The organism is Psychrobacter aquimaris, assembly GCF_016107525.1.
Taxonomy (GTDB): Bacteria; Pseudomonadota; Gammaproteobacteria; order Pseudomonadales; family Moraxellaceae; genus Psychrobacter; species Psychrobacter aquimaris.
In genome coordinates this window covers 1-41,041 of the sequence record NZ_JABASR010000019.1, presented here as the reverse complement: position 1 = coordinate 41,041, position 41,041 = coordinate 1, and the positions used below count along the sequence as shown (strand labels likewise).

Sequence of the window (41,041 nt, the reverse complement as noted above, 5' to 3'; positions counted from 1 at the left end):
TCATAATGATTTGAATTGTCAAGCTTTTTTATAATTTGTTTCTTCAAGTTAACTGCGTTATTTATGTGTAATCTACACACTAATCACTGCCAGCTCGTCTTGTGTGGGCGTATTATAGACGCTTTAAATCTTGAGTCAACCGCTTTTTAAAAGGTTTTTTGATTTATTTTATCAACTTAAAAACACCTGATATTTTTCAATAGGTTAGGTAAAATCTATTTATTAGAAGCTGAAGTTATATTCTGAAAACAGTCTTTGACGTCTAGTTCTTACTTATGAATAAGCTCAGTCTACCCTTTAAAAACAGCCAATCAATTTATAATGATATAAAAAACATAATATTCATCTATAGCTATGAATGACATCTATATTCACCACCCTTGATATTAATACTTAGCGAACCTATATATAGAAGCTGACTTAACCCCCTGATATCTAGTGTTGATAAGCAGTTTTTGCTATAATAGTCGCTTTTATGACATTACTTAATAGTATTTCTGCTTCATGTTATTAAAAGGTCGTTTGTTCTACCTTTTAGCGCTTTGATTATAGCTTATTAAATGGCTCTTAATTTCATGCTATATAAGACAAGAAAAAACAGTGCTATTAAGTCGTGCTTATCTCTTACAACATATCATAGTAGTTAGATATAATTGATGTGGTCTTACGGTTATATGATTGATGGTTGCAATCATCACTGCCAACGGACCCAAAAAGGTGAATAGATTATGGTAGCGATTACTTTACCCGATGGTAGCGTAAAAAACTTTGAAGGCAATACAACGGTCATGGAAGTGGCGCAAAGCATTGGCGCAGGGTTGGCTAAAGCAACGGTTGCTGGCCGTGTAAACGGGCATCTAGTGGATGCGCATGATCCTATTATTGCTGATTCCAAAGTCGAAATCGTGACGCCAAAAGATGCTGATGGCGTTGATATCATTCGCCATTCATGTGCTCACCTATTGGGTCATGCTGTTAAACAGCTATATCCTGATGTAAAAATGGTGATCGGTCCTGTTATCGAAGATGGCTTTTATTATGACATCTATAGTGAAACGCCATTTACGCCTGAGCATATGGAAGCGATTGAAAAACGCATGATGGCGCTGATCAAGCAAGATTATGACGTTATCAAAAAAATAACGCCACGCGATGAAGTGATTAAGATTTTTGAAGAGCGTGGCGAAGATTATAAGCTTAAGCTGATTAATGATATGCCAGGCGAAGAAGCCTTTGGTCTATATCATCATCAAGAATATGTCGATATGTGCCGTGGTCCACACGTGCCAAACACACGATTCCTAAAAGTCTTCAAGCTGACTAAAATGTCTGGTGCATATTGGCGCGGTGATGCTAAGAACGAACAGCTGCAACGTATCTATGGTACAGCGTGGGCAGATAAGAAAGATTTAAAAGCCTATATTCAGCGCATTGAAGAAGCCGAAAAACGTGACCATCGTAAGATTGGTAAAGCATTAAATCTATTCCATATGCAAGAGCAAGCACCGGGCATGGTGTTTTGGCACGCCAATGGTTGGACGATTTATCAAGTACTTGAGCAATATATGCGCAAAGTACAACATGATAATGGCTATGAAGAAATTAAAACGCCACAAATCGTTGATCGCAGTTTGTGGGAGCGCTCAGGACATTGGGGCAACTATGCGACCAACATGTTCACAACTGCCAGTGAAAATCGTGATTATGCGGTAAAACCAATGAACTGCCCATGCCACGTGCAAGTCTTTAACCAAGGCTTGAAATCTTACCGTGACTTGCCATTACGTATGGCAGAGTTTGGCTCATGCCATCGTAACGAACCATCTGGCTCATTGCATGGTTTGATGCGCGTTCGTGGTTTTACCCAAGATGATGCGCATATCTTCTGTACGCAGTCGCAGATCCAGCAAGAAGTCGCTGACTTTATTAAGCTGACCCTTGCTGTGTATGAAGATTTTGGTTTTGATAATATCATCATGAAACTCTCGACTCGTCCTGAAAAACGGGTTGGTAGCGATGAATCTTGGGATTTTGCCGAAAAAGCCTTAGCCGATGCGCTTGATAGCTCAGGTCTTGACTGGGAATATTTACCAGGTGAAGGTGCATTCTACGGTCCGAAGATTGAATTTAGTTTGAAAGATTCTTTAGGTCGTGTATGGCAGTGCGGTACTATTCAGGTTGATCCAAACATGCCTGAGCGCCTTGATGCCGAATTCGTCAATGAGCAAAACGAGCGCGAAATACCTATCATGTTGCACCGTGCCATCTTAGGTTCATTTGAACGCTTCATCGGTATATTGATTGAAAACTATGCCGGTTGGATGCCAGTATGGTTGGCACCGCAACAAGTTGTGGTGATGAATATCACGGATAAACAAGCAGATGCTTGTGAAAATGTGGTCAGCGAACTCAAAAAGTCAGGTTTGCGAGCTATTAGTGACTTGCGTAACGAAAAGATTGGATTTAAGATACGAGAGAAAACATTAGAACGCATTCCCTATATGCTAGTATTAGGGGATAAAGAAGTCGAATCGGGCAGTGTCAATGTCCGTACTCGTGAAGGTGAAAACCTTGGCGTGATGAGTGTTCCAGAATTTATTACATTAGTACAGACCGCTGTCGCTGAAAAAGGCCGACAGACCCCAAAAACAGATGAGGAGTAATACCTATTAAACAGTCGAACCGTTTGAACATCAACGAAGATATCAATGTCAAAGAAGTCCGTCTCGTCAAAGAAGACGGCGAACAAATGGGCGTGGTCGATATCGAAACCGCGATGAAAGCGGCACGTGAGGACAATCTAGATTTGGTCGAATTGGTTCCAGATGCCAAGCCGCCTGTCTGCAAAATCATGGATTACAAGCATTTCCTCTATGATCAAAAGCAAAAGGCGAAAGAAGCTAAAAAGAATCAAAAGCAAACTCAGCTGAAAGAGATGAAGCTGCGTCCTAGTACTGAAGAAGCTGATTATCAGGTTAAACTGAAAAAAATCGTCAGCTTTTTGGAAGACCAAGACAAAGTTAAAATCAGTATTCGCTTTCGTGGCCGTGAAATGGCGCACCAAGATATTGGTCGTAAGCAGCTAGATCGTATTATCGAAGATACTGCTGAGATTGCTAACGTTGAGCAATACCCTAAGATGGAAGGTCGTCAAATGGGTATGCTACTTGGGCCAACTAAGAAAAAGTAATCTGTTTATTAGATGGCTGTTAGTCGATATAGATATTTATAATCTTAACCATCAATATGCTGCGGGATATTGATGGTTTTTTATTATTTGAATAGATACATATCTCTGTTAAATGTGTTGAGTCAGATATAATTGGCTGACTCTATTTTACAAAATCCACCTTCTCAACCATTTGATTACGCGGTAATCTAAAGGTCTGTTTTATATTTGCTAATCAGCATTTATCAAAAATTTCTAGTAAGTGTATAAAAATAACGTATATCACGACCATCAGAGTCGTTGACAAAAAACACTACTTTTATCCGATATCGAAGGAAATTTCATGCAAGAATTGACCCCACCAGAAAATGCAACGACGCCAAGTATTTCTCTGACCGCGCCTGAACCTGTGAGAGAAATACAAAAAAGTGAAGCAGATCAAATGGTCAAGTTGGATGACAGCCAAATCCCAGAGCTTGATGCCAAAGTCGATGCCTTTGTTGACCACGTTATCACTAACTCTGTGCATAGCGATGAGTTTCGACAGAACGTGCAATCGATTCACAACCTCGGAACCAAAGAGATTCGTGAATCAGCGCAAGTGTCTAATCGTATGCTCGATTTACCCGCCAAAAGTCTCAATGACAGCTTGTTTGACAACTCTCCTATCGCCAAGTCATTGACTGAGCTACGCGGTATTGTAGAAGATTTAGACCCGAGTAAGAAAGAGCTGACCAGTTCACGTAAATTATTCGGTCTCATCCCATTTGGCAATAAAGTACAAGATTACTTCCGTCAGTACGAATCTGCACAGTCACATATCAATGCCGTTGTTACCAGTTTATATAATGGTAAGGATGAGCTGCTCAAAGACAATGCTATGATCGAGCAAGAAAAAGTCAATATGTGGGAGCTGATGCAATCGATACGCCAATATGTTTATGTTGGCAAAAAGATTGATGAGCAGTTAGAGCAAAAAGTCTACGCCATAGAGGCGACTGACCCCGAAAAAGCACGCATTATTAAAGAAGAGATGTTGTTTTACGTTCGTCAAAAAAACACCGACTTTTTAACCCAGTTAGCCGTGAACGTGCAAGGCTATTTAGCGCTCGATACCATTCGCCGCAATAACTTAGAATTGATAAAAGGCGTTGATCGAGCCACCACAACCACCGTATCTGCACTACGTACAGCGGTCGTGGTTGCCCAAGCAATGACCAATCAAAAACTGGTACTTGATCAAATTACTGCTTTAAATAAAACCACCAGTAGCTTGATTGAATCAACCTCAGCGATGCTCAAACGCCAGTCAGGTGAAATCCATGAGCAAGCAACCAGTAGCAGCATTGAGCTTGATAAATTACAAAACGCTTTCAATAACGTCTATGATACGATGGATATGATTAGCAATTATAAAATTGAAGCGCTAGAGAACATGAAACAAACGGTCAATACTTTGACCACTGAAGTCGATAAGGCACAAAAATACCTGGATAAGTCTAATCAAACGACAGTACTAGAAGTATCGAAAGAGATAGATAGTAAAAAGATAACCAATAAATCAAGTACAGTCGATATCGACATTTGATTTGTTTTAATAGTTGTTGCCTATTAAACAACTTCCTGCTACCAAATACACTTAAGACAATTGACGCAAGATATTGCAACGTCGTTCGTGTTAAGATAGCCATTATTAATAATTTTAAAAATAGATACGGTAATTTATGAGTTGGAACGATCCAAACGCCTCAAGTGAGGCAAAAAGATATGACAATCCTATCCCTAGTCGTGAACTGATACTCAGTACGATTAATGAGCATGGTGAAGTCACGCATCAACAATTGGCAAAAGCCTTTAATATTGATGACCCAGACCAGTTTGACGCTTTAGGCAATCGCCTAAAAGCGATGGCACGTGATGGACAAGTAAACCGCGACGGTCGTCCTTATCGCTATCGCACGGTGACCCAGCAAGATATCGTCAGGGGTACTGTGTCTGCACATCCTAAAGGCTTTGGTTTTGTGTTGTTAAGCGATATGCCAGATTTGTTTTTGCATGAAAAGCAAATGCGCTGGGTATTTAACGGCGACACTGTAGATGCAGTCGGCACGTCGACAGACAATCGCGGTCGCACCGAGGGGCGTATCGTCGATGTCGTGGAACGTCGCCAAAATAACTTCATTGGTACATTGGCCCGTGATGAAGATGGCTACTGTGTCGAACTTGGTAGTCCGAATAATCACCAACCGATTACCGTTACTGAAGAAAATGTACAAGCGCTGAATGCCAAGCAAGGTTCGCCTGTTAAGGTTGATATTATTGATTGGCCAAATCAGCATGAATTTGCGACGGGTAAAATCACTGAATTACTGTCTGACGACAATGATCGCGAACTGATTATTGAAACCACCTTACTCAATTATGATATCCCATCAGATTTTAGCGAAGCAGCACTGAAGCAAGCCAACGATTATCAAGAACCGACTGAAAAAGATCTAAAAGGTCGTAAAGATTTGCGTGATTTGCCACTGGTGACTATCGATGGTGAAGATGCACGTGATTTTGATGATGCCGTATTCGCCGAAAAACGCTCAGGTGGCAACTATCGTGTCTTAGTGGCGATTGCGGATGTCAGTTATTACGTCACACCAAACTCGCCACTTGATAAAGATGCCTACGAGCGCGGTACGTCTGTATATTTCCCGCATCGTGTGATTCCAATGTTGCCTGAAGTACTCTCTAATGGTCTGTGTTCATTGAATCCTGACCGTGATCGTCTTTGTATGGTCGCTGATATCAAAATATCACGAGCAGGCAAAGTGACTGGTTATGAGTTCTATCCTGCTGTCATGCACTCACAAGCACGTTTAACTTATAATCAAGTGAACGCTTATCTTGAGAATCCAGAAGATAAGAGCGTACCTACCTCATTAACAGGTAATAAAGACGTCAAAAAATCTGTCGATACCTTACATCAATTGTATGAGCTACTGCTGAAAAAGCGTGAAGAGCGCCATGCAATGGAATTTGAGACAGTTGAGACCTACATTAAGTTTAATGAGAAAGGTGGTATCGAAGCAATCTTACCGCGTACTCGCGGTGATGCTCAAAAACTCATTGAAGAATGTATGCTGCTGGCCAATACTTGTGCAGCGAATTTTGCATTAAAGCATGAGCTTCCTGTCTTATATCGTAACCATGACAAACCTGATGGTGAAAAATCAATGCGTATTCACGAATACGCAAAGAACTTTGGTTTAAGCTTCCCAGAAGAAAATCCAACGCAAGCCGATTATCAACGGATTATTGAAGCCACTAAAGACAGACCCGATGCGATTAGTATCCACAGCATGCTGTTGCGCTCAATGATGCAAGCAAACTATGCACCTGACAATATCGGTCACTTTGGGCTAGCTTATGACGAATATAGCCACTTTACCTCGCCGATTCGTCGTTACCCTGATTTGATGCTGCATCGTGCCATCAAAGCAAAAGTGACCAATACTCAGCAGCCAGTGATGGACTTTTCTCTTGAAGCGGCTGGCACGCAAACCTCAGATACCGAGCGCCGTGCCGAAAAAGCCTCACGCTATGTAGAGTCTTGGCTCAAATGTCACTATATGAAAGATCATGTTGGTGAAGAGTTCGAAGGCGTGGTCACCACAGTCACAAGCTTCGGTTTGTTTGTCACGTTGACTGACTTATATATCGATGGTTTGGTTCATATCTCCAATGTCGGTGATGACTTCTTTGTCTACGATGAACAGCAACAACAGCTAATCGGTAAAGATAAAGGGACATTGTTCGGACTAGGTGATTTGGTTAAGGTCAAGGTCGCTGGCGTCAATATGGATCTGCTACAAATTGACTTTGATTTAAAAGCCAAATTACAATCTAGTGAAATGAATCAAACGAAGAACGCGCCTTCTAAGAAAGGCACTGATAAGAAAAGTACTGATAAGAAAAGTACTGATAGAAGAAGCCCCGCTAAAAAGACTGGCAGCCGTAGTAAAGGCACAAGTAAGAAAAGCTAGTTTTAGCAAACACTTCAAATAATAAAAAAGGCCAACGTCATCGTTGGCCTTTTTTATACTTCATTTTTCTAATAGTCAGTTTTTAACACTATTGTACACCGCTCTGATCCAAGCGTTGCTGATCCGCTTGCTGTGCTTGCTCTATCTGTGTTGTTGCACTATCAAGAATCGCTTTTGGCTGCTCACCAAGCGGCTTGCTAGTAATATCGACTGAACTGTTTTTCTCATCATTGTTACTATCTGATTCGGTAACACCAGTAGAAGCCTGCTCAGTGCTACTACTGGTGGTTATACTCTCTCTATCTTTCTCACGTTGACTGCCATTAATAAGGTTAAAACCTAATAACGCAACCATGCCAACCAGGGCGAATATAATCAAGTGTTTCATTTGCATAAAAAATGTCTCGTATTTGAATAATCATTAGATATACGTTTCGTTGCATTTTTTATGCCTAGTTTTTGGCAGGTTTTTACAAATTATTCTTGCGGGCTATTATTATCCAGTAAATCAGTTTCGTCAGAGCTTTCTGCAATTTCCTGTTCAACCTTTTCCATGAGTTTGTCGTCGGGACGAGCGTTGAGCACCTCATCAGCATTGCGACCTTGTAAAATCAATTTGGCACGGGCCTTTGCTTGTTTTTTGTCCTTATCATCAACGTTATTATCCTTATTTAGGTTTTCATTAGTCACTTTGGGTGTGGTCGGCGTAATCGTCATGTCTGACTTAGCACTATCAGTGTTAGCCTGCATATGCTCAAACGCTTTTTCTAAGTTACTATTAAAACGCAAACGATAAATCGGTTCAGGCAAGCTGAAGCCTTCATTTTCTAACGCATGCTTGGTCTCACGAATGGCAATACTGCGTGCTTTCGAAAAGTCCGTGTCTGATTGATCTACCCAAATTTGAAACTCCAAAATGATATTGGAATCGCCAACATTGGTAATGACAGCCACTGCTTTTGGCTCATCTAAAACGAATGCTAACGTATATATCGCATCCAGTCCGACCTTAATAGCTGCTAACGGATCATCATTGGAATCAATACCTAGCTCAAAAGTAAATCGACGTTCTGAATTTTTGGTGTAATTTAAAATCGTTGCTTTAAACACTTCAGCATTAGGAATGCGCAACTGATTGCCATCTAAGGTCATTAGAATAGTCGCACGTGAGGTTAGCCGTACTACGATTCCCTCTTGATTATTAATCAAAATATGATCACGTGCGCGAAATGGTTGGCGAATACTGAGCATAAGCGAGGCAATGTAATTCTCAATAGTATCTTTGACCGCAAAACCAACGGCGATACCGATAACGCCTGCACCGCCAAGCAAAGTGCCTAAAATGGTTTCGGCTCCTATCAAACTCAGTGCAAGGATCAAACCGAAAATAATAAAAATGACTTTAACGGTTTGTGACAGTAATTCGGCGACAAACGGATTGGGCGTGAGCCGTTGCCACATTTTATTGCGATTAGACAGCCAACTACCAAACCATGTCACTAATGCAAATAGGACTATACCAACCAATAGTAATGGCAAGGCTTTGACCAGATTTTTGGCTTGTGCTTTAAGACCTTGATAAACGGTGGTGACATTTTCTTGTACATCAAGGGTACGGTCAATCCGATCTTCGACGGTGACCACATCTGTCAGACGGTTGGTCAAATTGATGGCTTGTTGCGCTTTTTTCTCGTTTGGCGTCTCTCCTGTTAAGGTGACAACACCTTGTGTAACGCTAACATTGACATCCTGCAAGCCTTCTATTTCAGAAAAAATGCCTTGAATACGTTGACGAATGTCATTGTCTTTTTGCGGAGTAGGAGTGGTTTCGATTTGCGCATTATTGGTGCTCTCACCACTGATTACCGGTGGTGGCGGTGGTTCAGATATGACAACTGGAGATTCTGAAACTTCCGCTTCTGATGCAGTATCAAGTAAAGGGTTATCAGCTGCCGTGTTTTCTGCTTTATCTGTCCCTAATTCGGTGGTTATGCCAGCCACTTCTTCACCAGCAGCATATACTGGAAAGGTAAAAAAGATGCTTAGTAACAACAGCATTTGACCCCACGCTTTTATAAAATTGCGCATCGTTGAACGATCAAAGTCAGTGTTCATAAGCATCCTTTGCTTTTTTGCGGATTTTTATTGCTAATTTCTCTTTACTAAATTTTGAATAAGTATTAACTGTCTAAATAAACTTGTGCCTCGCCCAAGTTTAACGTGCCTTCATAAATCGCGCGACCAGTAATGATGCCTTCAATACAATCACCATAAGGTTTCAGCAGTTCGATATCTTTCATATTGGTCACGCCGCCTGAGGCAATCACAGGCAAGCCGCCTTCACGTGCTAAATTGACAGTTTGTTCAACGTTGACGCCTTGCATCATGCCATCGCGGTTGATATCAGTGTAGACAATTGACGATACGCCAACATCAGCAAAGCGCTTCGCAAGCTCGGTCGCCTTGGTATCCGTCACATTTGCCCAGCCATGAGTGGCAACCATACCGTCTTTAGCATCAATACCCACGATGATATGCCCTGCAAATTCGCGACAAGCCTCAGCGACAAAAGCAGGATCTTCGACCGCTTTTGTACCAATGATGATATAAGTCAAACCCGCCGTAATATATTGCTCAATGGTGTTCATATTGCGCACACCGCCGCCCAGCTGAATAGGCAGATTCGGGTAAGCTTTAGTAATATCATTAACCACTTGTCTATGAACGGGTACGCCGTCAAATGCCCCATTCAAATCAACCAAATGCAGTCGACGTGCACCTTCCTCTACCCAGCGTGCCGCCATGGCCACTGGATCATTAGAAAAAACCGTATCATCCTCCATACGGCCTTGTTTTAAGCGGACACATTTACCATCTTTTAAATCAATAGCTGGGATAATGACAGGCACAGCACACATATAGCATTCCTTATAAAGCACAACAATAAATATATTTAGAAAATTAGATTTCAAAAATAAGGGCAGGTTGAACGTTAAATACCCCCTAAACACGCATAAAAAATATCAGTCAAAAGTGACTTAATATATAGACGAATTAAAAGGTATCTATGATAGACCCAAAATCCGTTTCGATAGATAGAAATGACAATAAAAAACTTGCAATCATAACCATAAGTTTTAATATATTGAATCACTGGCAACATTAGATAAATTCAATTACTGACTGGCAATTTTAGGTCAATTTAGCGTATAATCCTAGGTAAATTTTTATTTGTTTCTATGTGATAGTAACCATGCGCTGTGCTTTTTATTGAGTCATTTATGACTTAGTGTTGCATAGCGGTCAGGATGAGTCGAGCAGCAGTTAAGCGCATCTTTTTGATGCTGGCTGACATATTGCTAAGAACGGTTATATTAGAAATCTCAACTGGTGGCCTTTAAACAGTCTACTCTGCAGCACCAAATTCTAATTACGCCTCTTTCTTTTTTACAGTCTCTATCGTCTCTCTATCACTAGTTAACTATTTTAGAACAGTCATTACTAGCGCTATAGCTGCTTATTGGTATAAGTGAAATCTACTTAACAATGGCTTCGCTAGTTTGTCTGTCAACCAGTTTATCATCTATTTCGATAGATCATCATTTGGCTATATTCTTATTTAACTGAGTATCTATTGAGAAGATACCAAACCGATAAGGGTAGTCAATTGTACTGGTGTTACAAGCTTTAATTTTCAATGAAACGTATGATAGAGCTGTCTACTGCCTACACAATTATTTTGGCTAAAGGCTTGAACGATTGTGTTTGATTTGATGGTTTTAACATACACCTTGGTAGCCAGTCGCCACTTTGGTCATTCGAATAAGACATTAACGTGTTGTTAAGGAGTCTAAGGTCAGCGTTAATACTCTTACTAGTAGTTATGATCATGCGTTATTTTCAGAGACCCTCTATTACTATCCTACTAACTATAGGGAGAGAGACAGGGCTTTACTGAATGACGCAGATATTCATGCTACCGATATACCAAACAGGACGTCTGGTATCGTTTTAGACTATGGACTAAGTTTTCGCTTATGATTACCATCAAAAAAGGTTTGGATTTGCCCATCACCGGTGAACCCTCCCGCGAGATATCTGAGCACCAACCGACACATGTCGCCGTTATTGGCTATGATTATGTGGGCATGAAGCCCACAATGAATGTCAAAGAAGGTGATATCGTAGCAAAGGGTCAGCCCGTTTTTGAAGACAAAAAACGAGTTGGCGTTATCTATACTGCCCCTGCTGCTGGTAAAGTCGTCGCGATTAAACGCGGTGAACGTCGTGTGTTTGAGAGCCTTGTGATTGCGGTCGACCCAAACGGTGAAGAAGTAGACTTCGAGCGCTATGACTCCCAGCAACTTGCTGACCTAGATTCTGAAGTCGTTGAAACCCAACTGCTTGCCTCTGGTGAATGGACAGCGTTTCGCACACGTCCGTATAGCCGTGCGCCAGAAATCGGTGCCCGCCCTCATGCTATTTTTGTCACCGCTATGGATACCAGTCCGTTAGCATTTGACCCAATGCTGCTGATTAACGATCAGTTGCAAGCATTCAATGACGGACTTGCTGTCTTATCGACCCTCAGCCCCAAGACCTTTGTTTGCCATCATGGTGATGCCCAGTTGACGCCAGTCGCCAAAACGGCGGCTAATAATGTCACTGAGTATCATAGCTTTGCTGGTAAGCATCCTGCTGGTCTGGCTGGCACGCACATTCACTTTTTGCATCCCATCATGCGCGGCGTGACCGTATGGACGATTGGTTATCAAGACGTGATTGCGATTGGTAAGCTATTCACCAGCGGTCGCTTATATACACGTCGTATGATCAGTTTGGCTGGTCCTGCGGTCACTAAGCCACATTTGGTAGCTACCGAGCGCGGGGCTGATATCACTGCTTTGACCAAAGGACAGCTGGCGGCTGGCGAGAACCGTATTATTTCAGGTTCGGTGTTATCAGGTCGCAAAGTGTTTGGTAATACCGCTTATCTTGGTCGCTTTCATAATCAAGTCAGTGTGTTACCTGAAGGTCGTGAGCGCCCAGCGTTTCATTTCTTTAGTCCAGGTAAAAACCGCTTCTCAAAACTGCCTATCTATATTTCGCAGTTCTTTGGTGGCAAAAAATACAATTTCACCACCACAAGTAATGGCTCACCGCGAGCAATGGTGCCGATCGGTGTCTATGAAGAGGTCATGCCACAAGATTATCTGCCAACGCAACTATTGCGTGCATTGATTGTCGAAGACATCATCAGCGCAGTTGATTTGGGTGTACTTGAATTGGACGAAGAAGATTTAGCATTATGCACCTTCGTATCTCCTGGCAAATATGAATTCGGTGATATTTTGCGTGATAACTTGACGCGCATTGAGCTGGAGGGCTAACCACGATGAAATTTTTACACAATATGTTCGATCGTATGGAGCCGTCTTTCACCAAGGGTGGCAAACACGAAAAATACTATGCCATCTTTGAGATGTTTGATACTTTTTTGCGTCAACCAAGCTCAACCACATATGCAGCATCACATGTACGTGACGGTATTGACCTAAAGCGTATTATGATTACCGTATGGTTATGTACTTTCCCTGCCATGTTTTGGGGGATGTACAACATTGGTCATCAAGCACTAACGGCTATCGCTCAGCTTGGCTTGCAGCCTGAAGGCTGGCGTACCGTTATTACCAGTATGGCAGGCTATAATCCAGACAGTATCTGGGCAAGTTTCGTATACGGCGCCATGCAGTTTCTGCCGATTTATATCGTCACCTTTGGGGTCGGTATTCTCTGTGAGATTATCTTTGCCGTCGTGCGCGGTCATGAGGTCAACGAAGGTTTCTTTGTGACCTCAGTACTGTTTGCACTATGTTTACCACCAGATATCCCATTATGGCAAGTTGCCCTCGGTATTATCTTTGGTGTCGTCGTGGCAAAAGAAGTATTCGGTGGTACGGGTAAAAACTTCCTGAACCCTGCCTTATCAGGCCGTGCATTCCTATACTTTGCGTATCCAGCCTATATGTCTGGTGACTCAGTGTGGACCGCCGTTGACGGTTTCTCTGGTGCAACACCACTTGGCCTTGCGGCGCTTGGTGTGGTTCCACAAGACTTCGTCGACGTCTATGGTAATGCGATCACTTGGAGTGATGCGTTTTTAGGTAATATGCAAGGCAGTATCGGTGAAGTATCAACACTGGCTATCCTAATGGGTGCAGTCGTTCTACTTTGGACGCGTATTGCTTCATGGCGTATTATGGCAGGTTGTGTGGTGGGTCTAATTGCTACTTCTCTTGTCTTTAATATGGTTGGTTCTGAAGACAATATGATGATGAACCTGCCGTTCTACTGGCACTTGGTGATCGGTGGCTTTGCTTTCGGTGCTGTATTTATGGCGACCGACCCTGTCTCAGCTGCGCATACTAATAAAGGCCGCTGGGCTTATGGTATCTTGATTGGTTTTATGACGGTATTAATTCGTGTCGTTAACCCAGCTTTCCCAGAAGGCATCATGCTGGCCATTCTATTTGCCAACTTATTTGCTCCACTGTTTGATTACTTTGTGACCCAAGCAAACATCAAACGCCAAACCGCTCGGAGGGTTCGTTATGTCCAAGCCCAAAAGTAATAACGCGAAAACCATTAGTGTGGCTCTGATGCTGTGCTTGGTATGTTCAGTATTGGTCTCGGCAGCTGCTGTTGGTCTAAAGCCAGCACAAGTCGAAAATGCTCGCTTAGATCGTAACAAAAACATTTTGGTCGCCGCTGGCATGTACGATGCAGAGTCTGATACAGCGAGTGATGTTGCTGAACGTTTTAAAGACTTCGATGTCGAAATTGTTGACTTAAATAAAGGCAGCTACGTTGATGATGCAGCGCTAAAAGCAGCTGGCATTCCTGATCGTAATGCTTATGATGCAAGCCTAGCGACTAAGAATAAAGCACTGAGTGAAGATTTAGGCAACAATGATCCTGCTGGTATTGGTCGTAAGCCCAAATATGCCAAAGTCTATGTTAAAAAAGATGACGCAGGTAAACCTGAAATAGTTGTTTTGCCGATTCAAGGTTATGGACTGTGGGGCACTATCTATGGTTTCTTAACACTCGAGAGCGATATGAATACTATTAAAGGTATCAGCTTTTATGAACATAAAGAAACCCCAGGTCTTGGTGCTCGTATCGAAGAGCCAGATTGGCGTGCGAAGTGGAGCGGTATCCACTCATATGATGAAAACGGTAATGTTGCCACTGGTGTGACCAAAGCGGGTACACCAAAAGAGAACTGGGTCGATGGTATCAGTGGTGCAACCTTGACCGGTCGCGGTGTCAGTAATATGATTCAGTTTTGGTTGGGTGAGCAAGGCTATAAGCCTTATTTAGATACGCTACGTAAAGAGAGTGGTCAAACGATTGATAATGCGGCAGATACACAAGCAAGTCAATCAAAGCCGGCAGCTCAACCTAAAACCGAATTGGCAGCCACGCTACCAGTAGCAAACGGCAAGGAGGCATAACATGGCTGACACTAAAAATATTTTAACCAAGCCTATCTTTGACAATAACCCCATTGCCCTACAGATCTTAGGTATCTGTTCGGCATTGGCGGTGACCACCACCATGTCAAATGCGCTCGTCATGTGTGTGGCATTATCATTGGTGACGGCATTTTCGAGCTTTTTTATCTCTATTATCCGTAAGCAGATTCCATCAAGCATTCGTATCATCGTACAGATGACTATTATTGCTTCATTGGTTATCTTGGTAGATCAGGTACTAAAAGCCGTCGCTTATGATGTCAGTAAAGGTCTATCTGTCTTTGTCGGTTTGATCATTACCAACTGTATCGTCATGGGCCGTGCTGAAGCATTTGCGATGAGTAACCCACCCATTCCAAGCTTTTTAGATGGTATTGGTAACGGTCTTGGCTACTCAGCAGTATTATTGTTCGTCGCAACTATCCGTGAGCTACTTGGCAGTGGTAATTGGTTTGGCATTACTATTCTACAGCCAGTCACTGATGGCGGTTGGTATGTACCAAACGGTCTATTACTGTTGCCGCCGTCAGCATTCTTTATTATTGGTTTGTTCATTACCATTATCCGTATTTGGAAACCAGAGCAGGTTGAAGAAGCTGAATTTGTAATGAAGCCGCAGTCTAAAGGCATGGCACATGGAGGCGGTCACTAATGGGACATTATGTTAGTTTATTTATAACCTCAGTCTTTATTGAGAATATGGCGCTGGCCTATTTCTTAGGTATGTGTACTTTCTTGGCAGTATCAAAGAAGGTTTCAACCGCTATTGGTCTTGGGGTAGCAGTGGTCGTCGTGATGGCGATTACCGTACCGCTAAACAACTTACTCTTTCAGTTCATTCTAAAAGATGGTGCGCTGGCATGGGCAGGTTTCCCTAATATCGACTTAAGCTTTTTGGGCTTGCTCAGTTATATCGGTTTGATTGCTGCGACCGTACAGATTCTAGAGATGTTCTTGGATAAGTTCGTTCCTAGTCTGTATAACGCCCTTGGGGTGTTTCTGCCACTTATCACTGTAAACTGCGCCATCTTAGGGGGTGTACTATTTATGGTTGAGCGTGACTATAATTTCGGCGAATCTGTCGTGTATGGTGTGGGCGCAGGCTTCGGTTGGGCATTGGCGATTACTGCATTGGCCGGTATCCGTGAAAAGTTAAAATACTCAGACATTCCAGCACCGCTGCGAGGTCTTGGTATTACTTTTATCACAGTTGGTCTGATGTCACTTGGCTTTATGTCTTTCGGCGGTATGTCAATTTAGACCGCTAAGCTTAAAAGCCTATTTAGCGATTTGACCTATTTAATTCATTTATTCTGTAGGGGTTCAGGAAACACGCAATGACGTCTTTTCGCACCCCTACTCCATAGATTAAGGATACCTACCATGGATTACGCTACGGCGATTGGTGGCGTTGCTATGTTTACCTTGATCATCATGGGCCTCGTTGCCATTATTTTGGCGGCGCGCTCAAGACTGGTCAGTTCAGGCGATGTTACCATCCATATCAATGATAATCCCGATAATGACGTAGTAACACCAGCAGGCGGTAAACTACTACAAACCCTTGCAAGCGAAGGTATTTTCTTATCTTCAGCCTGCGGTGGCGGTGGTACTTGTGCGCAGTGTCGTTGCCGCGTCATTGAAGGGGGCGGCTCTATCTTGCCCACTGAAGAAGGCTATTTTACTCAAGGCGAAATTCGCAATCACATGCGCTTAGCTTGTCAGGTAGCGGTTAAGCAAGACATGAAAATCGAGATTGACCCTGAGTTTTTTGATGTACAAAAATGGGAATGTGAAGTTCTCTCTAATGATAACGTTGCTACCTTTATTAAAGAGCTAGTGCTTAAAATTCCAGATGGCGAAGAAGTGAACTTCCGTGCCGGTGGTTATGTACAGCTAGAAGCGCCACCGCATGAAGTGCATTATAAAGACTTTATCATTGACGAAGAATACCGCGAAGATTGGGAAAAATTTGGTATCTTCAAATATGTGTCAAAAGTTGATGAGCCTGTGATTCGTGCTTACTCGATGGCTAACTACCCTGAAGAAAAAGGCCTTATTAAGTTTAATATTCGTATCGCCAGTCCACCGCCACGCGGTCCTGACGGTATTCCGCCAGGCAAAATGTCTTCTTGGGTATTTAGCCTAGTACCTGGCGACAAAGTGACGGTTTCAGGTCCTTATGGTGAATTCTTTGCCAAAGAAACTGAAGCTGAAATGATTTTCGTTGGTGGTGGTGCAGGTATGGCACCGATGCGCTCGCACATCTTCGATCAGCTTAAACGCTTACACACTAAGCGTAAAATCAGCTTTTGGTATGGTGCACGCTCTATTCGTGAAATGTTCTATGTGGAAGATTACGATCAACTGCAAGCAGAGTTTGATAACTTTGAATGGCACGTGGCTCTATCTGATCCACTTCCAGAAGACAATTGGGAAGGTCCAACCGGCTTTATCCATAACGTGCTACTTGAAAATTATCTGAAAAACCATCCAAACCCAGAAGACTGTGAATACTACATGTGTGGGCCACCGATGATGAATGCAGCGGTCATCGACATGCTACACAGCTTGGGTGTGGAAGATGAAAACATCATGCTTGATGACTTCGGTGGTTAAGTGAGTAACTAAGCAAATGGTTACGTAAAGAAGTATTTTAAGATGATAAATAAAAAAGAGTCTCAATTGAGGCTCTTTTTTTTGGCTTTAAATAAAAGGATTAACCGCAGCTAGCTTTGCTAAACAAGTCATAAAAGCCCTTATTAAGGGTGAAGAATATATCATCGTAGCAGGCAATAAAGAAAAGCTGGCGTCCACGGTCAATCGCCTATTTCCGCCAAAACTCTATAAGCTCATCCGCGAATCAAAAGTAAAATAAATCTAGGAAGCGAAGCAGATATGTATTAAGTCGATGATTGGCGTTATGGGTGACAAGGGGTGTAAAATAGGCAACGCTAATAGAACATGCCACTCACCCTTTTGCCATAAAAACTATTGTGATTAATATGAAAAAACCAATAATGCAAAAATTAGCCCCACTCTCATTGTCTAACAAATCGATGAAAACCACTTTATTGCCAGTTATTGCTATAAGTGCTGTATTCACTCTTAGTGCTTGCCAGCAAACGCCAGATTATGATTATCTCAGCGGTGAGACAATGGGAACTAGCTACCATATCAGTTATCAGCTACCTGAGGATGCGGATGAAGCAGCCATCCAAGCGTCGATTGATAAGCGCTTGCAGCAAATCAATGACAGCATGTCTACCTATCAAGCAGACTCTACTATCTCTAAGTTCAACCAGTTAGGTAAAGACATCCCCATCACTATCGATGCAGATTTTGCCCACGTGCTAGATGTGTCACGAATCGTCTATCAGCAATCTGGTGGAGCATTTGACCCTACCGTCATGCCATTGGTAGAGACTTGGGGCTTTGGTAGCACCATGACCGTTGAACGCTTGCAAAGTCCACCAACAGCACTTGAGATTGCTCAAGCAAAAGCCTTGGTAGATTTTGAGAGCATCGTACAAAAAGAGCAGAGCATTTATAAAACCAAAGACGGTGTCGAGCTTGATTTCTCAGCAGTTGCTAAAGGTTATGGCGTCGATGTGATCGCCGATGTGCTTAGAGATGACTATCAAATTCGCAACTACATGGTAGAGATAGGTGGTGAAATTGCAACCTCTGGGGTCAATAACCAACAGCAGCCGTGGCAAATTGCGATTGATGCGCCTATTGAAGACAGTACGGTCAGCGAGCGTCAGACAATATCAGCGATTCGTCAACCAATCCATACCGATAATCAGATGTATTTGGCCACTTCTGGCAACTATCGCAATTCCGTCATATTCGACGGTCAGCGCTACAGTCATACGATTGATCCAACAACTGGCAAACCTATCGCGGGTGGCGCACCATCGGTAACCGTTGCAGCAGACTCAGTCGCACTGGCTGATGCGTGGGCGACTGCTCTTACGGCGATGCCTTATCATAAAGCACTAAGTGTCGCTAAAGCCCAAAACCTAGCCGCCATGTTCGTTGTGTTAGCTGATGATGCAAAAGTAGACGGTTCTGATGGTCGTGTTTCTGATGAAGCTTCTGACGACAGTATTGATGATTGGCAAGTGGTACAAACACCAGCGATGCAAGCATTACGCGCTGACAAACAACTTTAGACGTTAGTCGCAATACTGTAAACGACTCGATAACTATCAACGAGCCATACAAAAATTTGCTATACTATTAAGGTGTTATCCTAATAGATAGCCACACTATTTTTAAAAATCGAGGTTTCCTCTATGCTTAGTCAATTGCTTCCCATGCTTGCCATTACCTTTACCGTATTTGTCCTGTTCTTTGTCTTTATGGGTATCGGTTATATGGTCAAAAAAAAGCCGCTTAAAGGCTCTTGTGGTGGCGTTGCCAAATTGATGGGCGATGAGCAGTGCTCATTTTGTGGCGATGATCCCAATAAGTGCGATTCCCTTATCGCTGAACAACAAGAACACGCGCTAAGAGCCGCTCAGCTAGGCAAACCTGTATAAGCTAAATTCGTATAAATACCGCGTTTGTTACCATACGCTGGTAGTATTTACCTAACATCTGTTCTTATAATAGCGTCTAGTCCTTTGAAAGGGACTGGCGCTATTTTTAGTTGTGCTAACCGCTATATATATAGTTATAATCACTTCAAGGTATTTTGGATATAAACAGTACCATTGAAATTACTATTAACAATAGTAGGCTAAATAAACCTACTCCATATCCAATTGATATGTGATTGAAGATAAGCACGCTTTCAAAATGGTTACTCATATATGCTATTGCTCATATATGAAGGCACTACTCATATATTATATTTACCCTAGCTAATAGGGCAGAAAACTCATATATCTTGTATTCTGCAAATAGTTTCTAGTTCTGATTTACGATTCTGATTGATGATTTTAGTCACCGTCTAGGTGCGTTTCTTTGGTGTTATTTACAAGCGACGATGCTTCGGCGCTGTTTAATGACGTGTCCTTTTTCTTATTCTAATAGTCGTGCTGCTATGTCTACCTCTTCTGATTTGCAACCTGATTTGCCGTCACAGTCTCATTCAGATACGCCGTCATCGTTTGAGCTGCCCTCATCACGCTTCACTTTTTGGCTCATCTTATGTGCCATGATTTTGCTCGCTACTAATATGCGTGCACCTATTGTTGCTCTCGGCTCTATTGCCCCTGTCGTACAAGATGCACTCAATATTTCTGAGACGCAAATTGGTTGGTTAGGGGCAGTCCCCATGTTGACTTTTGCGGTGGGTGCACTGATCGCGCCGTCCATTGGTAAGCGTTTCGGGCTTGAGAATACACTCATTGCGATGATTGCGTTATTAACGACTGGTATGATTATTCGTACCGTTATTCCCACTTGGTCTGGATTTTTGATTGGTACATTATTGCTGACGTTGGCTATCGGTTTTGCGAATACCTTAGCTGCACCTGTTATTAAACAGCGTACACCCAAGCATATTCCATTAATAACAGGGTTATTTAGTCTAACGATGACGGTAACGGCAGGCATTGTCGCAGGAGTTGTACTGCCATTATCTGAGCAAGTGGGCTGGCAATGGGCACTGGGTGGGTGGTCGCTATTGGGCATTTTTGCGATTATTATTTGGATATTTTTACGATTGCGGCTTGGTTCCTCTAGTCATCAAGCGATTGTGCCACCTATCTCTGGAACTTCAGAAATCTCCATGTGGCGTACGCCTTTTGCTTGGCAAATTGCGGTATTTATGGGATTGCAATCACTATTATTTTATACCGTTGCCAGTTTTTTACCTTCTATTTGGGTCAGTAAGGGGCTATCTGCAGTGCAAGCAGGGCAAATGGGTTCGGTGTTCCAGTTCATGGCGCCAGTCTCTATTCTGAGCCTAACTTGGCTGATCAATCGCGGCCGCCCTATTCAGGCGCTGGCAGTGTTTGCGGCGGTACTAAACGTTATTGGCGTTTTAGGAATCAGTTATTTATCTACTGATCTCGCTTGGTTGTGGTCAGGTCTGATGGGCATTGGCTGCTCTGCTATTTTTACGTTGAGTATGATGCTGTTTTCCTTACGTACTTATACGACCAACCAATCTAGTGAACTGTCTGGTATGTCTCAATTCGTCGGTTATTTGATTGCCTTTTTTGGTCCACTAGGGACAGGTTGGCTACATGAAGCGACTGGCAGCTGGGATTTGCCACTATTCATTATGCTCATTTTGATGGTTATCAACGTCGTAATTGCTTGGATGGTGAGTCGCCCAGTGATGGTTGATGGCAAAAAGCTTTAATATCAAAAAACTAAAGTAACCTTAGGATAATATTGGTGTCTGTCTTATTTTGCTACACTGGTTTGATTGCATATAGGACACAACACCCATGATGAATTCCCCCTTTCGTTTCGCTCAGCGCTTGCCTGCTATCGTCATACTCGCAGCCGTAATGGCTATCAGTGGCTGTCAAAAAGATGCCGAACCTACGGATGCACCTGACACGCAGAATACTGAAGCAACTAACAATCAAGCCAATACTACGTCCGTAGACGCTAATGCCACAGCGCCCGCCGATCAGCAAGTCAATTCGTCACCAATCACTATTTTAGCCCTAGGTGATTCACTGACAGAAGGTCTTGGGGTTGATAAAAATGACAACTACCCTGCTCAGTTAGAAGACCGTCTGCAAGCAATGGGTTACGACAACGCTAAAGTTATCAACTCAGGATTGAGTGGAGAAACCAGTACTGGGCTGGTCAATCGCTTAGATTGGGTACTACAGACCAAACCTGATGTGACGATTTTGACCATTGGTGCTAACGATGCCATACGCGGCATCGATGTGGCGACAATTGAAGCCAATATCCGCACGGCTGTTAAACGTCTACAAGACAATGGCAGTGTCGTCATCTTGGGCGGAATGTCAATCTATGACAATCTAGGCAGTGACTACGTTGCAGCGTTCTCAGACATTTATCCTCGCGTCGCGAAAGACATGAACGTTACCCTTATTCCGTTCTTCTTAGAGGGTGTGGGCGGTGATCGTGAGCTCAACCAAGCGGATGCCATTCATCCGACTAAGGAAGGCTACACGATCATCGTCAATGACAATATCTTACCTGTCTTAGAGCCTAAATTAAATGAGTTAAAAGAGCTAAAAACAGCCGATGCAGAGAATACAACTGAAACGGTTCAAGCCGAAACGACAAAAAATACGCCAAATGAGACTACTTAACGAGACACTGTAATGACATCATCACCTTCGATTGCAAAGACATCGCAAGCAGACTCTAAGACACAAGCCCTACTGACCGCCTCACAGTTAAATAAAACGGTGCAAGTCGGTGAGCAAAAATTGTCCATCATCAAAGACGTAGATATTTATGTCAACGCGGGCGAGTTTGTGGTCATCATGGGCAAATCAGGCTCAGGTAAATCGACCTTACTAGGATTGCTCGCGGCATTAGACTATCCCGATAGCGGAACGGTTTCGCTGGCAGGTCAAACGCTCAGTAGTCTTGATGAAGATGCGCTGGCGGTCATTCGTCAACAGGATATGGGCTTTGTCTTTCAGTCATTTCATCTACTGCCAACACTGACAGTCGCCGAAAACATCGCTTTCCCACTGGATATTGCGCGGCGTCCGAACCAAGCAAGAGTGGACGAGCTTATTGACGCCGTCGACTTAGGTCATCGCCGTCATAGCTTGCCCAATCAGTTATCAGGCGGTGAGCAGCAGCGTACGGCGGTGGCAAGAGCATTGGTCTCTCATCCAAAGATTGTGTTTGCTGATGAGCCTACAGGCAACTTGGATGAGCAAAATGCCGATCAAGTCATGCAATTGTTATTGGACTTACGCCAGCAGGTTGGCTCGGCACTGGTGGTGGTGACTCACGATCCTGCACTTGCCGAAATGGCAGATCGCGTCATTACGATGCATGACGGCCGGATTGAAGAATAAATAGGCATTCACTCTTTATTCTTTAATGCTCTACTTCAATAAGGTTAGTTCAATGGGAACTCTTGAGATAGAAAGCGTGGCAAAAGACTTACTTGCTGGAAAGTTCACTTTTGAAACCGAAGATTATAGCCAAGCAATTAATCAGTTAATCTCGATCTATAAATTAGATAACGCGCTTTATTATTTAAAACAGATGGCTGACTCAAACGATCATTCCATTACTTTTGCACTCTCTTTTATATTAGAGCATTACTCAAAACCTTTCATCAATGCCAACAGAGACGAGATAAGTCAGCTTACTCTACAAGCAATAAGTAGGGGGTACTTGAGAGCAAATAATTATTTTCTATACCCTTTGACGTACTTTATGAAAAATGATGATGAGTATCTTTGTTTTTTAGACTTACTACAAAATTAGCAAAATACACTACAAAATGATGTATTAAGACATCTATATTACTTTGATACTCACAAATACGAAAAGTTGAACCACCTCAGTAAACAGCTAGATTTTTCTTTGTTCTATAATTTACCCAGCAAAATAAATAAACACTGGTTTGAACAACAAACAAAAGGTAAATCTCTTCTTTACCAGAAAGTAGTCGCTAGCGCAGTATATAAGACAGTTAAAGATAAAAAACTCGTTCATTCATTAACTGATATGACAGATTCAGAGTTGTTTGACTTTATCTATATCTGGTTACCTGATGATACACTCTAAAATTTCTTAATACGTCTACCGATTAAGCAAAAAATTATGACTAAAGCTACGATCACAAAAAGCGATACTGCTATCAATAATAAAGCTACTAATCCTAAAAAAAGCCGTTTCTTTAGCGGTCAAACACTAGGCTCGCAAGCACTCAGCCGTAGCTGGTGGCAGCGCTGGGTGTATCCAGTGTTGTTTCTGCTAACGTTGACCCTTTCGCTTGCAACCTACCTGACCCTCGACTCTGTACAGCAGTCTGTTGATCGCTATATCAATGACAATCAGCGCGCGCTCGTTGGTGGAGATTTGATTTTAAACAGTAAGCAAGACTGGCCAAGCGAGGTATTGGCGCAAGTAGAAACCCTCCCCGATACGCAGACGGTGTATGACTATCAGTTTAGCGCCATGCTCGTCACCGATGAACAAACCTTGCTTGCCAGCGTCAAAGCCGTCTCACCGTCTTATCCCTTATACGGAGACGTTGAGCTTGCCTCAGGACAACCGCTGTGGGATCAGCTGACATCCGACAGTGTTGTCGTTGCACCAGAAGTGCTCAGCGGACTAAAGGCCAGCATCGGTGACCGTATCACCATTGGTGATGCGCAATTCACGATCAGTGATGTACTGACAAAAGAGCCTGACAGACCGCTGACTACATTTGGCTTTGGCGGGCGTGTCTTAATGAAACAAGATGCCTTAGAGGCGACCAATCTATTGGGTCAACGCAGCCGCATAAACTATCGTATTGAGATGGCAGGCGATCCCGAACTGATAACGACGCAGCGTAAAAAGCTCACAGATATCCTGACCAATTACCCTGATATCGAGCTTTCTGATGCCGAGTCAGCAGATACTTCCGTCTCGCGCATCTCTGACAATGTCCTGATGTTTTTAAAGTTACTGGTCATCGCGGTGTTGCTACTCTCTGCGGTTGCCATGTACGGTGTCATTAGTGCATTTGTCAGCAAGCAGCAGTCCAATAATGCCATTCGTTTGGCGTTAGGCGAACCGCTTGGTTCACTCAAACGTAGCTATTATCAGCTGCTCATCATAACGACTGTCATTGCTTGTATCGCAGCGATTGTCCTTAGTCTGGGTTTGCTTAAAATCGGTCAGCCATATCTGGTTGCTATTTTGCCTGCTGATGTTGGCCTAGCCATCAATCCAATCAGTGCGATCAAAACTATTGTGATTGCTTTAGCCCTGACGCTACTGATTGCGCAGCGTGGTCTAAGCGCACTTAACACGACCAAACCCGCTACCCTACTCAATCAAGGGGCAAGCACGCAAACACAAAACTTGCCTTGGTATCGACGCGTGCCGCTACTATGGTATGGCTTGGTGCTGGCAGGACTGTATGCCTTCTTTGCTTATGAAGTTGGCTCACTGTCATTAGGGGCGCAGTTATTGGGCGGCTTGATTGGCTTTGTGGCGATATTTTGGCTACTGGCGCGTGGGTGGCTATGGCTGCTTAATAAGTTAGCGAGCAATACCAAGGTCAGCTGGATGCAGCGTATCGCCATTCATAACCTTGCGCGTAAAGGCAATCAATCAGCACTCTTCTTTGTCACCTTATCACTATCGGTTGCGGTACTGACGCTTATCACCACACTCAATCACAGTATCAATGCGCAGTTTATCAATGCCTATCCTGAAGACGCGCCCAATCTATTTTTGCTCGATGTGCAGAGCGATCAACATGATGAGATTGATACGATTATTGAGGCACCTGTCACCTATTATCCGGTCATTCGTGCGCGTGTGGAGACGGCCAATGACGTACCAGCAAAAGATATCGAGCCTGAGGATGGGTTTGATGACCCTACGCGGGTGTTTAACTTAAGCTACGCAGATACGGTGATGGATACCGAATATATCGTTGACTCGGTCACAGACGACGCGCTGTATACGCCTATCGATGATACCGATCAGCAAGTCAAACCCTTGTCTATCTTGGACACTGCCGCCAGTATGCTCAATGTCGGCATGGGCGATCAGGTACGCTTTAACATTCAGGGTATCGAAATCATCGGGCAAATCACCAGTATTCGCACGCGCTATGAGCGTGGCCCAAGCCCGTATTTTTACTTTTTATTTGAGCCGTCTGTCCTGTCCGCTGCTCCGCAGATTCAATTTGCCACTGCGCACGTATCAGAGAGTGCCATTCCAGAGCTACAAGGCAAACTGGTACGCAAGTTCCCTGCCGTTACCACGATCGATGGCACGGCCATTGCGCAGCAAATCCAAGAGCTGGTGGTACAAATGAGCCGCTTGGTCTATGTGTTCACCTTGCTTGCCCTACTCACTGGCGTCATGGTGCTGATCAGCTCGCTACTGTCTACCTCACAAGATCGCATGAAAGACAGCGCGTCATTTAGACTGCTCGGTATGCAAAAGCGCGACCTGTACATGCTAAACATCTTAGAGCTGGGTGTACTTGGTATTAGTGCGGCGACCTTTGCCATTGTCATCGCCAGCGTTGGCGCGTGGGCTGCTATCACGCAGTGGTTTAATCTACAATTTAGTGTGCCGTGGACAAGCTTGGCTATCGGCGGCGCGGCGTTAGTCGTATTGCTATTTGCCATTGCCATTATCTATGTGAGATTGGTGATTGGGCGCGGAATTATGGCAAGGGTAAGAGCGATGATTTAGGGGTATTCAATTTTAGCTTTCAACGAAAAAACCCCTTAATTGTGGTTTTTTTGATTCGCCGTTATCTGCTAGTCTAGGCTTATACTTTAGAAGATCCTTAATAAAAAGACTATATTTTTATAAATATTCAAAAAACAACAAAGGATTTTAATCATGAGTTCAGATTTTGATAATGAGCAACAACTACATTTATTAATTGAAAAAGCGATAAGAGAGGATGAACTTGGGAGCATCATTGACTCGAACATATTCGAAGCTGAAAAAGACAGCACTGTTGTTATACCAAGGTTCTCGATTGACTATATCACAAGAAAAAAGTTACTAAAGGCAGGACTAAATGTTTTAAGTAGCTTAAATTCTTTACACATTTTGACTAGCGACAATAATATATCTGTAACTAAAAATGAAGTGCTTAGACCCGATATTGTAGCAATCTGCAGTGAAAATGATTCAATTATTATTTTTGAATTCAAGAAATCTAAGCAAGCAGAACGACAGACATTAACTGAGTTACTAGCATATGAACAAGAAATAAAAAATATAATGCCTATGCTTACTAACTATGATGTCAAGTTTGTTGTCGTTACCACAGAATGGTCACCTCTACTACAACATTCAGTAGCTTCTAAAGTAACGTGGTCAAATAGGCAAATTCTATGTTTAACCGCATCACTCAATACAGAGAAACAACTGTCGTTGAAGACATTTATACCGACCGCATGGAAGAACATAGGAAATGTTTATATACCAGAAAGAGCGCTGTCTTGTCTTACTTTATGCTTATATGAAAAGAATAATGGACAAAATATTGAGGATGATAAAGATACACAAGGACATGGTTTTGATGACAGAATATTAACCGCTATAGAAAATATGGTTCATACGGGAAATCTGATTAATGCTCATGGTTTTATCCTTCTTTGGAAAGACTCCTATTATGATAAATTATCCTTAACGAAATATAATATAACAGTCTGTGGGATTTCTGCATATGAACTATTTAATATTAGCTTACTTACTACTGACAAAGGGGCAAAGCACTGGCTAGTCAACGCTGTATCCAAATATATTTCTGAGTTTTCACCATCAGGCCATTCCGAGTCTTTATTTCACATTGCTAATAGTTCTAACTCTTTACTCGATACATTCGTTGACCCAAGGACAGAAGGGTATAACCATTGGGAGACTGAAAAAAGAGAACTGAGTTATCGTGGGGAAGTATTATTTTGCAATTTTTTTGGCTTAATTGGTGAATATGCTCGTGATCACGTTCTTAATCCTAAAGTTAAAAAAAGTAACGTAAATCAATTTCTTAACTCGGTAGCCGACTGGAGATACCCGCTAAATGGATTACGATTAATAAAAAACCTATCACAACCAGAATTTTTTTCAACTGGTAAAATCTTATGTTCTGATGCTTTTAAACTTGGTAGATTAATCGGTATAGATTCTTTTCTAAGACTGAACTTACAGAAAAATTCTGATTCTATCCTAGCTAATAAGTTTCAATGGAACCTAGTTTCTTTACTTGAAGCATTTGATGAAGTGACTTTAATTACTGGAACATCGAAAAACATTAGTAAACCAAGCCCTTTGAAATTTTCTCTAAACCATGAAAATATCTTCGATTATTCGAACCATATTGAATGGCTATTGAAGTCATTTTTCAAAGAGTCTCCTGAACATTCTTTACTATTTTATATAGGACTAAACGGTAATATACTCTTTGATGACTTATCACATAAATTTTTTCATAAAGATAATTTAAACGAAATTTGGGAAAGTATTGAAGAGAATATTGTTTTAATTATTAATACAGTTTTGGGCTTATACAAACAATTAGAAATAGAAGATGGACTCTATGATAATTTGGAGGAGACATATAAATATCTGAAGCATTTGCTAGATTCAGATGAAAAAGATGATCCGTTTATTGATTCAATAGAATTTTCAAGTTTTCAGAATGTATGGTCTAAAGTACTTGAATCAGTTGATAGACTAACTTTGCCCGCTTTTCATGCTCAGGACAGACTCAATGTTTCAGGGTATGATATCGACTGGGAATGGTTGAGGCAAGGTATAAATGAAATGCTTGAGAGAGGCGAAAACGATGCAGGTTTCATCCTTTCAGCAAATGGTGAAACTGCTACTGGTAGAGTCTTCGAACGTTTAGGAATAAAGAGTCCAGATTCTCCTCTAGAAGACGGAAGTCTTTACTTTTACGATGAATCCTCAGGCTTAGGAGTAATTAAAATCGTTACATGGGATGAATTAATGTCTGGTGATGCTTACTAGTTGACAGATAACAGATATAGGGTGACTTAACGATAGCGCAACTCACCTATTCATTCTAACCCTTCACATATTTAACTATTCTACATTAACAATACTTTTTAGCTCTGATTGAATCGATAACTTAGTTGCTGTGCGCCATATACTGCCAACTACAAGCTCCAAAAAAATCTCCTTTAAGAAATTTTTACTTGCTAAGCTAAAATTACAGTGCCATTTTTTAACGCTTCTCAAGGATTAGCTATAAATTCTCAACCCCTAACTCTGCTAACTAAAACGCCTTCTACTCACCTAGAGGGCTTTTTTTACTTCATAAGCTGTATAGACATATAAGTCAATATCAGCCATGCACTTTGCTTATTTTATACTTCTCATTTGCTATACTAGCCCCACTTTATCGGTTAAATAACACTTATAACACCCTCCCAAACAGCATGGTAGCCTTATGAAATTCTCAAAGTTCGGTCAAAAATTTACCCAGCCCACTGGCATCTCACAATTGATGGATGATCTAGGCGACGCGCTAAAAAGCGATCAGCCAGTAAACATGCTAGGCGGCGGTAATCCTGCCAAAATTGATGCCGTCAATGAGTTGTTTTTGGAGACCTATAAGGCGCTAGGCACGGACAATGATGCAGGCGTGCCCAATAGTAGCGCGATTATTAGCATGGCGAATTACTCTAACCCACAAGGTGATGCAGGCTTTATCGATGCCTTGGTTGGCTTCTTTAACCGTCATTATGATTGGAACCTCACGGCAGCAAACATCGCCCTGACCAATGGCTCACAGAATGCGTTTTTCTATCTGTTTAATCTGTTTGGCGGTGCGTTCAAAGATGAGCAGAACGAATCTGTCGACAAGTCCATTCTACTGCCATTGACCCCTGAGTATATTGGCTATAGTGATGTGCATGTAGAAGGTCAACATTTCGCAGCCGTATTGCCGCATATCGATGAAGTGACACATGATGGCGAAGAAGGCTTCTTTAAATATCGTGTGGATTTTGACGCGTTAGAGAACTTGCCAGCGCTAAAAGAAGGTCGTATCGGGGCGATTTGCTGCTCACGCCCGACCAATCCTACTGGCAACGTGCTAACGGATGAAGAAATGGCGCATTTAACCGAGATTGCCAAACGCTATGACATTCCGCTGATTATCGATAATGCCTACGGTATGCCCTTCCCGAATATCATCTACTCTGATGTCAATTTGAACTGGGATAACAATACAATTCTGTGTTTTAGCCTGTCGAAAATTGGTCTGCCTGGTATGCGTACTGGCATTATCGTGGCTGATGCGGAAGTGATCGAGGCGGTCAGCGCGATGAATGCGGTGGTGAATCTAGCGCCGACACGCTTTGGTGCAGCGATTGCCACGCCATTGGTAGAAAACGATCGTATCAAGCAATTATCTGATAATGAGATTAAGCCGTTTTATCAAAAACAGGCGACCCTCGCGGTGAAGCTATTGAAAGAAGCATTGGGTGATTACCCATTGATGATTCATAAGCCTGAAGGCGCGATATTCTTATGGTTGTGGTTTAAAGACCTACCGATTAGCACCCTTGAGCTATACGAACGCCTAAAAGAAAAAGGCACGCTTATTGTACCAAGCGAGTACTTCTTCCCCGGTGTCGATGTCAGCAATTATCAGCATGCGCACGAGTGTATTCGTATGAGTATTGCCGCGGATGAGCAAACGCTGACGGATGGTATTAGAGTGATTGGTGAGGTGGTACGCGCGTTATATGATGACGCCAAAAAATAAGATTAGCGGTGCCAAACTCGTTTAGCCTACCATACGTAGTACTTACACGAGTCTTCCTTGCTACTCTAATTTTTGTGAATAGAACCATCATAAACTCAAATAGCGAAATAAAAAACGGACTGATTAATAGTCCGTTTTTTTATGGCGCTTGGTCAATGATTTAGGCTTATTGATGATCGCCTGAAAGAGTGTCGTCCACTTATTCAGCGCAAAAAGTACATAAGGTAACAGGCACGTATTGATCAAATCGCGGAGGCTCGCGACCAGCTGTTCGTGGCTTAAGCCAGCCATGCCTGACGCTTCGATCGTATTTCGATTATCTAAATACTCGCCCAATAAAGCAATGCCCGTCACGACGACTAAAGCCATTAATGATCTGATACTTTGGTTTTTAATGATAGGACGCAGCACAAGCAGACACAAAAGATAGACACCGACGCCGACATAGATATGTAAGGCATCTTTGGCAAGGCCAGTTGTTTCAACAACATTCATTTTAAAGGCGGTAAAGTCCACTAGAGTATTCCAAATATAAGCGAGTAGAAAATGATTGAGCGTATCACTAAACAATAATAACTAAAAATTGATAATTAAGAATGACAATAGTGGAGAATAAAATAGGGTAGATTATATAAGTGATAATCTACCCTATTTTGAAGCAAGTGTGCAATTTACGTTTACTGCTATCTACACATTCCACTCGACAAAGTTCTTTAACAGTTGCAAGCCAGCGGTATGGCTCTTTTCTGGATGGAACTGGGTGGCAAACAGATTGTCTTGAATGACACTGGCACAGAACGGTTGACCATAGTCACATACTGCCGCCACTTGCGCGCTATCAGCAGGCTCGCAATAATAACTGTGTACAAAGTAAAAATGTGCATTGTCCTCAATACCCTGCCAAAGCGGATGGTCAAAATCCATACCGCTGATGGTGTTCCAGCCCATGTGTGGCACTTTGATGGTAGCGCCCTGCTGATCCTTCCACGTAGGGTCAAATGCTTCTACCGTGCCATTTAAGATGCCAAGGCAATCCGTACCACCATTTTCAGCTGATTGCTCAAATAGTGCCTGCATGCCCACACAGATGGCCATAACAGGCTTATTAAACACCGCATGGCGTATGACGTCATCAATTCCTGCTTCATGCATGCCAGCAATACAGTCACGCATGGCACCGACACCGGGGAAGACGATCTTGTCTGCCGCAGCGACGACTTTGGGGTCGTTAGTGATAGAGACTTCTGCCCCAACTACCGATAGTGCTTTGCTAGCAGAGTGCAAATTACCCATGCCATAATCTAATAATGCTACTTTGGTGACTTTAGCCATTAAAATGCCTCTTTGGTCGATGGCAAGGTATTGAGCGCGCGTTCATCATATTCACAGGCCATACGTAACGCACGAGCAAAGGCTTTAAAGGTTGACTCGATTTGATGATGGCTGTTTTTACCTTTGAGATTGTCTAAATGCACCGTCATCCATGAGTGATTGACGAAACCGTAAAAGAACTCACTGAATAAATCGACATCAAAACGGCCAACGTGCGAGCGTGTAAATGGAATGTCCATGTGCAAACCCGGACGCCCTGATAAATCAACCACAGCACGGGTCAGTGCTTCGTCTAGCGGCGCATAAAAGTGCCCATAACGACGGATGCCTTTCTTGTCACCCAATGCTTTGTTAAATGCTTGCCCAAGGGTAATGCCAGTATCTTCGACGCTATGATGGTCATCAATGAACGTATCACCATTACACTTGATATCTAAGTCAAACAAACCGTGACGCTTGATTTGGTCAATCATATGATCCAAAAATGGTACGCCCGTATCTACCACACCTTTACCCGTACCATCGAGGTTTACGGTACAAGTGATTTGCGTTTCAGCAGTGATACGCTCAACGGTCGCAATACGTTCAGGGCGACCATGTAGGTTTAGATTTTTTGGTGTATTTTGCTCAGGTGTGTCAGCAGTCGTCGTTGCATTGGCTGTCATGGCTACTCTCTATCAGTTTTTTATCAGTGAAAAACGGTCAATAAATAGGGCAAAGACATGCCCAAAATATTTTACTAGTGTCTGGGTCAGCCCCTAGCAAAAAATTTATTAGAAAATGATATATACAAAAGACATCAAGATATTAAGAGTTATACGTACTAAATATTATCTAGCCTCATCATAGCAAACCCTAACATTTACTGCCACGACCAAGCGGTAAACCACGCACAAAATTATCTCATTCTGCTAAAATAGTATGTTTAGTATTATCAATCATGACTCGCACTGACTTTGACAACCTCACCTTTATGGCATCACGCCTCATGACATTGTGCTGTCTCATATTATAGAAACTATCTGTTTATAGGAACTGCTATGCCTTTAGAAGCGATCGCCATCAATAGTTTGGATGCACCACTCATCAAAAAACCTGCTCGCGAAAATGAGCTAGCAGAGCGCTTGCAGGCGTTGTACGATAGCGATGATGCGCAGCCTGACGGTCTCGAGGTATTAAACATCGTTGAGCAGGGTTTTAAGCGCGGTCAATATCTATATGTCGGCATGTTCAATGACAAGCCTATCGCCGCCGTTGCTTGTTTTGATGATGGGCAGACCGATGCCAAGCGCTTGCAGTATCTTACCGTACATCCAGAAAATCGCAAACGTGCCATCGATGCCAAATTCATTAAACTGGTCTATGATGCCGAAGTCAAAAAAGGTGTGCGTGAATTCGTCCCCGCTGATGCGGATATTCACCGTATTATGAGCGAGTATGAACTCCTGCGCGTGAAAGACTAAATGTAGGGGTAAAATAGTTAATTTTGCCAACATTTGATTATTTATCGTGTTTTATTCGATATAATGCAAAAATTGCTTGACAGCTGAGCCAATATTTAGTTTAATAGCGCCTCAACGAAGACGGCTCGATAGCTCAGTCGGTAGAGCAACGGATTGAAAATCCGTGTGTCGGCAGTTCGAACCTGCCTCGAGCCACCATTCGTTTAAGAATTCTAAAAAGCCCCGAACAGCAATGTTTGGGGCTTTTTTTATGTCTAAAATAAAAGCTTATGACAAACGTCTTCTTAATAACACCTCGCAACGTTCACGCGAGTCTAAATCATAAACCGTCGCGCGGTAATCGATACCATGACGCCCTTCAAAAAATATCACTCGATCGCCCACTGCTAAGAAACAAGACGTGCGCGCATCATAAATAAAACCGTCAATCACAAATGCCAAATCACGATCTACCTCGCGTACCGTATAAGTTTCTCCTTGCGGAATCAAACGCTCGAACAATGCGCTATGGGCAGCATTGGTGCTTAATACGCTTATGAGCAGCAGCACCGATATCATAAATATACTTTTTAACGACATCATAAAAGTCACGCCAGCTAGGCTAATTCTATTCAGGATGTTTTTATTAACTGTCATAATCTTAACCTGCTCAATAATTGATTCTATTCACTACGCTTCTCATGCTAAACGCTTACTGTCACGGTTGCATAACATTTTTGTGCTGTTTTTTAGACAGCGGCGCTCAGTATACTCGATAGCAATGGTCATAATAAATATGACAGATGACGAATACCAATAGGGAAAAGCGATGAGAGCGTTCGATTACGATTTGGATTATAAAAATCTTGATCTACGTGAGCATCCTGAGCTATATCGGGTCGGTCGCGGCGAGCAAGGCGTATTATTGGTAGAGCCTTATAAGTCTGAAATCCTGCCGCACTGGCGCTTTGCCACTCCTGATATTGCGACTGAAAGTAGCGAGACCATTTATCAGATGTTTTTAGATTACCTAACTGACGGTGACTTTGTCGGTGCGGATATGGCACGTAAATTTATTCAAATGGGTTATACCCGCGCCCGTCGTTACGCCAATCATAAAGGCGGTAAAAAATATAAAGGTGCTGTACCTGATGATAAAAAAGGCCAAAGCGGCGCACATGGTCGTGAAGAGTTACCGCGCCAAGAGGAAGACCCGGTCAAAGCAGAGTCTGCGCGGATTTTTAAACAGAAATGGGATCTCTGCCGAGAAAATAAAGATTACCTGAGCATGAAAGCCGAACACCGTGAATGCTATAAGGAGTTTGAATAAGTATAAGATACAGCCATAAAAATCACCCTCAGCCTGAAAAAGCAAAAATATTTATAATGCCAGAGCGTTAAATAATTAGACTTCATGATTTGCTGTGCTAAGGTAATGAGGGCTTGGAGCTAATACTCCAAAAAAGTACAAAATTGATAGCGTGGGCAAATAATAATGACAGTAGATATTAAGAAACTTTTGATTTTTGATTTTGATGGAACACTTATTGATAGTGTGCCCGACTTAGCAGATGCGACTAATGCCATGTTAACTACGCTTGGTAAAGAGACTTATCCTATCGAAACCATACGCAACTGGATAGGCAATGGTTCACGACTGCTTGTGGAGCGAGCCTTGGTTGGTCATGTAGAAGTAGCAGCAGGTGCATTGACAAAAGAAGAGGCTGATCACGCAGAACAAGTATTTTTTGATGCTTATAAGAACCTTAGCGGTAGCAAAACCGTTGCCTACCCTGACGTCGATGAAGGGCTGAAAAAACTGCATGCAGCAGGCTATACGCTTGCCTTAGTGACCAATAAACCTATTCGCTTTGTGCCCAAAATATTACAGTCATTTGGCTGGCAGGACTTATTTAGTGAAGTGATGGGCGGTGATAGTTTACCCGTCAAAAAACCAGACCCAGCGCCTCTACTGCACGTTTGCGCATCTCTTAACGTCAGCGTCGCGCAAGCCATCATGATTGGTGATTCTAGAAATGACATATTGGCGGGGCAAAACGCCAATATGGACACGCTTGGTCTGTCTTATGGCTATAACTATGGGCAGGACATTCGTGAGCTAAATCCGACTGAGGCATTTGATAGCTTTGCGGATTTGATCGCTTGGATTATGAAAGACAATGCTTAGCTCATCCTTATTCTCTAAATTATAGCGATAAAAAAGTGGTAATAGATGGCTTAGATAAGGATGGCTATTTACTGCGATAGCTTAGCGCCTCAGATAAGTGAGCGCTCGTGATATCTACACTGCCTGCTAGGTCTGCAATGGTACGCGCCACTCGTAATACTCGATGATAACCGCGTGCCGATAGATTTAAGCGCTGCTGAGCGAGCTGTAATAGCTGCTTTTCACTGTCTCCTAGCTGAATATATTTATCAATCTCGCTAGGGCTCAGCTCATTATTGACCTTTTTTTGTCGATCTAATTGATGTTTATAAGCCACAGCTACTCGCGCGCGTACTTGCTTGGATGTTTCGCCAGCTTGAGCATTTTGTAAATCGGCAATCGGTAGTGCAGGTACGGTAATATGTAGGTCAATGCGATCAAGCAGTGGACCTGATAGTTTGTCTTGATAACGTTTGATCTGCTCAGGTCGGCAGCGACAACGGCCCGATGCATCACCATCGTAGCCACATGGGCATGGATTCATGGCAGCGACCAATTGAAAATTTGCCGGAAAAGTCATCTGCGAGTTGGCACGGCTAATAGTAATTTGCTTGGCTTCTAATGGTTGGCGCAACACCTCTAAAACCGTACGATCAAACTCTGGCAATTCGTCAAGGAATAATACGCCTTTATTGGCAAGGGTAATTTCACCTGGTTTGGGACGTGAGCCACCACCGACCAGAGCCACTGCTGATATGGTGTGATGCACTTGTCTAAATGGCCTTGTCCCATAATCATAATCGCTATCTGCTACCGAATAAGTACTGGCAACCTCTAGCGCATCCTCAGCACTTAAATCAGGCAATATGGTCGGCAGCCGTGATGCCATTAATGTCTTGCCTGAACCGGGTGGCCCTGTAAATAGTAATGAATGACCGCCTGCTGCTGCAATTTCTAGCGCGCGCCGAGCATGGTGCTGTCCTTTGACGTCGGCTAAGTCCACTTGATAGCCGACATGCTGCGGTGTTGAACTCGGTGTCACAACTTTCAAAGAGTCATAGAATACACTTGGGTCAGCTAGCGACTGCAAATGGTCACAAACTACTTTTAAGCTTGGCGCGCCCAGTATCGTCACACCATCGACGCGGCTGGCCTCAGCACCATTATCAATCGGTACGATAAGCTGCGGTGTTTGTGGTTCTTGCTGCGATTCGCTCAGCTCTTGCCCAGTGATCTTGTCCAGCTGCAATACTTTGGCCGCCAACGCCTCAGCTTTGATCGCTCTTGCGACGGCTAAGCTGCCTGTCACTTGCCGTAAATTCCCATTGAGTGCTAACTCACCGATAAATTCAAAGCCTGTCAATACTTCTGGATCCAACTGCCCGCTTGCCGCTAATATCCCTATAGCAATCGGCAAGTCTAGACGCGCACCATCTTTAGGCAAATCAGCGGGGGCCAAGTTGATCGTCAGACGCCTATTAGGAAATTGAAAACCAGAGTTCAGAATCGCAGATCGTACACGGTCTTTACTTTCACGTACCGCTGCCTCTGGCAGACCAACGATGGTCAATGCTGGCAACCCTTGTGACAGATGCACCTCAATAATGACTTTGGGTGCATGCAGTCCAACGACTGAACGGGTATAGACTTGAGCAAACGACATCAGCATTTCCTAATATGGAGAATATTTGATCATAAAGTATTATGTATCAGTGCGCAAATGTCGTGTTTTATTGTCTATTTTATTTACTAGCATAGTTATCAAATGGTAATACCGCTGCCTGTGAATGGGGAGTTGATATGGACTCACCGCAAGCAGGAATCTTTGGGCGCTCAAACTTACCTTTCTTGATTCGCGATGACTATGTTGCCAACTCAAATGATAGCTATTGGGTAAGCAACTTAGAGCAACCGCTGACTGGGTTTTCACCAATTCTACGTCGTCGTTTAACCCCTTTCTGAGGTGCTACTCCAGTAGATGGATTACCATTGCTTATGCGCTCACGCATGGGATTGGTTCAAATACAAGATCGGCTCAGTAATAAAGATAGCTTGGGCGGTACTAGCTTCAATTTAGACAACATGCAAGAGGTCGTCTATGGCAATCGCAGCTATGTTGCTGAGTTGGTACTTGACGACGTATTAGCAGATTGTCGAGCGAATGCTAATTTACCCTTGACTGGTGGCGCTACTATTGATGCAACTAATGCTTGTAATATCTTGAGTAATTGGGATCGTCGTAATAATTTAGATAGTAAAGGCGCGCACGTTTTTAGAGAGCTTTGGCGCAATGTTGATTTTAATGAAACTACTGATACGATATTCAGTGTTAAGTTCGATGTGAAAGATCCAGTCAATACGCCTCGTGGTTTAATTACTAATGATGACACACGTACTGCTTTAGGCGACTCTATTAAGTTCTTCCGAGATAAAAATATCGCTCTTGGTGCGTCTTTATCTGATTTGCAGTATATCGTTGATACTGGTAAAAACGACGAGCGTATTGCTATGCATGGTGGATTTGGGCGTGAAGGTGTATTCAATGTTGCAGAAACGCGCGGCACAAGAGCTAATGATGGCGCAAACTACGTCATTAATTTTGGTCCGACATATATGCAAACCATTACCTTTGATAGCAGCGGCCCTGTAGCAGAAGCCTTCTTAGGTTACTCGCAAGCTTCTGATACTACTCGACCATTCCATCGTAACCAAAGTCGTCGTTATTCTGATAAAAAATGGATTCGCCTACCCCTCAGTGCCAGTGATGTTAGTGACCAAGCCATTGGTGATAAGATGCAGCTAAAAGAATAAGCTTGATATAACTTATCATAACGTTAAAAAAGACTTCAGGTACATGCTGGAGTCTTTTTTGCTTTATGGAGCAAGCTGTTTGAATATAGTTGATTCATCATTAAGAAAACTCGCCGACCACCCCACTACAAACAAGGATTTGTTATACTAATACTTATTGATGGCTGTAAATTTAGCCGTGAATAGTACTGTGAAAATTATTATTGATAACAGGCTCATTAAGGTGACTAACAACCTATCAAACACATACTGGCTTTCAGACATTTGGCCATTAGAGATGTAAAAATAGTAATACTTAAGGTCAAAACGAGGAGTACCGCATGGCAGAACATTCAGAATCAAATACTCAGCAGCCTTACAATCGTGCAGGTGAGCAACCGACCACGACACGCCCTGTTATGCAACCAGAAAGTCCCTATGCTAGTACGCGCGGCAGTATGATGAGCAAGCAGCTACCCGCTTTTGATGAAGCGATTATTAATAAATACAACCGTTCAGGCCCACGTTATACCTCTTATCCAACCGCTTTAGAATTCTCACCAATCACCAATGGCCTTGAGGCAAAAATTCTTCAGAACCGTGAAGCCCGTGCACCGCTGTCGTTATATTTTCATATTCCTTTTTGTCGTCACCTCTGCTATTACTGCGCTTGCAATAAAATTATCACCAAAAAAAATAGCGACTCAGGCGATTATTTGCAGTACTTAATCGCTGAGATTAAGCATAAACGCCGCCTGTTATCTGTCCCAGAAGGTAGCAGCAAGCCCCTCGTTAAGCAGCTGCATTTGGGCGGTGGCACGCCAACATTTTTGCGTGATGAAGAAATGGTTCAACTGTGGGAGTTTTTACAAACTCAGTTTGAATTCTTACCTGAAGACAAAGGCGATTACTCTATTGAAATTGACCCACGTGAGCTGAGTGGCGAGACATTGAAAGTATTGCGCAACCTTGGCTTTAACCGTGTCAGTTTAGGCGTACAAGACCTCGATGAAACGGTACAAATCGCTGTCAACCGTGTACATTCAGCAGAGCTCATTGAAAATGTGTTAAATGAAGCGCGTGACCTCGGTTTTCATTCTATCAATATCGACCTGATTTATGGTTTACCGCATCAAACACCCGCAACCTTGGATAAAACGGTACGCCGTATCATCGAGATGTCGCCGGATCGCTTGTCAGTATTCAATTACGCGCATTTGCCAGAACGTTTTAAAGCCCAGCGCCAGATTAAAGAAGCCGATTTACCAGACCCAGCTGCCAAGCTGACGATGCTTGGCAATACCATCAATACGCTGACCGAAGCTGGCTATCAATATATCGGTATTGATCACTTTGCCAAGCCTGATGATGAATTAGCCGTGGCGCAGCGTGAGGGTAAACTGCATCGTAACTTTCAAGGTTATACCATCATGGGCGATTGTGATTTATTGGGCTTTGGTGTCTCCTCTATCAGTCAAATTGCCAATGCCAATACCCGCTATATTTTGCAAAATGATACAGATTTACCAGTTTATCAAGCGAATATCGATGCTGCACAAAGTAACTCGGCTGCCATGCCTGCGGTAAAAGTCATCAAAACATCCATCAAAGATCGCTTGCGTGAATATGTGATTATGAATCTACTCTGTCACGACTATATCGACTTTAAAGACGTCAATCAAAAATTTGGTATCGATGCCATCACTTACTTTATCAGTGAGATTCAACAGCTTGGCGCCATGCAAGAAGACAAACTTATCGATATGGACGCGGCTGGTATTCGCGTGCTGCCAAAAGGTCGCTTATTAGGTCGTAACGTCGCCATGGTGTTTGATGAATATCTTGAGAAAAAACATAAAAATCGTTTCTCAAAAGTTATTTGATTGAGTTATCCCTCAAGTTAAAAAGTAGTCATAAAAAAGGCCTCACTCGAGGTCTTTTTTATGGTGTTTGATAAAGGTGATGATTGACGGAAAATATATCTAGCCGACTCAGAAGGCATCACAATATATAGTCTATTTGCATCTTCTATGGCTTTTTTATTATCAAGATATTTTTGTTCATTAAACGAAGCATATGAGTTATTCATTAAATGTAGCGTTCGGCACAATTCGCAGTCGAAAAAATAGCCAGCGCCTAATAAGCTAACTGACCATTTTTGATATGACGTCAAGAAAGGATAATCAGTGCATCAAAATTTTACCGATTAAAATTTTTATTACTGATTAAACTTTAAGCTTATCACCTACCATACCCTTTATCGTACTTAGGATATCAGCAGGTAGCACCACCATTTTTGCGTTGTCAGATTCGGCTAACTGACGAATCGATTTGATATATTGCTCACCGAGTAAGTAGACAATGGGCATCTCTTCTTTACCCATGGCCGCGGTAATCAGACGAATAGACTCCTCTGATCCTTTTGCCAGTACTACCTGCGCTTCAGCATCACGGCGTGAGGCTTCTAAGCGACCATCAGCTTCTAAGATAGCAGCCTGCTTTTGCCCATCAGCGCGGGTCACTGTCGCCCGACGTAGACGCTCTGCTGCTGCTTGCTCTTCCATTGACGCTTGCATGGTTTGCGAAGGGTTAATATCTTGAATCTCTACTGTCTTTAATGTGATGCCCCAATCCGCAATATCTTCTGATATCGCATGCTTTAGTTTAGTTTTAATTTCATCACGGCTAGACAATGCACTATCTAAGTCCATTTCACCAATGATTGAACGTAGTGACGTCTGCACCAAGTTACGAATACCGTATTCATAATCTTCGATACCATAGACCGCCTTATCAGGACGCACGATATTAATATAAGCCACAGCATTGGCGATAATAACAACGTTGTCTCGCGTAATCACTTCTTGTGATGGAATATCAAGGACGATGTCTTTGGTAGTCACTTTATAAGCGACATCATCAACGAAAGGAATAATAAGGTTTAGACCAGGTTCTAGCGTTTGACTATATTTGCCCAATCGCTGCACCACCCACTTATAGCCTTGTGGCACGATTCGAACGCCTTTGAAAACCGTAAAGACAACCAGTGCAACCAAAACCACCATGACAATGCTGAAGCTTTCCATAATTCATCCCTATTATTATAATTACCCCACTCTCAACTTGAAATAAGCAAATCAAACTGAAGAGGCGGGTTACCAAG

General features: G+C 42.8%; 34 protein-coding genes, 1 tRNA gene and 1 pseudogene. 27 read left to right on the top strand and 9 right to left on the bottom strand.

What is annotated here, in order from left to right; all coding sequences use genetic code 11:
* Positions 1–728 precede the first annotated feature (728 nt).
* From thrS to rnr, 4 genes are all read left to right on the top strand, one after another.
* On the top strand, positions 729–2,663 hold the full coding sequence (thrS, locus tag JFC10_RS14080; protein WP_198333383.1) for a threonine--tRNA ligase: 1,935 nt from the start codon (positions 729–731) through the stop codon (positions 2,661–2,663).
* 23 nt (positions 2,664–2,686) lie between these two features.
* A complete protein-coding gene (infC, locus tag JFC10_RS14075; protein WP_193011643.1) occupies positions 2,687–3,190 on the top strand; it encodes a translation initiation factor IF-3 in 504 nt (167 codons plus the stop codon).
* 322 nt (positions 3,191–3,512) lie between these two features.
* A complete protein-coding gene (locus JFC10_RS14070; protein ID WP_193011642.1) occupies positions 3,513–4,757 on the top strand; it encodes a toxic anion resistance protein in 1,245 nt (414 codons plus the stop codon).
* A 136-nt stretch (positions 4,758–4,893) separates the two neighbouring features.
* Entirely contained in the window at positions 4,894–7,203 is a 2,310-nt protein-coding gene (gene rnr / locus JFC10_RS14065; protein WP_198333382.1) for a ribonuclease R, read from the top strand.
* Between the two features lie 88 nt (positions 7,204–7,291).
* Here rnr and JFC10_RS14060 read toward each other — a convergent pair whose 3' ends face one another.
* The 3 genes from JFC10_RS14060 to hisA all read right to left on the bottom strand — a co-directional run bounded on the left by JFC10_RS14060 (position 7,292) and on the right by hisA (position 10,121).
* Positions 7,292–7,597: a hypothetical protein gene (locus tag JFC10_RS14060; RefSeq protein WP_193011640.1), complete on the bottom strand. Its 306-nt coding sequence runs from the start codon at positions 7,595–7,597 to the stop codon at positions 7,292–7,294.
* A gap of 83 nt (positions 7,598–7,680) precedes the next feature.
* Positions 7,681–9,318, bottom strand: coding sequence for a mechanosensitive ion channel domain-containing protein (locus tag JFC10_RS14055; protein WP_198333381.1), 1,638 nt, complete (start codon positions 9,316–9,318; stop codon positions 7,681–7,683).
* 65 nt (positions 9,319–9,383) lie between these two features.
* Positions 9,384–10,121, bottom strand: coding sequence for a 1-(5-phosphoribosyl)-5-[(5-phosphoribosylamino)methylideneamino]imidazole-4-carboxamide isomerase (gene hisA / locus JFC10_RS14050; RefSeq protein WP_193011638.1), 738 nt, complete (start codon positions 10,119–10,121; stop codon positions 9,384–9,386).
* A 1,119-nt stretch (positions 10,122–11,240) separates the two neighbouring features.
* Between hisA and JFC10_RS14045 the strand changes: the two genes are divergently transcribed.
* The 16 genes and pseudogenes from JFC10_RS14045 (at position 11,241) to JFC10_RS13975 (ending at position 30,147) form a co-directional block, all read left to right on the top strand.
* Complete coding sequence (locus JFC10_RS14045; RefSeq protein ID WP_193011637.1) at positions 11,241–12,593, top strand: Na(+)-translocating NADH-quinone reductase subunit A; 1,353 nt, start codon at positions 11,241–11,243, stop codon at positions 12,591–12,593.
* Positions 12,594–12,598: 5 nt separating this feature from the next.
* Positions 12,599–13,834, top strand: a complete 1,236-nt coding sequence (locus tag JFC10_RS14040; protein ID WP_193011636.1) for an NADH:ubiquinone reductase (Na(+)-transporting) subunit B — start codon at positions 12,599–12,601, stop codon at positions 13,832–13,834.
* A complete protein-coding gene (locus JFC10_RS14035) occupies positions 13,815–14,720 on the top strand; it encodes a Na(+)-translocating NADH-quinone reductase subunit C (protein WP_198333380.1) in 906 nt (301 codons plus the stop codon). The genes JFC10_RS14040 and JFC10_RS14035 overlap by 20 nt, the downstream gene beginning before the upstream one ends.
* Position 14,721: 1 nt before the next feature.
* A complete protein-coding gene (locus tag JFC10_RS14030; RefSeq protein WP_198333379.1) occupies positions 14,722–15,393 on the top strand; it encodes an NADH:ubiquinone reductase (Na(+)-transporting) subunit D in 672 nt (223 codons plus the stop codon).
* A complete protein-coding gene (gene nqrE, locus JFC10_RS14025; protein WP_193011633.1) occupies positions 15,393–16,001 on the top strand; it encodes an NADH:ubiquinone reductase (Na(+)-transporting) subunit E in 609 nt (202 codons plus the stop codon). Before JFC10_RS14030 ends, nqrE begins: the two co-directional genes overlap by 1 nt.
* A 123-nt stretch (positions 16,002–16,124) precedes the next feature.
* The gene (gene nqrF, locus JFC10_RS14020; RefSeq protein WP_193011632.1) at positions 16,125–17,360 is read left to right on the top strand and encodes an NADH:ubiquinone reductase (Na(+)-transporting) subunit F; all 1,236 of its coding nucleotides are present in this window, start codon (positions 16,125–16,127) and stop codon (positions 17,358–17,360) included.
* A gap of 97 nt (positions 17,361–17,457) precedes the next feature.
* A pseudogene (locus JFC10_RS14940) lies at positions 17,458–17,619 on the top strand (oxidoreductase); the annotation flags it as partial.
* A 127-nt stretch (positions 17,620–17,746) separates the two neighbouring features.
* Positions 17,747–18,919 carry an FAD:protein FMN transferase gene (locus JFC10_RS14015; RefSeq protein ID WP_193011631.1) on the top strand — a complete coding sequence of 391 codons (1,173 nt, stop codon included), beginning with the start codon at positions 17,747–17,749 and terminating at the stop codon, positions 18,917–18,919.
* Positions 18,920–19,042: 123 nt separating this feature from the next.
* Entirely contained in the window at positions 19,043–19,288 is a 246-nt protein-coding gene (gene nqrM, locus JFC10_RS14010) for a (Na+)-NQR maturation NqrM (RefSeq protein ID WP_193011630.1), read from the top strand.
* 467 nt (positions 19,289–19,755) lie between these two features.
* Positions 19,756–21,063 carry an MFS transporter gene (locus JFC10_RS14005; protein WP_193011629.1) on the top strand — a complete coding sequence of 436 codons (1,308 nt, stop codon included), beginning with the start codon at positions 19,756–19,758 and terminating at the stop codon, positions 21,061–21,063.
* A gap of 88 nt (positions 21,064–21,151) precedes the next feature.
* Complete coding sequence (locus JFC10_RS14000) at positions 21,152–22,000, top strand: arylesterase (RefSeq protein ID WP_198333378.1); 849 nt, start codon at positions 21,152–21,154, stop codon at positions 21,998–22,000.
* 12 nt (positions 22,001–22,012) lie between these two features.
* The gene (locus tag JFC10_RS13995) at positions 22,013–22,726 is read left to right on the top strand and encodes an ABC transporter ATP-binding protein (RefSeq protein ID WP_198333377.1); all 714 of its coding nucleotides are present in this window, start codon (positions 22,013–22,015) and stop codon (positions 22,724–22,726) included.
* 52 nt (positions 22,727–22,778) lie between these two features.
* Positions 22,779–23,144 carry a hypothetical protein gene (locus JFC10_RS13990; protein WP_198333376.1) on the top strand — a complete coding sequence of 122 codons (366 nt, stop codon included), beginning with the start codon at positions 22,779–22,781 and terminating at the stop codon, positions 23,142–23,144.
* Between the two features lie 339 nt (positions 23,145–23,483).
* Positions 23,484–26,087 (top strand): ABC transporter permease, encoded by a 2,604-nt coding sequence (locus JFC10_RS13985; RefSeq protein ID WP_227685761.1) that lies wholly within the window; start codon positions 23,484–23,486, stop codon positions 26,085–26,087.
* 153 nt (positions 26,088–26,240) lie between these two features.
* Positions 26,241–28,382 carry a hypothetical protein gene (locus JFC10_RS13980; protein WP_198333375.1) on the top strand — a complete coding sequence of 714 codons (2,142 nt, stop codon included), beginning with the start codon at positions 26,241–26,243 and terminating at the stop codon, positions 28,380–28,382.
* Between the two features lie 442 nt (positions 28,383–28,824).
* A complete protein-coding gene (locus JFC10_RS13975; protein ID WP_198333374.1) occupies positions 28,825–30,147 on the top strand; it encodes a valine--pyruvate transaminase in 1,323 nt (440 codons plus the stop codon).
* Between the two features lie 123 nt (positions 30,148–30,270).
* Here JFC10_RS13975 and JFC10_RS13970 read toward each other — a convergent pair whose 3' ends face one another.
* From JFC10_RS13970 to hisB, 3 genes are all read right to left on the bottom strand, one after another.
* On the bottom strand, positions 30,271–30,663 hold the full coding sequence (locus JFC10_RS13970; RefSeq protein ID WP_193011624.1) for a hypothetical protein: 393 nt from the start codon (positions 30,661–30,663) through the stop codon (positions 30,271–30,273).
* Between the two features lie 171 nt (positions 30,664–30,834).
* Positions 30,835–31,479: an imidazole glycerol phosphate synthase subunit HisH gene (gene hisH, locus JFC10_RS13965; RefSeq protein ID WP_198333373.1), complete on the bottom strand. Its 645-nt coding sequence runs from the start codon at positions 31,477–31,479 to the stop codon at positions 30,835–30,837.
* A complete protein-coding gene (gene hisB, locus JFC10_RS13960) occupies positions 31,479–32,144 on the bottom strand; it encodes an imidazoleglycerol-phosphate dehydratase HisB (protein WP_227685762.1) in 666 nt (221 codons plus the stop codon). The genes hisH and hisB overlap by 1 nt, the downstream gene beginning before the upstream one ends.
* A 375-nt stretch (positions 32,145–32,519) precedes the next feature.
* Here hisB and JFC10_RS13955 point away from each other — a divergent pair, with 375 nt between their 5' ends.
* Both JFC10_RS13955 and JFC10_RS13950 read left to right on the top strand, forming a co-directional pair.
* Positions 32,520–32,942, top strand: a complete 423-nt coding sequence (locus JFC10_RS13955; RefSeq protein WP_198333372.1) for a hypothetical protein — start codon at positions 32,520–32,522, stop codon at positions 32,940–32,942.
* A 122-nt stretch (positions 32,943–33,064) separates the two neighbouring features.
* A tRNA-Phe gene (locus JFC10_RS13950) sits at positions 33,065–33,140 on the top strand.
* Positions 33,141–33,209: 69 nt separating this feature from the next.
* On the opposite strand, the gene JFC10_RS13945 is transcribed toward JFC10_RS13950, so the two are convergent.
* Positions 33,210–33,578 carry a hypothetical protein gene (locus JFC10_RS13945; RefSeq protein ID WP_198333371.1) on the bottom strand — a complete coding sequence of 123 codons (369 nt, stop codon included), beginning with the start codon at positions 33,576–33,578 and terminating at the stop codon, positions 33,210–33,212.
* A gap of 172 nt (positions 33,579–33,750) precedes the next feature.
* On the opposite strand from JFC10_RS13945, the gene JFC10_RS13940 reads away from it, so the two are divergent.
* The gene (locus tag JFC10_RS13940) at positions 33,751–34,251 is read left to right on the top strand and encodes a DUF4385 domain-containing protein (RefSeq protein WP_198333370.1); all 501 of its coding nucleotides are present in this window, start codon (positions 33,751–33,753) and stop codon (positions 34,249–34,251) included.
* Positions 34,252–34,416: 165 nt separating this feature from the next.
* Positions 34,417–35,109, top strand: coding sequence for a phosphoglycolate phosphatase (locus JFC10_RS13935; RefSeq protein WP_198333369.1), 693 nt, complete (start codon positions 34,417–34,419; stop codon positions 35,107–35,109).
* A 64-nt stretch (positions 35,110–35,173) separates the two neighbouring features.
* On the opposite strand, the gene JFC10_RS13930 is transcribed toward JFC10_RS13935, so the two are convergent.
* A complete protein-coding gene (locus JFC10_RS13930; RefSeq protein ID WP_198333368.1) occupies positions 35,174–36,751 on the bottom strand; it encodes a YifB family Mg chelatase-like AAA ATPase in 1,578 nt (525 codons plus the stop codon).
* 137 nt (positions 36,752–36,888) lie between these two features.
* Here JFC10_RS13930 and JFC10_RS14935 point away from each other — a divergent pair, with 137 nt between their 5' ends.
* The 3 genes from JFC10_RS14935 (at position 36,889) to hemN (ending at position 39,761) form a co-directional block, all read left to right on the top strand.
* Positions 36,889–37,050 carry a hypothetical protein gene (locus JFC10_RS14935; protein WP_227685763.1) on the top strand — a complete coding sequence of 54 codons (162 nt, stop codon included), beginning with the start codon at positions 36,889–36,891 and terminating at the stop codon, positions 37,048–37,050.
* Between the two features lie 33 nt (positions 37,051–37,083).
* Complete coding sequence (locus JFC10_RS13925; protein ID WP_227685764.1) at positions 37,084–37,899, top strand: penicillin acylase family protein; 816 nt, start codon at positions 37,084–37,086, stop codon at positions 37,897–37,899.
* A gap of 320 nt (positions 37,900–38,219) precedes the next feature.
* On the top strand, positions 38,220–39,761 hold the full coding sequence (gene hemN, locus JFC10_RS13920) for an oxygen-independent coproporphyrinogen III oxidase (RefSeq protein WP_198333367.1): 1,542 nt from the start codon (positions 38,220–38,222) through the stop codon (positions 39,759–39,761).
* 342 nt (positions 39,762–40,103) lie between these two features.
* Here the strand turns inward: hemN and JFC10_RS13915 are convergent, their stop codons facing one another.
* The gene (locus JFC10_RS13915; RefSeq protein WP_193011616.1) at positions 40,104–40,964 is read right to left on the bottom strand and encodes an SPFH domain-containing protein; all 861 of its coding nucleotides are present in this window, start codon (positions 40,962–40,964) and stop codon (positions 40,104–40,106) included.
* Positions 40,965–41,041: the final 77 nt, after the last annotated feature.

Excerpts from the sequence above, each read along its gene's own strand:
- thrS (WP_198333383.1), top strand. The coding sequence starts at position 729 with ATGGTAGCGATTACTTTACCCGATGGTAGCGTAAAAAACTTTGAAGGC.
- JFC10_RS14070 (WP_193011642.1), top strand. The coding sequence starts at position 3,513 with ATGCAAGAATTGACCCCACCAGAAAATGCAACGACGCCAAGTATTTCT.
- rnr (WP_198333382.1), top strand. The coding sequence starts at position 4,894 with ATGAGTTGGAACGATCCAAACGCCTCAAGTGAGGCAAAAAGATATGAC.
- JFC10_RS14060 (WP_193011640.1), bottom strand. The coding sequence starts at position 7,597 with ATGCAAATGAAACACTTGATTATATTCGCCCTGGTTGGCATGGTTGCG.
- JFC10_RS14055 (WP_198333381.1), bottom strand. The coding sequence starts at position 9,318 with ATGAACACTGACTTTGATCGTTCAACGATGCGCAATTTTATAAAAGCG.
- hisA (WP_193011638.1), bottom strand. The coding sequence starts at position 10,121 with ATGTGTGCTGTGCCTGTCATTATCCCAGCTATTGATTTAAAAGATGGT.
- JFC10_RS14045 (WP_193011637.1), top strand. The coding sequence starts at position 11,241 with ATGATTACCATCAAAAAAGGTTTGGATTTGCCCATCACCGGTGAACCC.
- JFC10_RS14040 (WP_193011636.1), top strand. The coding sequence starts at position 12,599 with ATGAAATTTTTACACAATATGTTCGATCGTATGGAGCCGTCTTTCACC.
- JFC10_RS14035 (WP_198333380.1), top strand. The coding sequence starts at position 13,815 with ATGTCCAAGCCCAAAAGTAATAACGCGAAAACCATTAGTGTGGCTCTG.
- JFC10_RS14030 (WP_198333379.1), top strand. The coding sequence starts at position 14,722 with ATGGCTGACACTAAAAATATTTTAACCAAGCCTATCTTTGACAATAAC.
- nqrE (WP_193011633.1), top strand. The coding sequence starts at position 15,393 with ATGGGACATTATGTTAGTTTATTTATAACCTCAGTCTTTATTGAGAAT.
- nqrF (WP_193011632.1), top strand. The coding sequence starts at position 16,125 with ATGGATTACGCTACGGCGATTGGTGGCGTTGCTATGTTTACCTTGATC.
- JFC10_RS14015 (WP_193011631.1), top strand. The coding sequence starts at position 17,747 with ATGAAAAAACCAATAATGCAAAAATTAGCCCCACTCTCATTGTCTAAC.
- nqrM (WP_193011630.1), top strand. The coding sequence starts at position 19,043 with ATGCTTAGTCAATTGCTTCCCATGCTTGCCATTACCTTTACCGTATTT.
- JFC10_RS14005 (WP_193011629.1), top strand. The coding sequence starts at position 19,756 with ATGACGTGTCCTTTTTCTTATTCTAATAGTCGTGCTGCTATGTCTACC.
- JFC10_RS14000 (WP_198333378.1), top strand. The coding sequence starts at position 21,152 with ATGATGAATTCCCCCTTTCGTTTCGCTCAGCGCTTGCCTGCTATCGTC.
- JFC10_RS13995 (WP_198333377.1), top strand. The coding sequence starts at position 22,013 with ATGACATCATCACCTTCGATTGCAAAGACATCGCAAGCAGACTCTAAG.
- JFC10_RS13990 (WP_198333376.1), top strand. The coding sequence starts at position 22,779 with ATGGGAACTCTTGAGATAGAAAGCGTGGCAAAAGACTTACTTGCTGGA.
- JFC10_RS13985 (WP_227685761.1), top strand. The coding sequence starts at position 23,484 with ATGACTAAAGCTACGATCACAAAAAGCGATACTGCTATCAATAATAAA.
- JFC10_RS13980 (WP_198333375.1), top strand. The coding sequence starts at position 26,241 with ATGAGTTCAGATTTTGATAATGAGCAACAACTACATTTATTAATTGAA.
- JFC10_RS13975 (WP_198333374.1), top strand. The coding sequence starts at position 28,825 with ATGAAATTCTCAAAGTTCGGTCAAAAATTTACCCAGCCCACTGGCATC.
- hisH (WP_198333373.1), bottom strand. The coding sequence starts at position 31,479 with ATGGCTAAAGTCACCAAAGTAGCATTATTAGATTATGGCATGGGTAAT.
- hisB (WP_227685762.1), bottom strand. The coding sequence starts at position 32,144 with ATGACAGCCAATGCAACGACGACTGCTGACACACCTGAGCAAAATACA.
- JFC10_RS13955 (WP_198333372.1), top strand. The coding sequence starts at position 32,520 with ATGCCTTTAGAAGCGATCGCCATCAATAGTTTGGATGCACCACTCATC.
- JFC10_RS13945 (WP_198333371.1), bottom strand. The coding sequence starts at position 33,578 with ATGACAGTTAATAAAAACATCCTGAATAGAATTAGCCTAGCTGGCGTG.
- JFC10_RS13940 (WP_198333370.1), top strand. The coding sequence starts at position 33,751 with ATGAGAGCGTTCGATTACGATTTGGATTATAAAAATCTTGATCTACGT.
- JFC10_RS13935 (WP_198333369.1), top strand. The coding sequence starts at position 34,417 with ATGACAGTAGATATTAAGAAACTTTTGATTTTTGATTTTGATGGAACA.
- JFC10_RS13930 (WP_198333368.1), bottom strand. The coding sequence starts at position 36,751 with ATGTCGTTTGCTCAAGTCTATACCCGTTCAGTCGTTGGACTGCATGCA.
- JFC10_RS14935 (WP_227685763.1), top strand. The coding sequence starts at position 36,889 with ATGGACTCACCGCAAGCAGGAATCTTTGGGCGCTCAAACTTACCTTTC.
- JFC10_RS13925 (WP_227685764.1), top strand. The coding sequence starts at position 37,084 with ATGCGCTCACGCATGGGATTGGTTCAAATACAAGATCGGCTCAGTAAT.
- hemN (WP_198333367.1), top strand. The coding sequence starts at position 38,220 with ATGGCAGAACATTCAGAATCAAATACTCAGCAGCCTTACAATCGTGCA.
- JFC10_RS13915 (WP_193011616.1), bottom strand. The coding sequence starts at position 40,964 with ATGGAAAGCTTCAGCATTGTCATGGTGGTTTTGGTTGCACTGGTTGTC.